This window comes from Serratia sp. TSA_7 (assembly GCF_052692135.1).
Map to the genome: position 1 here is coordinate 1,195,747 of NZ_JBQZFU010000001.1, position 57,671 is coordinate 1,253,417.

51 protein-coding genes (2 of these 51 only partly in view) are annotated in these 57,671 nt (G+C 57.2%); 16 read left to right on the forward strand and 35 right to left on the reverse strand.

All coding sequences use genetic code 11. The features are described 5' to 3' along the window. From ACUTQW_RS05730 to ACUTQW_RS05745, 4 genes are all read right to left on the reverse strand, one after another. Positions 1–98, reverse strand: the 5' portion of a protein-coding gene (locus tag ACUTQW_RS05730) for a family 2A encapsulin nanocompartment cargo protein cysteine desulfurase (protein WP_020439080.1). It extends 1,732 nt beyond the left edge of the window; only the first 98 of its 1,830 coding nucleotides appear in the window; its start codon is at positions 96–98; the stop codon falls past the left edge of the window. Next, positions 73–1,005 carry a family 2A encapsulin nanocompartment shell protein gene (locus ACUTQW_RS05735; protein WP_004944722.1) on the reverse strand — a complete coding sequence of 311 codons (933 nt, stop codon included), beginning with the start codon at positions 1,003–1,005 and terminating at the stop codon, positions 73–75. The genes ACUTQW_RS05730 and ACUTQW_RS05735 overlap by 26 nt, the downstream gene beginning before the upstream one ends. A 142-nt stretch (positions 1,006–1,147) precedes the next feature. Then, complete coding sequence (gene epsC / locus ACUTQW_RS05740; RefSeq protein ID WP_004944724.1) at positions 1,148–2,101, reverse strand: serine O-acetyltransferase EpsC; 954 nt, start codon at positions 2,099–2,101, stop codon at positions 1,148–1,150. Between the two features lie 53 nt (positions 2,102–2,154). Continuing rightward, positions 2,155–2,595 (reverse strand): rhodanese-like domain-containing protein, encoded by a 441-nt coding sequence (locus ACUTQW_RS05745; RefSeq protein ID WP_173401964.1) that lies wholly within the window; start codon positions 2,593–2,595, stop codon positions 2,155–2,157. 349 nt (positions 2,596–2,944) lie between these two features. On the opposite strand from ACUTQW_RS05745, the gene ACUTQW_RS05750 reads away from it, so the two are divergent. The 7 genes from ACUTQW_RS05750 (at position 2,945) to ACUTQW_RS05780 (ending at position 10,814) form a co-directional block, all read left to right on the forward strand. Next, positions 2,945–3,895: a 2-hydroxyacid dehydrogenase gene (locus ACUTQW_RS05750; RefSeq protein ID WP_006325465.1), complete on the forward strand. Its 951-nt coding sequence runs from the start codon at positions 2,945–2,947 to the stop codon at positions 3,893–3,895. Positions 3,896–4,086: 191 nt separating this feature from the next. After that, the gene (locus ACUTQW_RS05755; protein WP_037432944.1) at positions 4,087–5,394 is read left to right on the forward strand and encodes an MFS transporter; all 1,308 of its coding nucleotides are present in this window, start codon (positions 4,087–4,089) and stop codon (positions 5,392–5,394) included. Between the two features lie 88 nt (positions 5,395–5,482). After that, complete coding sequence (locus tag ACUTQW_RS05760; protein ID WP_004944736.1) at positions 5,483–6,217, forward strand: MurR/RpiR family transcriptional regulator; 735 nt, start codon at positions 5,483–5,485, stop codon at positions 6,215–6,217. Positions 6,218–6,353: 136 nt separating this feature from the next. Continuing rightward, complete coding sequence (locus ACUTQW_RS05765; protein WP_037432945.1) at positions 6,354–7,790, forward strand: 6-phospho-beta-glucosidase; 1,437 nt, start codon at positions 6,354–6,356, stop codon at positions 7,788–7,790. 639 nt (positions 7,791–8,429) lie between these two features. Further along, positions 8,430–9,158 carry a protocatechuate 3,4-dioxygenase subunit beta gene (pcaH, locus tag ACUTQW_RS05770; RefSeq protein WP_004944742.1) on the forward strand — a complete coding sequence of 243 codons (729 nt, stop codon included), beginning with the start codon at positions 8,430–8,432 and terminating at the stop codon, positions 9,156–9,158. Beyond that, positions 9,158–9,781, forward strand: a complete 624-nt coding sequence (gene pcaG / locus ACUTQW_RS05775; RefSeq protein WP_006325474.1) for a protocatechuate 3,4-dioxygenase subunit alpha — start codon at positions 9,158–9,160, stop codon at positions 9,779–9,781. Before pcaH ends, pcaG begins: the two co-directional genes overlap by 1 nt. Before the next feature lie 97 nt (positions 9,782–9,878). After that, positions 9,879–10,814: a LysR substrate-binding domain-containing protein gene (locus ACUTQW_RS05780; protein ID WP_006325476.1), complete on the forward strand. Its 936-nt coding sequence runs from the start codon at positions 9,879–9,881 to the stop codon at positions 10,812–10,814. Here ACUTQW_RS05780 and pcaC read toward each other — a convergent pair. The 5 genes from pcaC to ACUTQW_RS05805 all read right to left on the reverse strand — a co-directional run bounded on the left by pcaC (position 10,811) and on the right by ACUTQW_RS05805 (position 16,944). After that, positions 10,811–11,200: a 4-carboxymuconolactone decarboxylase gene (gene pcaC / locus ACUTQW_RS05785; protein WP_004944745.1), complete on the reverse strand. Its 390-nt coding sequence runs from the start codon at positions 11,198–11,200 to the stop codon at positions 10,811–10,813. The genes ACUTQW_RS05780 and pcaC overlap by 4 nt on opposite strands. Then, complete coding sequence (locus tag ACUTQW_RS05790; RefSeq protein WP_006325478.1) at positions 11,193–12,557, reverse strand: 3-carboxy-cis,cis-muconate cycloisomerase; 1,365 nt, start codon at positions 12,555–12,557, stop codon at positions 11,193–11,195. Before ACUTQW_RS05790 ends, pcaC begins: the two co-directional genes overlap by 8 nt. Before the next feature lie 145 nt (positions 12,558–12,702). Beyond that, positions 12,703–13,881 (reverse strand): 4-hydroxybenzoate 3-monooxygenase, encoded by a 1,179-nt coding sequence (locus ACUTQW_RS05795; RefSeq protein WP_020439085.1) that lies wholly within the window; start codon positions 13,879–13,881, stop codon positions 12,703–12,705. A 10-nt stretch (positions 13,882–13,891) separates the two neighbouring features. Beyond that, positions 13,892–15,247, reverse strand: a complete 1,356-nt coding sequence (locus tag ACUTQW_RS05800) for an MFS transporter (protein WP_020439086.1) — start codon at positions 15,245–15,247, stop codon at positions 13,892–13,894. Between the two features lie 335 nt (positions 15,248–15,582). Further along, positions 15,583–16,944 (reverse strand): MFS transporter, encoded by a 1,362-nt coding sequence (locus ACUTQW_RS05805; RefSeq protein ID WP_422124851.1) that lies wholly within the window; start codon positions 16,942–16,944, stop codon positions 15,583–15,585. A gap of 526 nt (positions 16,945–17,470) precedes the next feature. Here ACUTQW_RS05805 and ACUTQW_RS05810 point away from each other — a divergent pair. After that, the gene (locus ACUTQW_RS05810; RefSeq protein ID WP_020439088.1) at positions 17,471–18,334 is read left to right on the forward strand and encodes a shikimate dehydrogenase; all 864 of its coding nucleotides are present in this window, start codon (positions 17,471–17,473) and stop codon (positions 18,332–18,334) included. A gap of 38 nt (positions 18,335–18,372) precedes the next feature. On the opposite strand, the gene ACUTQW_RS05815 is transcribed toward ACUTQW_RS05810, so the two are convergent. The 3 genes from ACUTQW_RS05815 to ACUTQW_RS05825 form a co-directional block, all read right to left on the reverse strand. Beyond that, on the reverse strand, positions 18,373–20,247 hold the full coding sequence (locus ACUTQW_RS05815; RefSeq protein WP_020439089.1) for a bifunctional sugar phosphate isomerase/epimerase/4-hydroxyphenylpyruvate dioxygenase family protein: 1,875 nt from the start codon (positions 20,245–20,247) through the stop codon (positions 18,373–18,375). A gap of 183 nt (positions 20,248–20,430) precedes the next feature. Then, positions 20,431–21,309 (reverse strand): ATP-grasp fold amidoligase family protein, encoded by an 879-nt coding sequence (locus ACUTQW_RS05820; RefSeq protein WP_006325492.1) that lies wholly within the window; start codon positions 21,307–21,309, stop codon positions 20,431–20,433. Positions 21,310–21,338: 29 nt separating this feature from the next. Continuing rightward, positions 21,339–22,664 carry a lysine N(6)-hydroxylase/L-ornithine N(5)-oxygenase family protein gene (locus ACUTQW_RS05825; protein WP_006325493.1) on the reverse strand — a complete coding sequence of 442 codons (1,326 nt, stop codon included), beginning with the start codon at positions 22,662–22,664 and terminating at the stop codon, positions 21,339–21,341. 1,144 nt (positions 22,665–23,808) lie between these two features. Here ACUTQW_RS05825 and ACUTQW_RS05830 point away from each other — a divergent pair. Together ACUTQW_RS05830 and ACUTQW_RS05835 are read left to right on the forward strand one after the other, a co-directional pair. Next, the gene (locus ACUTQW_RS05830) at positions 23,809–24,456 is read left to right on the forward strand and encodes a TetR family transcriptional regulator (protein WP_004944767.1); all 648 of its coding nucleotides are present in this window, start codon (positions 23,809–23,811) and stop codon (positions 24,454–24,456) included. A 21-nt stretch (positions 24,457–24,477) separates the two neighbouring features. Further along, positions 24,478–25,311: an IclR family transcriptional regulator domain-containing protein gene (locus ACUTQW_RS05835; protein ID WP_020439094.1), complete on the forward strand. Its 834-nt coding sequence runs from the start codon at positions 24,478–24,480 to the stop codon at positions 25,309–25,311. Here ACUTQW_RS05835 and ACUTQW_RS05840 read toward each other — a convergent pair. The 8 genes from ACUTQW_RS05840 to ACUTQW_RS05875 all read right to left on the reverse strand — a co-directional run bounded on the left by ACUTQW_RS05840 (position 25,308) and on the right by ACUTQW_RS05875 (position 32,731). Further along, positions 25,308–26,645: a D-serine ammonia-lyase gene (locus ACUTQW_RS05840; protein ID WP_037432947.1), complete on the reverse strand. Its 1,338-nt coding sequence runs from the start codon at positions 26,643–26,645 to the stop codon at positions 25,308–25,310. The two genes, ACUTQW_RS05835 and ACUTQW_RS05840, sit on opposite strands and share 4 nt — an antisense overlap. Positions 26,646–26,780: 135 nt before the next feature. Then, on the reverse strand, positions 26,781–27,470 hold the full coding sequence (locus ACUTQW_RS05845; protein WP_006325511.1) for a VIT1/CCC1 transporter family protein: 690 nt from the start codon (positions 27,468–27,470) through the stop codon (positions 26,781–26,783). 28 nt (positions 27,471–27,498) lie between these two features. Then, positions 27,499–27,969 carry a VOC family protein gene (locus tag ACUTQW_RS05850; protein WP_037432948.1) on the reverse strand — a complete coding sequence of 157 codons (471 nt, stop codon included), beginning with the start codon at positions 27,967–27,969 and terminating at the stop codon, positions 27,499–27,501. A gap of 13 nt (positions 27,970–27,982) precedes the next feature. After that, positions 27,983–28,336, reverse strand: coding sequence for a DUF1428 domain-containing protein (locus ACUTQW_RS05855; RefSeq protein ID WP_037432949.1), 354 nt, complete (start codon positions 28,334–28,336; stop codon positions 27,983–27,985). Positions 28,337–28,452: 116 nt separating this feature from the next. Then, positions 28,453–29,883, reverse strand: a complete 1,431-nt coding sequence (locus tag ACUTQW_RS05860) for a sensor domain-containing diguanylate cyclase (RefSeq protein ID WP_037432951.1) — start codon at positions 29,881–29,883, stop codon at positions 28,453–28,455. 387 nt (positions 29,884–30,270) lie between these two features. After that, on the reverse strand, positions 30,271–30,942 hold the full coding sequence (locus ACUTQW_RS05865) for a methionine ABC transporter permease (protein ID WP_004944784.1): 672 nt from the start codon (positions 30,940–30,942) through the stop codon (positions 30,271–30,273). After that, positions 30,939–31,919, reverse strand: a complete 981-nt coding sequence (locus ACUTQW_RS05870) for a methionine ABC transporter ATP-binding protein (RefSeq protein WP_006325517.1) — start codon at positions 31,917–31,919, stop codon at positions 30,939–30,941. The genes ACUTQW_RS05865 and ACUTQW_RS05870 overlap by 4 nt, the downstream gene beginning before the upstream one ends. Further along, positions 31,919–32,731, reverse strand: coding sequence for a MetQ/NlpA family ABC transporter substrate-binding protein (locus ACUTQW_RS05875; protein ID WP_445654818.1), 813 nt, complete (start codon positions 32,729–32,731; stop codon positions 31,919–31,921). The genes ACUTQW_RS05870 and ACUTQW_RS05875 overlap by 1 nt, the downstream gene beginning before the upstream one ends. A 247-nt stretch (positions 32,732–32,978) precedes the next feature. Here ACUTQW_RS05875 and ACUTQW_RS05880 point away from each other — a divergent pair, with 247 nt between their 5' ends. Both ACUTQW_RS05880 and ACUTQW_RS05885 read left to right on the forward strand, forming a co-directional pair. Beyond that, on the forward strand, positions 32,979–34,490 hold the full coding sequence (locus ACUTQW_RS05880; RefSeq protein WP_064799927.1) for an FGGY-family carbohydrate kinase: 1,512 nt from the start codon (positions 32,979–32,981) through the stop codon (positions 34,488–34,490). Continuing rightward, complete coding sequence (locus ACUTQW_RS05885; protein ID WP_006325521.1) at positions 34,487–35,515, forward strand: 2-hydroxyacid dehydrogenase; 1,029 nt, start codon at positions 34,487–34,489, stop codon at positions 35,513–35,515. Before ACUTQW_RS05880 ends, ACUTQW_RS05885 begins: the two co-directional genes overlap by 4 nt. On the opposite strand, the gene ACUTQW_RS05890 is transcribed toward ACUTQW_RS05885, so the two are convergent. The 11 genes from ACUTQW_RS05890 to ACUTQW_RS05940 form a co-directional block, all read right to left on the reverse strand. Continuing rightward, complete coding sequence (locus ACUTQW_RS05890; RefSeq protein ID WP_006325522.1) at positions 35,512–36,456, reverse strand: carbohydrate kinase family protein; 945 nt, start codon at positions 36,454–36,456, stop codon at positions 35,512–35,514. The two genes, ACUTQW_RS05885 and ACUTQW_RS05890, sit on opposite strands and share 4 nt — an antisense overlap. Then, positions 36,443–37,426: an ABC transporter permease gene (locus ACUTQW_RS05895; RefSeq protein ID WP_006325523.1), complete on the reverse strand. Its 984-nt coding sequence runs from the start codon at positions 37,424–37,426 to the stop codon at positions 36,443–36,445. Before ACUTQW_RS05895 ends, ACUTQW_RS05890 begins: the two co-directional genes overlap by 14 nt. Continuing rightward, positions 37,423–38,439 (reverse strand): ABC transporter permease, encoded by a 1,017-nt coding sequence (locus tag ACUTQW_RS05900; protein WP_020439100.1) that lies wholly within the window; start codon positions 38,437–38,439, stop codon positions 37,423–37,425. The genes ACUTQW_RS05895 and ACUTQW_RS05900 overlap by 4 nt, the downstream gene beginning before the upstream one ends. Further along, a complete protein-coding gene (locus ACUTQW_RS05905; RefSeq protein WP_445654819.1) occupies positions 38,436–40,001 on the reverse strand; it encodes a sugar ABC transporter ATP-binding protein in 1,566 nt (521 codons plus the stop codon). Before ACUTQW_RS05905 ends, ACUTQW_RS05900 begins: the two co-directional genes overlap by 4 nt. A gap of 4 nt (positions 40,002–40,005) precedes the next feature. Further along, on the reverse strand, positions 40,006–40,977 hold the full coding sequence (locus ACUTQW_RS05910) for a sugar ABC transporter substrate-binding protein (protein WP_006325526.1): 972 nt from the start codon (positions 40,975–40,977) through the stop codon (positions 40,006–40,008). A gap of 190 nt (positions 40,978–41,167) precedes the next feature. After that, entirely contained in the window at positions 41,168–42,841 is a 1,674-nt protein-coding gene (locus tag ACUTQW_RS05915; protein ID WP_037432962.1) for a glycoside hydrolase family 13 protein, read from the reverse strand. Positions 42,842–42,857: 16 nt separating this feature from the next. After that, on the reverse strand, positions 42,858–43,973 hold the full coding sequence (locus tag ACUTQW_RS05920; RefSeq protein ID WP_006325528.1) for an ABC transporter ATP-binding protein: 1,116 nt from the start codon (positions 43,971–43,973) through the stop codon (positions 42,858–42,860). A gap of 61 nt (positions 43,974–44,034) precedes the next feature. After that, complete coding sequence (locus ACUTQW_RS05925) at positions 44,035–45,396, reverse strand: family 4 glycosyl hydrolase (RefSeq protein WP_006325529.1); 1,362 nt, start codon at positions 45,394–45,396, stop codon at positions 44,035–44,037. A gap of 32 nt (positions 45,397–45,428) precedes the next feature. Beyond that, positions 45,429–46,274, reverse strand: a complete 846-nt coding sequence (locus tag ACUTQW_RS05930; RefSeq protein WP_037432967.1) for a carbohydrate ABC transporter permease — start codon at positions 46,272–46,274, stop codon at positions 45,429–45,431. After that, complete coding sequence (locus ACUTQW_RS05935; protein WP_004944829.1) at positions 46,271–47,263, reverse strand: carbohydrate ABC transporter permease; 993 nt, start codon at positions 47,261–47,263, stop codon at positions 46,271–46,273. The genes ACUTQW_RS05930 and ACUTQW_RS05935 overlap by 4 nt, the downstream gene beginning before the upstream one ends. A 42-nt stretch (positions 47,264–47,305) precedes the next feature. Next, on the reverse strand, positions 47,306–48,571 hold the full coding sequence (locus tag ACUTQW_RS05940; protein WP_020439105.1) for an ABC transporter substrate-binding protein: 1,266 nt from the start codon (positions 48,569–48,571) through the stop codon (positions 47,306–47,308). Between the two features lie 123 nt (positions 48,572–48,694). Here ACUTQW_RS05940 and ACUTQW_RS05945 point away from each other — a divergent pair, with 123 nt between their 5' ends. After that, positions 48,695–49,630 (forward strand): LysR family transcriptional regulator, encoded by a 936-nt coding sequence (locus ACUTQW_RS05945; protein WP_006325535.1) that lies wholly within the window; start codon positions 48,695–48,697, stop codon positions 49,628–49,630. Here the strand turns inward: ACUTQW_RS05945 and ACUTQW_RS05950 are convergent, their stop codons facing one another. Further along, entirely contained in the window at positions 49,631–49,900 is a 270-nt protein-coding gene (locus ACUTQW_RS05950) for a PTS transporter subunit EIIB (protein ID WP_004944838.1), read from the reverse strand. It lies immediately after the preceding gene. A gap of 347 nt (positions 49,901–50,247) precedes the next feature. Here ACUTQW_RS05950 and ACUTQW_RS05955 point away from each other — a divergent pair, with 347 nt between their 5' ends. Next, a complete protein-coding gene (locus ACUTQW_RS05955) occupies positions 50,248–50,421 on the forward strand; it encodes a hypothetical protein (protein WP_013813029.1) in 174 nt (57 codons plus the stop codon). A 56-nt stretch (positions 50,422–50,477) separates the two neighbouring features. On the opposite strand, the gene ACUTQW_RS05960 is transcribed toward ACUTQW_RS05955, so the two are convergent. Further along, positions 50,478–52,901, reverse strand: a complete 2,424-nt coding sequence (locus tag ACUTQW_RS05960) for a DUF3772 domain-containing protein (protein WP_006325538.1) — start codon at positions 52,899–52,901, stop codon at positions 50,478–50,480. A 509-nt stretch (positions 52,902–53,410) separates the two neighbouring features. Here ACUTQW_RS05960 and ACUTQW_RS05965 point away from each other — a divergent pair. Beyond that, on the forward strand, positions 53,411–55,138 hold the full coding sequence (locus ACUTQW_RS05965; RefSeq protein ID WP_064798847.1) for an ABC-F family ATP-binding cassette domain-containing protein: 1,728 nt from the start codon (positions 53,411–53,413) through the stop codon (positions 55,136–55,138). 65 nt (positions 55,139–55,203) lie between these two features. Here ACUTQW_RS05965 and ACUTQW_RS05970 read toward each other — a convergent pair whose 3' ends face one another. Continuing rightward, positions 55,204–55,566: a cupin domain-containing protein gene (locus tag ACUTQW_RS05970; RefSeq protein WP_020439107.1), complete on the reverse strand. Its 363-nt coding sequence runs from the start codon at positions 55,564–55,566 to the stop codon at positions 55,204–55,206. A gap of 80 nt (positions 55,567–55,646) precedes the next feature. Next, the gene (locus ACUTQW_RS05975) at positions 55,647–56,459 is read right to left on the reverse strand and encodes an AraC family transcriptional regulator (protein ID WP_006325544.1); all 813 of its coding nucleotides are present in this window, start codon (positions 56,457–56,459) and stop codon (positions 55,647–55,649) included. Between the two features lie 186 nt (positions 56,460–56,645). Here ACUTQW_RS05975 and ACUTQW_RS05980 point away from each other — a divergent pair, with 186 nt between their 5' ends. After that, positions 56,646–57,671: the 5' portion of an efflux transporter outer membrane subunit gene (locus ACUTQW_RS05980; RefSeq protein WP_198640320.1), read on the forward strand. The gene runs 465 nt beyond the window's last position; the window shows 1,026 of its 1,491 coding nt (coding positions 1–1,026); it begins with the start codon at positions 56,646–56,648; the stop codon falls past the right edge of the window.

Sequence of the window (57,671 nt, forward strand, 5' to 3'; positions counted from 1 at the left end):
TGATTAGCCAGGTTAGCCAGCGCGTTAACGTCCGGCAATCCGGCTGGCGGCTGCGCCTCGTGAGGCAATGAACTACTTGTAACTGTCTGGATAGTCATGATATTTGCTCACATCAACATCGTCTAAAACGGCAACGGCATCTTCAGTCAGAACCGCCAATGAGCAGTAAAGGGAGATCAGGTAGGAGGCTATCGCATTGCGGTTAATCCCCATAAAGCGCACCGACAGCCCCGGGCTTTGCTCACCCGCGACGCCCGGCTGGTAAAGGCCAATGACACCCTGACGTTTTTCCCCGGTACGCAGCAGGATAATTTTGGTTTTGCCTTCTTCGTCGATGGGCAGCTTGTCCGAGGGGATCAGCGGCAAGCCACGCCAGGTGAGAAACTGCGAACCGAACAGACTGACGGTTGGCGGCGGCACGCCACGGCGGGTGCACTCGCGGCCAAAGGCGGCGATGGCTAACGGATGAGCGAGGAAGAAACCGGGTTCTTTCCATACTTTGGTGATCAGTTCGTCCAGATCGTCCGGCGTCGGCGCACCGGTCAGCGTTGAAATACGCTGGGCGTCATCGACGCTGGCCAATAAACCGTACTCAGGGTTATTGATCAGCTCGTTTTCCTGGCGCTCTTTAATGGTTTCAATGGTCAGGCGCAGCTGTTCGCGAATTTGATCGTGCGGGCTGCTGTATAAATCGGAGACGCGGGTATGCACATCCAGAATGGTGGTAACGGCATTGAGAAAATACTCGCGCGGCGCTTCTTCGTAATCCACATAGGTCTGGGGTAACAATCCTTCATCGCGCTGCGAGCAGGCAACCTGAACATTTAACGGATTCTTGACCTTGTTCAGGCGAAATATCCCGGCCTCGACCGGTGTCCATTGCAGCAAATGCACCAACCAACGCGGGGTGATAATGGATAATTGCGGGACGGTCTTTGTCGCGTTAGCCAATTGCCGTGCTGCATTATCCCCTAATGCAAGCCGGGCGTCATTGTGTTGAGACATGGTTGTTTCTCCTGAAAAAAATAGGCTGGTGATAAATAATTAATAATTACCGGTTAAATAGCGCGTCAAATAAAATATCGATTTATTGATTCCGTTTCGCAGACCTCACTGCGGGTTATTAACATTGTTGAAATGCGCCACATTAAATACCTGAGCCAAATTCATGACTGTCGCTCTGGATATTTGCCTGGCGAATATTACTGCCCGGTTTGACGCTGCGCGTCAGCCATACGTTGCCGCCAATGGACGATCCCTTGCCAATGGTAATCCTGCCCAGCAAAGTGGCGCCGGCGTAGATCACCACATCGTCTTCAATAATCGGATGGCGTGGCTGCCCTTTTTGCAAAATGCCGGACTCTTCGGTGACAAAGCGTTTGGCGCCCAGCGTGACCGCCTGATAGAGACGTACCCGCTTGCCGATAATGGCGGTTTCGCCAATCACTACGCCAGTGCCGTGGTCGATAAAAAAGCCGTCATCGATTTGTGCACCGGGATGAATATCGATACCGGTTTCACCGTGAGCCTTTTCGGCGATGATGCGTGCCAGCAAAGGAACGCCCGCGAGATAGAAATAGTGCGCCAGCCGGTGGTGGATAATGGCGTTGACGCCGGGGAAACACAGTAACACCTCGTCCACGCTGCGCGCCGAAGGATCGCCGTGATAAGCGGCCAGAATGTCGCTGTCCAACCGGCGGCGAATGGCCGGCAGCACGGCGGCGAATTGCCGCACCAGCGTCACCGCCTGCGCATTGAGCGAGTCCCCTCGCTCAGCGTCGTCGTCCTCGGAACGGCTAAACCCCAAAGCAAGGCGCACCTGAATCAGCAATGCATTCAGCACCGCGTCCAGCGTATGGCCAACGAAGTAGTCTTCGCTTTCATGGCGCAGATCGTCCGGCCCCAAGCGCATCGGGAATAAAATCGCTCGCAGCGATTCGGTTATTTCGCTGACCGCACTTTTCGACGGCAGCTCCTTTTGCCCGGAAAGCGACGCCTGGCCGCTGCGCTCGCGCCAGGAGAGCCGCGCTGAGCGCAGCTCATTAACGATATCGGCAAGTTGCCAGTTGGTGTTTTCTTGCGGCTGTGAAAAGCGAGTCATAATTCCCTCTGTTTATGTGATAACGCCCAATGACCCACTCGGTTCGAGCGCCGTCAGGCTGTCTTTAGCCAGGGCAAGTGTCGTGCGCCCTCGATCCCGCCTTGTACGCCGTAAGCCTGCGTATAACCGGCTTTAAGGGCCGCCAGCACCGCATCGGCGGAGCGTTTGCCGGTTTGGCACAGCAGGATGACCTGCTGTTGTTTGTCGACGACTTTGCTTAACTCAAGGAAAAAACGCGGGTTGCGGATTTTGTTCGAGCCGGTTAACCAGGGAACCCGCTCGGATTCCTCAACGTAGCCAAAGGTTTTGCGCTCTTCCGGGGTACGGATGTCCACCAACACCGCCGCCCCGCTGTTGACCAATTGCCAACTGGCTTCCGGCGTCAGATCGCGTTCAAAAGCGGCGGTATTTTGGGCGACGTAGTTATCCCTGCCTGGGTTATCCGCATTCACGTTGGAATGGGTTTTAAACGTTTGTGCAGATGCGTAGGACATATTCACCTCCGGCATATTTTCTATTTTTCAGTAGGGTTGTTTTCGTTCATTAACTTCAATTTATTACCCTTTCCGACCAGCAATAAATAACTTTTCATTAGGGCTTATAGTAAAAGCATCTAGCCCGACTTAGCTAAAATCAGGCTAATGAAAACCAATTATTGGCTTATGAATTTCGATTTTCGCGTGGCTATGTTACAGCGCACTGTTACCCGTTTTCTCCCGTCGATCACATTACGGGTAACACAGTTTATTAACACTCCTCAGCGTGATATCTGTCGCAAAACCGCCGTCTGAAAACCGCTTTGATAACAACAACGAAACCATGGTGTTTTCTGAACAGGTAAAAATGATGACCGATACCCCCAATGACGTATTGTTGATCGCCCCGCTAATGGACAGCCTGCTTGCCCGCCTTGAGGCCAACTTTGTCGTGCACCGTCTCTACGAACAGGCCGACCCGGCCGCTTTCCTGGCGGCCAATGGCGGAACCCTCACCGCACTGGTCACCCGTGGCGATATTGGCGTTGCTACGTCGGTACTGGAACAATTGCCGAACCTGGGGCTGATTGCCGTTTTCGGCGTGGGCACCGACGCCATTGACCTGAGCTATACCCGGCAGCGCGGCATCGCGGTCACCATCACCTCCGGCGCACTGACGGAAGACGTGGCGGATATGGCGCTGGGGCTGCTGCTGGCAACCGCGCGCCAGCTGTGTCACTACGACCGTTTTGTGCGTGAAGGCCGCTGGCTGCAGGAAGCGCCGGGCCTGTCGGTGCAGGTCAGCGGCAAGCGCCTCGGCATTTTTGGCATGGGCAACATCGGCCGCGCCATTGCCCAGCGCGCTGCCGGTTTCAACATGCATATTCAGTACGCCAGCCACCAACAGGATGGCGCATTACCCTATGCCTACTTCCCCGATCCCCTCTCCCTGGCGCGGGAAAGCGACTTCTTTGTTATCGCCATTTCCGGCGGCAAAGACAGCATCGGCCTGGTGGACAAGACGATCTTCGACGCGCTGCCGCCGCACGCGCTGGTGATTAACATTGCCCGCGGCAGCATCGTTAATGAACAGGATCTGATCGATGCCCTGCGCAGCGGCGCCATTGCAGGTGCCGGGTTGGATGTCTACGCCGACGAACCCAGGGTGCCTGCCGCCTTGATTGGCATGAACAACGTGGTGCTGCAACCCCACGTCGCCAGTGGCACGCACGAAACCCGGCAAAAGATGAGCGACATCGTGTTCGCCAACGTCAGTGCCTATTTCAGGCACCAGCCTCTGCCCAACGCTATCGAATAATTAACAGGTTTTACTCATTTTGAACGACAGAACCTTATTTATACCCTATGAATTTCAAGCTGCAGCTAGGCGGCCAGCTCGCTCATCCCCAGGCGCTTACTCCGGTAAGTAACTGGGGTGAACGAGTGCAGCCAACAACGCTGCGGCTTGAAAGGCGACGGGTATACCCACGCCCGCAAAGAGAGATCGCTATGGATAATAAAATCCCCAACACCCGCTGGCTGCGGGTTATTGCCCCGATCCTGATCGCCTGCATTATTTCTTTTATGGACCGGGTTAATATCAGTTTTGCGCTGCCCGGCGGCATGGAAAGTGATTTGGGCATCACCAGCCAGATGGCCGGCCTGGCCAGCGGCATTTTCTTTATCGGTTACCTGTTTTTGCAGGTGCCCGGTGGGCGCATCGCGGTTAACGGCAGCGGCAAACGTTTTATCGCCTGGTCTTTGTGCGCGTGGGCGGTAGTTTCGGTAGCCACCGGATTTGTCACCAATCACTATCAATTGCTGGTGCTGCGCTTTGTTCTGGGCATTTCCGAAGGGGGCATGTTGCCGGTGGTGCTGACCATGATCAGTAACTGGTTCCCGGAGAAAGAACTGGGGCGCGCCAACGCTTTCGTCATGATGTTCGCCCCTCTTGGCGGCATGCTTACCGCGCCTATCTCCGGTGCCATCATCAATCAGCTCGACTGGCGCTGGCTGTTTATTCTCGAGGGGGTGCTGTCGCTGCTGGTGCTGGCCGTCTGGTGGCTGTTGATCAGCGATCGACCGCAGGAGGCGCGTTGGTTGCCGGCACGCGAGCGTGAATATCTGATAACCGAATTGGCGCGTGAACGCCAGGCACGCAGTAAAGCGCAGCCGGTCAGTAATGCCCCGCTGAGAGATGTGTTTCGCAATAAAGGGTTGATGAAGTTGGTGCTGCTGAACTTCTTTTATCAAACCGGCGATTACGGCTACACCCTGTGGCTGCCCACCATCCTGAAAAATCTCACCGGCGGCAATATGGCCTCGGTCGGATTTCTGGCCATTTTGCCCTTCGTCGCCACGCTGCTGGGGATTTACCTGATTTCGGTACTCACCGACAAAACCGGCAAGCGCCGCCTGTGGGTGATGGTTTCACTGTTCTGCTTCGCCGCCGCGCTGTTGGCTTCGGTAGTACTGCGCCATAACGTGGTGGCGGCCTATATCGCCCTGGTGGTCTGCGGATTCTTCCTCAAGGCCGCTACCAGCCCGTTCTGGTCGATGCCTGGCCGCATCGCCTCGGCGGAGGTAGCCGGCGGCGCACGCGGCGTGATCAACGGCCTGGGCAATCTGGGCGGTTTCTGCGGGCCTTATCTGGTGGGCGTGATGATTTATCTGTACGGCCAGAACGTCGCCGTCTGCGGGCTGGCCGTCTCGCTGATTATCGCCGGCATCATCGCCTGGCGGCTGCCGAAGGAGTGCGATCTGACCGGGTCCGAACCGGCACATGACGCCCTGCTGGAAAAGGCTAAACGCGCCTGAAAAGCAACGGAAACCACGAGCGGGCTACGGCAAAATTTGCTATGTTAGCCCGCTGATTACGCTCTGTTGCCACTAGCCGGATAAGTCTATGTTTACCCATAAAGCAATCGCCGAACTCAACGCGCTGGAAATGATGGTTTATAACTACGTCATCAAAAACAAGAACCCGGTGATGTACATGACGATCCGCGAACTGGCCGAGGCCGCTGGGGTGTCGACCACCACCGTGTTGCGCTTTTGCAAGAAAATGGGGTGCGAGGGGTATTCCGAATTCCGTATCCGTTTCAAGCTGTATCTGGAACAGGCGGAAGTGGCGCCGATGGATTTTGGCACCAGCGAAATCATCAGCTTTTTTAAAAGCATCAACAACGACGAGTTTAATCAGCAAATCGATCAGGCGGTGCAGCATATCGCCGCGGCGGAACGCATTATTTTCGTCGGCGTAAGCACCTCGGGCGCGTTGGGCAGATACGGTGCGCGTTTCTTTTCCAACGTAGGGAAATTCAGCACCCATATTGACGATCCTTATTACCCGATCAACAGCGATATGTATAAAAGCGCGGTGGCGATTATGCTTTCGGTCTCCGGCGAAACCGAAGAGATCCTGCGTCTCGCCAGCCAGTTCAGCCTGCATCATTGCAAAATTGTCAGCATCACCAACAACGAAACCTCGTCGCTGGCAAAAATTGCGGACTTCAACCTCTCCTATCACGTCCCCCAACAGCTCATTGCCGGCCAACATAATATCACCACCCAGATCCCGGTCATTTACATTATTGAAACCATCGGCAAGCGGCTGGGGAATATTAACGCAGCAAAATAAAACAGCCTGTTTTTTTAATGTAACAAGTTACCGAAGCGGTAATTTGTTATATCGTGACATTTAATTCCAACTTGCTACTCTATTCTCAGACGCTAACAAAATAGCCTTTCATTAATAAACGAATGAGAATCCAACAATGAAACAGCAACAGTTACCGAAAGATTTTCTGTGGGGTGGCGCCGTCGCCGCGCACCAGGTTGAAGGCGGTTGGGATCAGGGCGGTAAAGGCCCAAGCATTGCCGACGTACTGTCGGGCGGCTCGCACGGCGTGGATCGCGTGATGACCGATGGCGTGTTGGAAGGTTATAGCTACCCGAACCATGAAGCTGTGGATTTCTACGGCCGCTATAAGCAGGACGTGGCGCTGTTTGCCGAAATGGGCTTCAAATGCTTCCGCACCTCAATAGCCTGGACGCGCATCTTCCCTAAAGGGGATGAGCTGGAGCCGAACGAAGCCGGCCTGCAATTCTACGACGATCTGTTTGATGAACTGCTGAAATACAACATTCAGCCGGTGATCACCCTGTCCCACTTTGAAATGCCTTATCACCTGGTGAAGGAATACGGCGGCTGGAAAAACCGTCAGGTGGTGGATTTCTTCGTGCGTTTCAGCGAAGTGGTGCTGCGCCGCTATCAGCACAAAGTGAAATACTGGATGACCTTTAACGAGATCAACAACCAGAGCAACTACCAGTATCCGCTGTTTGGCTACTGTTGCTCGGGCGTGGTGTACGGCGAAGAACAAAATCCGGAGCAAACGCTTTATCAGGTATTGCACCATCAGTTCGTCGCCAGTGCGCAGGTAGTGAAACTCGGTCACCAGATTAACCCGGAGTTCAAGATCGGCTGCATGCTGGCTTGCGTGCCCTTCTATCCGTTCTCCTGCAAGCCGGAAGACGTCATGTACAGCGTCGAGGCGATGCACCAGCGCTACCTGTTTACCGACGTACAGGTGCGCGGTTACTACCCGTCTTACCTGCTGCGCGACTGGCAGCGCAAGGGCTTCCAGATTGAAATACAGCCGCAGGACGAGCAAACCCTGCGCGAAGGTTGCGCGGACTACATCGGTTTCAGCTACTACATGAGCAATGCTTTGCAGGCGGATGCGCCAAGCAGCAGCGACGCCATGTTCGGCTTCCCGGGCAACGTGCCGAACCCGTACGTTAAAGCCTCCGACTGGGGCTGGCAGATTGACCCAGTTGGGCTGCGTTATTCGCTGAACGTGTTGTATGAACGCTACCAGAAACCGCTGTTTATCGTTGAGAACGGCTTTGGTGCCTTTGACAAAGTAGAAGCCGACGGCCAAATCAACGACGACTACCGCATCGACTACCTGAGCGCACATATCGAGCAGATGAAGAAAGCGGTGATCGAAGACGGCGTAGATCTGATCGGTTACACCCCGTGGGGCTGTATCGACTGCGTGTCCTTCACTACCGGCGAGTACGGCAAGCGTTACGGATTTATCTACGTCGACAAACATGACGACGGCACCGGCACCCTCGAGCGTTCGCGCAAAAAGAGCTTTGACTGGTACCGCAACGTGATCGCCAGCAACGGCGAGCAGCTTTAAAAATCACGGTTTTTTTCTTATGAAAACGCGAATGAGCCACAGCGATGTGGCTCATTTTTATTGGACCTTTGACATCCTCACTCGCTCAATAAAAACAATCAAAACGCCAATCAACATTGATACGAAAAGCATTAAAACAAAAGTCACAAACCCGCCTAAACCATTCAGTGTGTTTATATATTTAATCGTGCAGATACACGTAAATAATGTAAATGCATAACCCATTGACTTCTTGATGCATCCATTCATTGTCAGCCTCGAACATTCACAGACTACTCACCGAATCACTCTTATTTACGTGAGCGGACATTATCGTCTATTGCCATTAAATTAATTGATAATGGTTATCATTATCGAAATTGAAATATCAGTGGCCGAAAACGAAATGTCAACAAGTGAAGTAGACAACCGTGACCGATATCCAGTTTCCATTACCTCTGAATACCTCTGCGGAATATCGCATTTATTTTCTCTCATCACATAACCTCAGGTTATGTAAAACACCGCTAAATTTCACTTTATCGTAACACTTCGGCTTGCGTAGACTCAGTGTGGGGACAGGGTTTCTCCCCTTCGCGCTGACATAACAACAAAACAGATCAGCCCTTTGTATCCTGCCTATGCCATGAGGATTTCCGCATGAGCCAGATAAATGAACTGTACCATCGCAACTACGATCGGCACCCGCCGGCTCTGGTGCCGGAATATAAAACCAGCGTGCTGCGTTCGCCGAAGAACGCATTGATCTCGCTGCAAAATTCGCTATCAGAAATCACCGGCCCGGTGTTCGGCCAGCATGAACTGGGGGCGCTGGATAACGATCTTATCCTTAATTACGCCAAACAGGGTCTGCCTATCGGCGAGCGTATTATCGTGCACGGCTATGTGCGCGACGAAAACGGCCTGCCGTTGCGCAATGCGCTGGTAGAAGTGTGGCAGGCCAACGCCGGTGGGCGTTACCGCCATAAAAAGGATCAGTATCTGGCACCGATAGACCCTAATTTCGGCGGTTGCGGCCGTATGCTGACCGACGATAACGGCTATTACTTCTTCCGCACCATCAAGCCCGGCCCCTATCCGTGGCGCAACCAGGTCAACGACTGGCGCCCCGCCCATATTCATTTCTCGCTGTCCGGCGACGCCTTCGCCCAGCGGCTGATCACCCAAATGTACTTTGAGGGCGATCCGCTGATTGCCAGTTGCCCAATCGTCCGCGCCATCAAAAATGACGATGCGGTGCGCACGCTGATCGCCGGGTTGGATAAAACCGCCTCGATTCAACTGGACAGCCTGGCTTATCGCTTCGATCTGGTGCTGCGTGGCCACCGCGCTACGCTGTTTGAAAACCGTCTGCAGGGGAAAGCATAATGCCGCAACAGTATCTGCCGGAAACGCCGTCGCAAACCGCCGGGCCTTATGTGCACATCGGCCTGGCCCCCTTTGCCGCCGGCTTCGATATCTTTGAAAACAACTTTAATCACGTGCTGACCCAGCCGGAAACCCAGGGCGAACGTATCACCCTCGAAGGCCGAGTGTTCGACGGCAGCGGTTCGCCGATCCGCGATGTGCTGCTGGAAATCTGGCAGGCCAATGCGCACGGCCGCTACAACCACCCGGGTGATCAGCAGCACGAGAAGCCGCTGGACAGCGCTTTTCGCGGTTGGGGGCGCAGTTGTTCGGATTTTGAAACCGGCCACTATCGCTTTGAAACCATCAAACCCGGCGCAGTTTGCGGGCGTGACGGCCGCCTGATGGCGCCGCACGTTAATCTGTGGATCGTCGCACGCGGCATCAATCTTGGTCTGCACACCCGGGTGTATTTTGCCGACGAAGATGCCGCCAACCAGCAAGATCCGGTGCTGAATCTGATCGAACTGGAAGTCCGCCGTAAAACGCTGATTGCCCATCCCGAGCGCCGTGGCGACGAGTTGGTGTACCGTTTTGACATTGTTATTCAGGGCGACCGCGAAACGGTATTCTTCGACCTGTAATTCCCGCCACCGCTGCGGCCGCAAAAATCTGCACGTCAGTGTAAATATGCGGCCGCCGTCACTTGTTGCCACTGGGGAAAACTCCCTACACTGGGGCATGAAAAAAGCCAATTTATTTATGCAGCGCATGCGTTTGCGCCACATCAACGGGTTCGTCGCGGTGGCACAGGAGCGATCGCTGAGCCGCGCCGCCGACAAACTGAGCCTGAGCCAGCCGGCCCTGTCGAAAACGCTGAGCGAACTGGAAGCCTTGACCGGTAATCGCCTACTGATACGCAGCCGGCAAGGAACCCGCTTGACCGAACAAGGCGAACAATTTTTGGGGTATGCCACCCGGGTGCTGGAGGCGTTGACAGCCGCCGGACACGCGCTGGACAGGCTGGACGACGCACCCGCGCGGGTGCTGCGCATCGGCGCACTGCCGACTACCGCGCTGGGCATGCTGCCGCAGTCGATCGGCCAGTATCAGCAGGCGCACCCTTATTCGCGTATTCAGGTGATCACCGCTAAAAATACCGAATTGCTGACGCAGCTCAAAGCCGGCGACATTGACGTGGCGATTGGCCGCATGGCCGAACCGGAAATGATGAGTGGGATTGCCTTCGAACTGCTGCTGTTGGAATCCTTGCTGATGGTGACACGCCCTGGGCATCCTCTGTTGAGCGAGACCATTACCCTTGAGCAGGCGCTGAGCTATCCGGCCATTTTGTCGCCCAAAGGCACGGTGCCGCGCCACAATACCGAGAACCTGCTATCCACCCAGGGATTCTGCCTGCCAGGCCAATATATCGAAACGCTGTCCGCCTCTTTGGCGCGCCAGATGACGTTGCAATTTGACTATGTGTGGTTTGTGCCTTCGAGCGCGGTTAAAACCGATATCGCCGCCGGGCAGCTTATCCCCCTGCCGCTGCCTACTCAGGGTATGGAGGAAGCGGTGGGCATTTTGAGCCGTAACGACGGCGAACTCAGCGATGCGGCGCTGGCGTTTATCGCTACCGTACGCCGCCTCGCCAACGCCACGCGTTCCGCTTAGCCCGCTTCGCGGTCCTGTTCGGCGAATACCTCTTCCGCCAGATGGAACGCCGAGTTTGCCGCCGGCAGGCCACAGTACAGCGCGCTTTGCATCAATACTTCTTTGATTTCCTCTCGGGTCACGCCATTATTCGCCGCCGCTTTCAGGTGCATGCGCAGTTCGGCTTCGCGGTTAAGGGCGATCAACATGGAAATGGTGATCAAACTGCGGGTGTGGCGTGCCAGCCCTGGCCTGGTCCAGATCTCACCCCAGGCGTAGCGGCTGATAAAGTGCTGAAATTCCTCGTTTAACGGGCTGAGCCGGTCAAGACTGCGATCAACGTGTGCATCTCCCAGCACGGCCCGCCGCACCTCAATGCCCTGCTGATAACGTTGCTCATCATTCATATCGTTTTGCTCCTGCGTTTAACGGGGATGCCTGTTCCAGCACCCGTTGAGTAAATGTCTGCGCGCTGCCGAGGTAATGCTGCGGATCCAGCAACACAGCCAGCCGCTGCGGGGTTAAATGGGCCATTACCCTGCTGTCTTCCAGCAAGACGTCGAGCAACGTCCGTTGCTGAGCCAGCGCCAGATGGCACTGTTTTTCAATAAGCTGATGCGCCTGCTGGCGGCCGATAGCTTCGCCCAATGCCATCGTTACGGCTTCGGCCATGATCAACCCACCGGTTAACTTCAGGTTATGTTGCATCTGCTGCGGGAACACCTGCAAACCGGCGATCAGATCGCCCGCCGTGTGCAATGCGCCCGCCGCCAACATCACCAACTCTGGCAAGCTTTCCCACTCGGCGTGCCAACCGCCCAGGCCACGTTCATGTTCCTGCACCATAGCGGCATGCAACCCACCGACCAGCGCCGGAACCCGGTTGGCCGCCGCGAGGATCACCGCGCAGGCCACCGGATTGCGCTTATGTGGCATGGTGGAGGAACCACCGCGACCTTCTGCCGCCGGTTCGGCGAGTTCCGCCACTTCGGTTTGCATCAGCAAAGAGATGTCTCGCGCCAGTTTGCCCAGCGTGCCGGTTAAACCGGCGTACCAACCGGCAATCTCCAGCAGCCGATCGCGCTGGCTGTGCCAGGGCGTATGTGCCGCGCTCAGTTGCAACCGCACGGCCAATGCGGTCACCAGCAGATCACCTTCTTCACCCAGTGACGCCAACGTCCCCGCCGCGCCGCCCAGTTGCAGCGCCAGCACCCGCGAGCGCATTTCATCGAGACGCTGCCGGTAACGCAGCAAAGTATCCAGCGTACCGGCCAACTTTAGCCCCAGCGTGGTCGGCAGCGCGTGTTGCACCCAGGTGCGCCCAACCAGCACGCAATCCTGATGCAGAGTAATTTGTTGTACCAGCGCCGCCATCAACCGGTTCAGATCCTCTTGCGTGAGGGTGATAGCCTGCCGCAGTTGCAGCATCAAACCGCTGTCGATAGCGTCCTGACTGGTCGCTCCCCAATGAACAAAGCGTGCGGCGCCGGCATCGCGCTGCGCGACCAATGCCGTGAGTTGCTTCACCAGCGGGATGGCCAGATTGCCGGCCTGCGCCGCCGCCTGCGCCAGCACGGCGCTGTCGACTAAATGACTGTGGCAACAGGCGGCGATATGCTGCGCAGCCTCTGGCGGAATGATCCCCAGTCCGGCTTGTGCCGTGGCCAGCGCCGCTTCGAAATCCAGCATGCCCTGCAACGTGGCGGCATCGCTGAAACATTCGCTAACCGCTGAAGACCGCAACAACGGCGTCAGTAATTCCATAAATTCTCCGACCTAAAAGGGGCTTTTTCCGATGATGGCGCGGCCCAAGGCAGGGTGCAAGAGCGATAAACGCTGCTTTGGGCGATAATCGAAACATTGGGCATCTTTCTGCTGCCGACTGCGTTTTTTGTGATCCCGGTTGGGGTCAGTTCATCTGAAAAGGCGAGCCGACGTAATTTTCCGCCAGCACCGTCATGGCGCTGCGCGACTTGACCGTATATTGCAGTTCCGACAGCTGCAGCCGCTGCTGGAATGGGCTGCCGTCAGGATGGGTGTGCAGCATGTTGGTCATCCACCAGGAAAAATGCTCGGCGCGCCATACCCGCTTGAGGGCATCGTCGCTGTAGCTGTCCAGCCGCCGCCAGCTTTTGCGCAGATAAAACGCCTCCAACGCTTGCGACAGCAGGCAGACGTCCGCCATCGCCAGGTTTAACCCTTTCGCCCCGGTCGGCGGCACGATATGTGCGGCATCCCCCGCCAGCAGCAGGCGTTTGCAGCGCATGGGCTCAGTGACAAAGCTACGCATGCCGACCACGTTTTTCTGGAAAATACGGCCCTTTTTCAGCGACCAGCCGTCGTGATTTTCCAGCCGGGTTTCCAGTTCGTTCCAGATTCGATCGTCCGACCATTGATCGACGTTTTCCGCCGGATCGCACTGGAAATACATCCGCTGCACGCCTGCCGACCGGGTGCTGATCAGCGCGAAGCCCCGCGCGTGCCGGGCGTAGATTAATTCATCACTGGAAGGCGGCGCCTCCACCAGAATGCCGAACCAGCCGAAGGGATAAATCCGAGTGTAATCCTGGCGCAACCCACCGGGCATCGCCGCCCGGCTGATACCGTGAAATCCGTCGCAACCGATAACGAAATCGCAGCTTAGCTGCCGCTGTTCACCGGCGTGGCAGTAATGAACCTGCGGCCGTTCGCTGTCCAGCGCCTGCAATGATACCTGCTCGACCTCAAAATAGAGCTGGGCCTGCGCCGCCAGCCGTACGGCTATCATGTCCTTCAGCACCTCGTGCTGGGCGTAAACGGTGATCGCCCGGTCAGTGAGTTCGGTGAGGTCTATCCGGTGCTGTTGCCCGCCAAACGCCAGCCGAATGCCGTGGTGCTGCACGCCTTCTTTGCGCATCCGTTCGCCGAGCCCGGTTTGGTTCAGTAAATCTACCGTGCCCTGCTCGAGCACCCCGGCACGAATAGTGGACTCCACCGCCTGCCGGCTGCGCGTCTCCAGGACCACGGACTCAATACCCTGCAGATGCAGCAGGTGCGATAACATCAATCCGGCGGGGCCTGCGCCGATAATGGCGACCTGTGTACGCATGCTTATCTCCTTACAGCGCTTTGTTGAGCGAGCCGGGCAGCACCGGCGTTCGGCTGGAAAAGTGTTTGATCATCAATGCCACTGCGGCAACCAATGCGGGAATGGCCAGCAGAGTGAAAATGGTGCTGAACGACAGGTGCATTTGCATCAGCAACCCGCCGCTCATGGCGCCAAGGATGCCGCCGAAGCGCCCTAGCCCCAGCATCCAGGCCACGCCGGTCGCCCGTCCCTGGGTCGGATAAAAACCGGCGGCCAACGCCGGCATTGAAGACTGCGCCCCGTTCATGCAGGTACCGGCGATAAATACCGTCACCGCCATCAGCACCGGATGGGTATAAACGTAACCAATCGCGCAGACAAACAGCCCGGTCAGCAGATAGCCTACCGCTACCACTTTATGGGGGTTCATTCGGTCCATCAGCCAGCCGATGATCAGCACGCCAATGCCGCCGCCCAAAGGAAACAGTGCGGTAATCAGCGAAGCCTGACGGATGGAGGCGCCGGTTTCGCGGATCAGCAGCGGCAACCAACTGGTCAGCAGATAGAAAATCATCAGGCCCATAAAGTAGGTCAGACACAGCATCAGCGTGCCCATCAGATAGCGTGGGGAGAAAATCACGCCCAGCGCCGATTTCGCCTTCACCTGGCCGCTTTCACTCAGGGTAAAACGCAGCGATTCCGGCAAATTGATCGGTGCTATGCGCTTGAGCACCGCAGCGATGCGTTCGCGCGGGTAACCGTGCACCACCATGAAACGGGCGGATTCCGGCAAGGCGACAATCAATACTACCGCCAGCAGCAGCGGCATTACGCCGCCCAGCACCATCACGCTCTGCCAACCAAAGTGCGGGATCAACCAGGCGGAAACGAAACCACCCATGGAGGAACCGAGCGGGAAGCCGCAGAACATCAGGTTCACCAGCAGCGCACGTTTACGTTCGGGCGCATATTCCGACATCAGGGTGGCGGCATTCGGCATCGCCGCCCCCAGGCCCAGTCCGGTTAAAAAACGCAGCAACGTCAATATGGGCAGTGAGGTGGCAAACGCCGTCAGCAGGCTGAAACCGCCAAACAGGATCAGCGACATCACCAGCACCTTTTTGCGGCCAATGCGGTCCGCCAGCGGCCCGGCAGTCAGCGCGCCCACCGCCAGCCCCACCAGTGCGGCACTCATCACCGGCCCCAGCGAGGTCTTCTCAATCCCCCAGTCCTGTACCAGCGAAGTGGCGATGAAACCGATGATCGCAGTATCGAATCCGTCCAGCGCCACCGTTAAAAAACACAGTATCAGGATCATCCACTGATAACGGGAAAAGGGCTTGGCATTGATAAACGACTGAATTTCTAAGGTGTTGTGATCGGACATTGGCGTTTCCTAAGTTGGCCTGGCGACATAAGCCCGGCGGGAACGGCCAGACGCGACGCTGGCATAATCGCTTTTTGTGCGATTATCGAAACTTGGTTCGTTAATCGACGTTTAAATCAAAACACCGCCAACAATAAGTTTCAATATTGTTAAATTAATTAGCGTGCGATTACCGAACGAGAAAACGCCAACCTTTCTGTAAAGGTTTTATTTTCAAATGGATGAGTGGGTTTTTCGCAAAATGGAATGAATGGTTTTCTGTGAACTGATTAACATTGATGAAACATAATTTCAGCCGCGCACCGGCCCGATTAACCGGCGCGCTGCCTCAAGGATCAAATGCTCTTGGCGATTTCGCCTGTAGGTAACTGGGCCTGGCGATTATAGCCCCGGATGCCCTTAAGGAAGATGGCGCACGCGGTGATCACCGCAGGAATGGCGATAATGGCGAAGATGCGCTCGAACCCCCACCCCAACGCCAGCATCTCTGCGCCGGCAAAGGCGCTGAGGATAGCGCCAATGCGCCCGACGCCATGCATCCAACTGGACCCGGTCGCCCGCGCCTCGGTCGGGTAATAGTGCGCCGACAGCGCATTCATGCCGGTATTGGCGCCGTTCAGGCAAAAACCGCAGGCCAACGCCAGCGCGCCGAGCATCACGCTGCTGTGAGAAGCCAACCCTATCATCACCGTGAAACAGGCGCCCAGCAGGTAGATCACACCCAGCGCCCGGTGGGGATTAACCCGATCCATCAGCCAACCGGCAAACAGCGAACCTGCGGTGCCGCCGGCCTGATACAATGCCGTAATCACCGCCGCTTGCGCCACGCTCATCCCAATGCCTTTCACCAGCGTCGGCAGCCAACTGCCCAGCAGATAGACCAGGAACAGTGCCATAAAATACCCCAGCCATAGCATGATGCTGCCAAAACGGTACTGAGGCGATACCACAATCTGCATCGAGCCTTTACCGGGGGCAACCAGCGGCGGCAACGTGTAACGCGTGTTGGCGTCGGTACTCCCCGGCGCCAGTTTTTCCACAATTTTGCCAATGCGTTCAGGGCTGGCGCGCTTGGTCACCAGGAATCGCACCGATTCCGGCAGCTTGGCGAGCAGCAGCGGCACGCTAAGCAACGGCAGTATGCCCCCCAGCAGCAACAGCGCATGCCAGCCCATCTGCGGAATAATCCATGAGGCGGCAAATCCCCCCAGCGCAGCGCCGAAGGTAAATCCACAGAACACGACGGTGATAATGAAGGATCGTTTCTTTTCCGGCGCATATTCGGATATCAGGGTGCCGACGTTCGGCATCGCCGCCCCCAGCCCCAGCCCGGTCATGAAACGGAAGAAAATCATTTGCTCGATATTCTGCGAAAATGCGGTGATCAGCGTCCACAAACCAAAAAAGAACACGCTGTTGATGATAATCACCCTGCGGCCCATCCAATCAGCCAGAGGTCCGGACAGCAGCGCGCCTATCGTCAGGCCTATCAACGCCGCACTGATCACCATGCCAAGCTGATGATTGCCAACGCCCCACTCGCTTTTCAGCTCCGGCGCGATAAAGCCCATCAGAGTAATGTCGAAACCGTCCAGTGCAATAACGATAAATCCAAGCAAAACGATCAATTTTTGATACCCGGATAACGGGCGATCGTTAATCAGTGTGCGAACATCAATTTCGTTTGAAGCCACAATGTCTTCCTCCGTACAGTCGGCTCAGGCCGCAAATGTCGTTATAAGCGTCGGGACTGTCTCCGCGTCGCTGCGTTATTCGCTTTACGGCCACCAGGGCTACAGGCGCAGATGAATGCAAATGTTCGATAATCGCACCAACATTCAAATATCGCACTTCCAATGTAAGAACTCTCAAGCGAGTCGGCAACGGAGGGTATCGATAATCTGGGCGGTTATCGAACCCATTGGTACGTTTGTCGCCAAGTTAAAACACCGCTCTACCGAGAGCCGATACTACAAAACGCTGAAAACTAATGTAATTAATAACCTTATTGCCGGGTGAAACACCAGCGCAGCGGAGAAAAATAATGTTGTTGAAGTGTGAGGAAGATCATTATGACGATGCCAATACCCGCGAATTGCTTAACATTCAGGCAACATGATGTCGATCACAAATCAAAAATAGCCGGTTTACATAAAGTACCAAATGGTTCATTTTTCCTTCATGCCGTCATCCACGGCGACCCAGCCCAGACACGGAGAAACCATGAATAATGATCCACAACGCCGCCCGCTCTATTTGCTCGCCCTGCTGGGCCAGGGCATTCAGGGTTCGCTGTCACCGCAACTGTACGAACAGGAGGCCCGTCGGCAGGGGCTGCGTTGCGCCTATCAACTGCTGGATTTCACCCAGCGCGGCTGGGCCGACGACCGCCTGCCGGAAGTGCTCGACAGCCTGGCGCTGTTGGGTTTCACCGGCTGCAATATCACGCATCCGTTCAAGCAACAGGTCATTCCCTGGCTGGATGAGCTGTCGCCGCAGGCCAGCGCCATCGGCGCAGTCAATACCGTGCTGTTCCAGAATGGCAAACGCATTGGTCACAACACCGATTGCGACGGGTTTATCACCCACTTCAGCCAAGGATTGGCTGGCGAAAATATCCATCGCGTGGTTCAGGTGGGTACGGGCGGCGCGGGCTATGCGGTAGCTTATGGCCTGCTGGCGCACGGCGTCGACCATTTGATGCTGCACGACCGTGATCCGGCGCGCAGCCACAGCCTGCAACAGCAGTTGGCGCGGCATTTTGGCGAACAGCGGATTAGCGTGACGGAAAACGTAGCCGGGGCGCTGGCCGACAGCGACGGCCTGGTGCAGGCTACGCCGATCGGCATGACAGGCCACCCCGGCATGCCGGTGGATATCGACTGGCTGCAACCGCGCCACTGGCTGGCGGACGTGATTTACGTTCCCCGGGAAACCGAACTGGTGAAAAAAGCCCGCGCCAAAGGCTGCCGGGCTATCGTGGGCGACGGCATGGTGGTGCACCAGGCCGCGCTGGCGTTTCAGCTGTATACCGGGCACGCGCCGGATACCGCAAGCATGAGCCAGGTATTCCAGCAGGCCGGTTAACCAGAACGGGCGCGGTCAATGTGAACCGCGCCCTGCTATCACCGCAGTTGCCTCATCGCCGCCAAACGCGCCGCACCATTCACCGCACCATACTGGGCGTACCCGCCAAGCCTTTGCAGCAATTCAAAGAAGAAGCGCCCTTCGGCAAAAGGTTGGCTGTAAACGTGCAGCAGTTCACCGCCCTGCGCATCGCGATCGTAGAGGATATGGTGCTGCGCCAGCCGGGCGATAAAGGCGTCATCGAGATCAAAACGGGCAGCCAGATCTTCGTAGTAGTTATCGGCGATGGTCAACAGCCGCATCCCCTTGGCTTTGGCTTGTTCAACCGCCTGAAAAATATCCCCGGTCGAGAACGCAACGTGTTGTAACCCTGCGCCGTGGTAAGTTTCCACCGTTCTGGCGCTGAGCGTCGCGCTGCTCTGCGAAACATTAAGCGGCAGACGGATACCGTTACAGCGGCTGTGTATTACCCGGCTATGCACCAGCCCGTAAGGATCCGGCAGCAGTTGTTCGCCGTCCGGTTTGAAACCCGGCACGCAGCGCAAAAACATCACCCAGTTTTTTAAGGCGCTTTCAGGCATCGCCACCGCCAGATGATCGATACTCTCAAGTTCACAAACAGAGTGCGATGGCCGTTCGCATAGATGGAAGTCATCCTGATAAATCGCCGCCTCGCCGCCGTTTACCGGGGTCTCGACCAAATAAATCAGGCTGCCGTCGGGCGCGCACAGCGCCGGAATACGGTGTTCGTTAGGGCCAACCTGCCCCTGATAGACCGGATAACCGAAGTCATGCGCCCGCTGCAGCAAAGCGGACGGATCCGCCACCCGCCAGGCCACTGCGCACAGCGAAGCGCCATGCCGTTCACGGTAGTCATCGGCGAAAGAGTCGTTTTGCTGGTTAAGGATGATGCGAACCGCGCCGTTCTGATACAGCGTCACCGCCTTGGAACGGTGTTCACCGCGCAGGCTGAACCCCATTTGCTGCAGCCAGCCGGCCAGACTTTCCGCCTCCTGCCGGTTTACCGCAAACTCGATAAACTCGATCTGCTGGCTTTCGGGCAAAGGCGCGCTGCGGAACAGGTCCGGCGTGGGCGGCTGCGTGGCGGCCACCTGTTCTTCCAGATACAGCAGCGAGCGCAGGCCGTCCTGCGCCGTTGGGGCGCTCGGCGTAGCGCGAAAACCGTCGTTGAAAATCTCCAGCGACCAGGGGCCGGCGTAACCTTTTTCGACCAGGCGGCGGGCGAACTCGACCAGCGGTAATTCCCCCTGGCCGGGGAAGCAGCGGAAATGCCGGCTCCATTCGATCACTTCCATGTTCATCAATGGCGCATCGGCCAATTGCAGGAAACTGATTTTCTCCGCCGGGATATCGTCCAGTTGGTCGAGGTTGTCGCCCAAGGCCAGAATATGAAAACTGTCCAACACCAGCCCCAATGCCGGGGTGTCGACGGCGCGAACCCGTTCCCAGGCCTGGCGATATCGATTCACATGCCGCCCCCAGGCGAGCGCCTCGTACCCCACCACGATGCCCTGTTGCTGCGCCAGGTTTGCCAAACGCCCAAGATCCTCAATCTGCAGATCAATATCGGCAGAGCAGTCGGGCGCCACATTACTGCACAGCAGCATGCGATCGCAGCCCAGCTCCTGCATCAGCGCAAACTTGCGCCGTACACGCTCAAGATTGGCCGCCAGGCGGTCGCGCGGGCCGCCCTCAAAGTCGCGGAACGGCTGGAACAGCGTAATCGCCAGCCCAAGATCCTGCGCCAGCCGACGGATATCCGCCGGTTTGCCGGGATAATACAGCAGGTCGTTTTCAAAAATCTCCACGCCGTCAAAACCGGCGGCGGCAATTGCTTCCAGCTTTTCCGGCAGGGTTCCTGCAATGGATACGGTGGCTATAGAACGAAACATGACTTTTCCCCTTTGCGACAGTGGTTACAAATCGGCTCGCCGCCGTTAAAGGGGGAAACGGGCGGCGGCATATGCAACTATAAATGAACCATAAGGTTCATTATGTCAATGTGCCGCCCGCGAACGTTAACAACTCTTTAACCAGGATCACAAAAGCGCCGTCACTGCGCAGGAGATAAGATGTTATTTCAGCTTAAGCATCTTCCCGAGCAGGATATCCGTGGGTTCGAGTATGTCCGTATCAATCCCTGCCGAGGGTGTGAAGGTCAATTCACCAAAGATGACTTTGCCATTGGTGATATAGAAATCAACGCGGACAAATTCAAAGGGCGCAGACAGTTTCCTGGCGTACTCAAACAGCTCATCGTAGCCTTCGGGTTTCACAAAAGCGTCGATCTCTTCCTGGCTGAGCGCCAGGCAATCTTGGCTATAACAAAGAAACTTGAAGTCTTTATCGAAAAAATAATATTTAGGCATGCCGGTTTCTCTGCCGACACACAGTAACGTGCAGTAAGGAACACCATGGAAACAGTATATTTTATAATCATCAGGGCCGGCGCCATTAGATGACTCTATGAATTTCTCACCTATTATTTTTTTATTGATGTTCTTATAATTTAACTCTGCATAGACCTTCCAATAGTCCTCGCGCATCCAGTTTTCGATGGTTTTCGATGTTTGTACCCGATCCAACGAACTTTTATCCTGACAAATCAGGTTGTAACCCGAACCGTGGTTACCCTTAATCACGAACTTGTCAGGTAAAGACTCCCACGGGATCTCCTGAACCGAATCGCAGGCGAAGTAAAGTTCATTGAGAATGTCTTCACATCCCTGCGCTTTCAAATACTCCCTAACGGCATATTTATCCGCGCATTGCGTGACCAGTGCGTTGTTGCTGTAATTGTTAAGTTTAAGATAATTTATCTTCTCGTTCCATGTCGAAGGCGGCTTTAAATTTAACGCTTTCCCGAATGCCTTTTTATATATAAGTTTGGTCTTGAACGTCGGCGCGAAAGTAGCCAGTTGATTCATGATGAATTTATTAATGTGTTTTCTCATGCAACCTGTCTCATCATTTGATAACAATATTAAAGGGGTGACCAAGCGGCCATCAAGGGATTTAAAGCGACGGGTTGTTCTTGCTCACTGCGCCATTGAATCATCGCCGGAGTGGTGCTCAAATCAAATTGGTTGTGGCCTAAAGCTCGATTGAGAATACGTGCCGATCGCCAGGCCACCAGGCTAAGCTGCGGATCGGCAATGCCGTGGTGATGCATGCTGGCGTTAACGGCAAACAAGCAATTCTCATGTTCCCCTTCCCGCTCAAGGGTAAAATCAGAAGCGATACGGTATTGCCCATCGGGGGTGGTCAACAAACGATCAGCCAGGGAGTCAAGAAATGCCGGGCGGACCTGTTCATAGCCGGTCGCAAAAATGACCACATCTGCATCAAAGCTTTCTCGCCCTTGATCAAGGTGATGCAGCGTCTCTAACCGATAAGCATTATCTTTGGCATTAAGGGCCGTAACTGAACGGCTGGGCAGCAGGCTCACCCATCGTTTCTCGCGGAGTACGTCGAAGTGGTGATACATGGCGCGGTAAATTGCCAACAGAGACTCACTGGTGATCCCATCGGAAGTCATCTTTTGTTCTTGCAGCATGCGTTCTTTGGCTGCGTGGCCGAGCGTGTAGAAGTTGTCGACATAATCCGGCGTAAAATACTCGTTGGCAAAGGCGGCTTCATCAAGTGCGTTGTAGTTGTTGCGTCGAGATATCCAGCCAAGGTGTTCTGGTCGGCCCCATTCCCCCTGGAAAATATTCAAGAACAGGTCGGCACCGCTTTGACCGCCGCCCACAATGACCACGCGTTTTCCGGCAAGGTTTGGCTGGCGCAACATCATTTCGCTGGCGTGAAAGCATTGATCGTTTTGTTCGGTCACGCAGTTCGGCAGTTTGATTTGCTTGCCTATGCCCACACACAGGTGTTTAGCGTAAAGCACGTCATTCTGGGTGGTGACGACAAACTGCCGCTGTTCGTCATCGAAGTCCACGCGGCGAACCTCTTGGTTGAACATCAGCGAATCCAACCCCGTTGCTGCCCAGTTGAGATAATCGGCAAACTCTTCGCGCGACGCAGTACGCTGTTCAGTCGTCAGGAAGCGGTAGAACTTTTTACTCTTCACCAGATAGTTGAGAAAACTATAAGGGTTGGTTGGCGAGACGGCGGTGACCAGATCCTTCAAAAAATGGGTCTGCATATTGCTATCTGCCAGGATCATGCCGGGGTGCCAGGAAAAGTGCGGTTTGCGTTCGAGGAATTTGCAATTGAAACCCTCGATTTCGCTTCCAAGCGCAGCAAGACTGAGGTTGGACGGGCCGATACCAATGCCGATAAAGTCCAAACGCTGGTTCATTGTGTGTGCTCCTGTGTGAATAAATCTATTTCCAAAAAATACATCATGTGGCTGGATAAAATAACGCAACGAGCATGTCCCAATGGCATTGGGATTATTGATGCCATCAGAATCACGTCCTGCATTATTGTTGCCAAGCCCGAACGCCTGCCATTGACGACTGCAAGATAAAAATAACGGATCCATTGCGTCGTTTTGTTTCAATTGAAATTGTCACCCATCGTATTTTGACAAATGAATCTCAAATTAAATAAAAACAATTTGCAGCGCTATGAAAAGAGAATGCTTTAGGAGACACTGTCGAGTTGATGGAATTCGACGGATTGACCGAGGAATTCATAACATCTCCCTATGTTAATTTGCATATTACGCATAGCATCATCCTTAATGAGACATTGCCGAATCAGAGTATCGCTAAAGCTGAAATCTGGCATGTGAAAAAGCATAAAATTAAAGTCAACACGCAGGTTATCAATGTGAAATTAAAAGTGAAATCGTCAATATTCATGAAATTTCACTTTGGTTTGGCCTCTTTCGCACCTAAAACCTGTGTTGTTACGTCAACAAGAAACAAATAAAGCATAATAATTCAATGCATTACAAACAACTGATTGTAAACTGGCCGTTGCGCCGGACCTTGCGCAATGCCTGTGCGATTTCTATCCACTTACATCGTCGCAGACGACATTGTGAGCAATTTTAAATCCAAAATCGGATTCTTCATCCTGAATTCGTAATTTTTTACCCGAGAAAAAGCGTAATCAGAGGCGCTGAAAATTTGGAAAAAACACTTTTCCGTACGCAATGCCGTCAGTTTGTGTACAATACTTTTTAAATCCGGCTTAGGGTGCCATCTCAAATTCAACTTCTGTTCAGATTGATATATTCTAGGCACCGTGATTATAAGCAAGAAAGTCATCTCTTATTAATGTCATTCCCTTTTCGACTCAGGTTCTTTCTCTACACAGCCTATTCTCCCCTTGCATTAACGCCTATTCGGCGATCGTCGCTCAACATCCCGACACCCCGCCATGCCTCTTTGAGCAACATGATGGCGCTCACAAAAGCGCTGACGTGGCAGATTGTATTACCGGGTTACCCCGGTTACTCTTAACCGGTGTCCCCAAACCGATAAGTGACTGATGTGTTGAACAATGATGAGATCCCCGCGACCAAACGCAAAAATGACCCCGTTGGTCTGAAGCAGCGAATTTTCGCCGGGGCGCTGTGTGAGTTTGCCGAGGCGGGCCTGAAAGGGGCTCGCATGGAGAATATTGCCGAGCACGCGTCCACCACCAAACGCATGGTGGTTTATCATTTCAAGAACAAGGAGTCGCTCTATCTGGAGGTGCTCGAGCACGTATATCAGCATATCCGCGCTCACGAATCCGCGTTGGATCTGCAAGCGTTGCCGCCGGTAGAAGCGATGACCCGGCTGGTTGAAGAAAGCTTCAATTACCATGCGGAGCACCCTGACTTTATCCGTGTGATTTGCATGGAAAACATGCTGCGTGGCCAGTACATCCGCCAGTCACCGCGCATCAAGGCACTGAATCAGAGCGCCTTGACCTTGCTGGAAGATATTTTGCAACGCGGCAAGCAAAGCCGGGAGTTTACTGCAGATGCCAGCGCCGCCGACGTGCACCGCTTGATCAGCAGCCTGTGTTTCCACTATGTTGCCAACCAGTACACCTTTAATACGCTATTCGAAAGTCATGAACCGCCGGAGGATCAGGTTATCCATAACCGGCGGCTGGCCGTCGTGGCGACCCTGCGCTATCTGGCGCTGTAGTCTTTGAAACCGGGAGCCTGAATGGCCAAGACCTCTGCCGGCGACAACATCGCCACCCATGACATTTCGCTGTCCGCTGCCAGCGGCGATCCTTTCAAGGGCGATCCCAACTTTATGGCCTCGTTGGCGCGGGGGTTGGAGGTGATCCAGGCCTTTACCCCGCAACGCCGCCTGATGTCGATTTCGCAAATCAGCCAGAAAACCGGCATTCCACGCGCGGCGGTGCGCCGTTGCCTGTACACCCTGAACAAGCTGGGGTTTGTCTACGCGCAGGACGGCAAAAACTTCGAGCTGCGTCCGCGTATTCTGACGCTGGCTCACGCCTATCTCGGCTCGACGCCGTTAGCCAAGGCTACCCAGCCGGTGCTGAAACACATCAGCCAATTGCTGAATGAATCCTGCTCCATCGCCACGCTGGACGGCGACAACATTTTGTATATCGCCCGCGCCTCCGCCGAGCGCATCATGACTATCGATCTGAACATAGGCAGCCGGTTGCCCGCATTCGCCACCTCGATGGGGCGCGTGCTGCTGAGCCATCTGCCGGCGGATAAACGGGATGATTACCTGCAACGCATCACCCTGATGCGCTATACGCAATACACCATCGGCTCCATCGACAAACTGCGCGAGGAGCTGGATAAAGTCCGCGCGCAGGGGTATGCGATTAACGATCAGGAACTGGAGATCGGGCTGCGTTCCATTGCCGTGCCGATCATGTCGGCCAACGGCAGCGTCACCGCCGCGTTAAACGTCGGCGTACAGGCCGGCCACGTTCCGGTAAGCGAATTGACCGAACGCATCCTGCCGATCCTGCTGGAAGGCGCACAAGAGCTTTCGCTGCTGACGCACTAACCGGCCTCGCGTGCGTTGGCCAGGTATTTCGCCATCTCCGCCTCCGGCACCATGCCGCCGCCGGTCGCCCACACCAGGTGAGTGGCCTGGTTCATCTGCCGTTCATCCAGCCCGCGTTCGGCCAGCCATTCGGGGCTAGCCGCCACCCGCCACGGCCCCGCCATGCCCGCCAGCGCCGAAGGCTCCAACTGAATGTGCTCCTGACGATCCAACAGCCCCAGCAACGCGAACATCTCGCTATCGCTTAAGGTGTAAAAACCGCTGAGCAGGCGCTCCATGGCGCGGCCGACAAAACCGGAGGCTCGCCCAACCGCCAGCCCGTCCGCAGCGGTTTGATTATCTATGCCCAGATCCTGCACGGCGATCCGGTCATGCAGCCCGGTATAAACCCCAAGCAGCATGCACGGCGAGTGCGTCGGCTCGGCAAAGATGCAGTGAACGTGATCGCCAAAGGCCAGTTTCAGCCCAAAGGCCACCCCGCCTGGCCCACCGCCGACCCCACATGGCAAATAGACAAACAGCGGATGCTGCGCGTCAACCTCAATCCCACGCTCGGCGAACTGCCGCTTCAGGCGACCGCCGGCCACCGCATAGCCCAGAAACAGCGTTTGCGAGTTTTCGTCATCGATAAAAAAACAGCTCGGGTCGTTCGCCGCTTGCAGCCGGCCCTGCTCAACGGCAACGCCATAATCTTGCTCGTACTCGACCACGTTGACGCCATTGTCACGCAGCTTTTGCTTTTTCCATTCGCGCGCGTCCGCCGACATGTGCACGCTAACGCTGAAACCCAGTCTGGCGCTGATGATGCCAATCGACATCCCCAGATTGCCGGTTGAGCCTACGGCAATACGATAACGGCTGAAAAACTGGCGAAACGCTTCCGAAAACAGCTTGCTGTAGTCGTCCGTCAGCTGCAACAACCCTGCCGCCAGCGCCAACTTTTCCGCATGTGCCAGCACCTCATAGATGCCCCCGCGCGCCTTGATTGAACCGGAAATCGGCAGGTGGCTGTCTTTTTTCAACAGCAGATGGCCGCCGAGCGTCACACCATAGCGCTGGTCGAGCGCAGTTTGCATCGCCGGAATGGCGACAACCTCGGATTCGATCACGCCGTTGGCGGCCCGGGTTTCCGGAAAAGCGGCACTCAGATAGGGGGCGAAACGCGCCAGCCGCTGCTCCGCGTCGGCGACGTCGTCAGCGCTCAATCCTACGTACGGCAACCCCGCCTGCAAAGTCGTTGCACGCGGGTTGAACCAGGTTATCGGTTTGAGGTCGATCAGGTCCTGCACCAAAGGGAATTGCGTAACCCACTGCTGAATCTGTGATTTATCCATTATTATTCTCTACGCTACGTAACGATTTCCCCTAGGGTGCAGCGATTCGCCGGCGCTGACAAATGATAAAAACTCAGCCTTGCGTGAGCGGCATTAATGCAAAAGCTGATTTTTGTTGTGGGGCGAGCCTAACCATTACCCCAGCGCGGATCCAAACAACAGGCCGACGCCAGAAGAGACCGCCATCGCCAGCGCGCTCCAGAACAGGATGCGCACTACGCCTGGGCGGATCGGTGCGCCGCCTGCCCTGGCGGCAATACCCCCGAGAATGCCCAAAGACACCAGTGCGGAGACCACGATGGCCGCAATGGTCCATGCGACCGGTGCCAGCACCGCGACCAGTAACGGCAGCAGCGCACCGACGGAAAAACTCAGCGCCGAGGCCAGCGCCGCCTGCAATGGCCGCGCCGTGGTGATGGACGAAATCCCCAATTCATCGCGGGCATGCGCGCCCAGCGCATCATGAGCCATCAGCTTTTCCGCCACCTGTTTGGCCAGCGCCAAATCCAACCCGCGATGCACATAGATAGAGGTCAGTTCACGGTATTCGCCCGGATAATCGCTGAGCAACTCCGACTGCTCTTCCGCCAACGCGGCCTTTTCCGTATCCGCTTGCGATGACACCGAAACATATTCGCCGGTCGCCATCGACATCGCCCCGGCAACCAGCCCGGCAATGCCGGCGAGCAAGATGCCGCCGTGCGCCGCATTGGCCGCCGCCACGCCAAGCAACAGGCTGGCCGTGGAGACAATTCCGTCGTTTGCGCCCAGCACCGCCGCCCGGAGCCAACCTATATTCTCAATGCTGTGCCGTTCTTTGTGCATCGGGTGCGTCCTTGTTGTGGGGAGAACGTTAGCCGCGAGCCGCCGCTTCCAGCCCGGCGATATCCAGTTTGACCATCTGCAGCATAGCTTCAGTCACCCGTTTCACCTTCGCGCTGTCGGGGTCGCTCATCAACTCCCCCAGCCGCCGGGGGACAATTTGCCAGCTCAGCCCCCAGCGATCGCGCAACCAGCCGCACTGCTCTATGACGCCGTCTTCGCTTAACGCCTCCCACAGCCGATCCACTTCCGCCTGATCCGCGCATTCGACCATAATCGAAAAGCTGTGATTGAAAGCATCGAGCGGGCCGGCTTCAATCGCCGCATAGCGCTGATCGCCGAGAGTAAACGTCGCCAATTTTACGCTGCCTGCGGGGCCGCTCGGAGTATCGGCGGGCAAGGTGGCGCTCCAGGTCAGGGAAGAACCGGGGATCAGCGCTATGTAGCAGCGCAGCGCCGCGTCCATGTCTTTTTCAAACCACAGGTGTTGTGTGATCTTCATTGCACCCTCCCCGCTACTCGTCAAGGATCGGTTCGAAACCGCCGAAAATCATGCGTTTGCCGTCAAACGGCATCTGCTCGCCCAGTGCCTTCATGCGCGGGTCATTCATCATTTTCTCGTTGGCGGCATCGCGCGCCGCTTTTGAGGGATATTCGATCCAGCTGAAAACCACCACTTCATCGGCTTCGGCTTTCACCGCACCGCGAAAATCGGTGAGTTTACCTTCGGGCACGTCGTTGCCCCAACATTCGACAATCCGCGTTGCGCCGAACTCTTTAAATAAGGGGGCGGCCATGGCGGCCAGCTTAAGGTACGCCTCCTTATTGGCGGCAGGCACCGCCACAACAAAGCCATCAACATAGTTCATGAGATGATTCCTCTTGTCCGTTCGGACATCAGGTAGGGCGCAAGCGGCATTGCTCACGCTCCCTTCCATTTTAGACCCCCTGGCCGGGGTCAACCATGAACGACAAGCGGCAGGTTTCAGCGGTCGCGGTAAATCAGTGGGGATATTTCTGGCGTGGCGACACGGTTGCGGCCGCTGTTTTTGGCTTTGTAGACTGCCATGTCGGCGATTTTCAACAGATTATCAAGATTTTGCTCTATACCGCCGATGCAGGTAACCATACCGATGCTGACGGTGATTTGCAGATGATTGCCGGCAGGCATGGCGATCGATTCAATTTCCACCCGCCGGCGCAGACGTTCGGCCAAATACACCGCATCTTCCTGACGTTCGATAAGCGCAACGATAGCGAACTCCTCCCCGCCCATGCGGCCAAACAGATCGGAATCGCGCAGGTCGCCGGCAATGGCGCGGGTAAAGGAAATCAGTGCGGCGTCACCGCCGGAGTGCCCAAAGCGATCGTTGATGGATTTGAAGTAGTCGATGTCCAGCATCATGATGCAAACCTGCTCGCCTTTTTGGGTGAGCAACCGCGAGCCGCGTTGCATAAAGGCATTACGCGTCAGCACGTGGGTCAGAGCGTCATGGTTCGCCACGTGCTCCAGTTGTCGCAGCAGCGCATTGCGGGCGAAATTCATGCTGGCGATGGCAATCGGCCCCAGTGCCAACAGCGCTACCCCGAGCCGCATCGACACGGTGTTCTGCAACGCCTTCATATCGACGTTAATGGCGATCAGACCCAAATCAATGGCCAGATGGCACCATAAAACGTAGATCAGCACCACCACCAGAGTGGTGAACAGTGAAAACGACATCGCCAGCCACAGCAGGATCGGCACGGGGAAAATCACGGCGCCAGGCCCGCCAATCAAGATACTGCCAATGCAGGCCAGCGCTAACAGCACCAGAACCGCCAGTTTTCTGCCGCTGCCAGGCCGGATAATGCCGTGAACGACGCTACGCAGGTAGCCCCGCCAATCCGCAGGCAAGGCCAGGATAAACGGCATCAGCGTAATGTAATTGGTAAACTCCGAAGACATCCACAGCGCCAGTGCGGGGAAATACTCGCGATCAAACAGCAGCACCGAGACCCCGGCACCGATCACCCCGGTGGTGCCGGCGCTGGCCAGACAAATGGCAAACAGATAAACGCTGGCTGACGTGCGCTCCAGCGTTTTGACCTGCGGGGGCACAAGTTTAAACAACTGATACCCCACCACGACGCCGGCAATATTGGCGCCGTTCAGCAACAGGGCTTTGTCGAGTGGGCTACCGGTGATCAGATCTGCCGTCAAATACCCCAATATCGCCATCACCCAGCCTAAACGGCTGACAAGCTCCGGATAACGAACGAACACCGCCAGCAACACCGCATTGCTTGGCCAAAAGGCCGCCAGAAAGCCAATGGGCCGGCTCTCAATGCCGAAGATACAGGTGGCGAACACCAGCATAAAGACGGTGAGCGCAGGCTGTAATTTTGTGGTGTCAGGTGACTGGGTGGTGTGCATCTTGCTTCCAGAGCGTTCGAAGAATACGGATAAATCCTGCCAACATGATGAGAGGCGACAACCGATTCATCATACCTGACGATGCGCGTGAAAATTGGGCGACCAGAGTGGCATTATTGCTACTTTCACAGGTCCGATCACCTGTTAATTGAAGGCTTGGCAATATATTTATAAATTAACTGTAGCGCCAAATGGTGCAATGCACCCGCCTTCCGGAATGCATGCCGCAAACCAGGATCAAGTCAGAAAGCGTTGACATGAATAACGCGCGGATTATTGAAGGGGGGCCACACAGCCTGAGCCTGTGGCCATGGTGATTATCAGCATGTAGCTTAGTCCGTACCGCAATATTGCGCCAAGCCGGCACGTACCCAATGACAAAGCCTCCTAACGCCGATGCGCCAGCGAGCGGACCAGGCGATCGCCCAGGGTTTGCACGCCCTGCACCAGGAGCACCAAAATAATCACCGTCGCGATCATCACCTGATTGTTGAAACGTTGATAACCGTAACGGATTGCCAGATCGCCTAATCCGCCTCCGCCGATCACGCCGGCCATGGAAGAAAAACCAATCAACATCACCACCGTCAGCGTCAGCCCGGCCAACAGCGTCGGCAAGGCCTCCGGCAGCAGCACTTTAAAAATGACGTGGCGCACATTGCCGCCCATCGACAAAATTGCCTCGATCCGCCCTTTTTCCACCTCATCCAAGGCAGATTCGACGATGCGAGCAAAGAACGGAAAAGCGCCGATGGTGATCGGCACTACCGCCGCGGAACTGCCTAACGTGGTGCCGATAATCAGCCGGGTTAACGGGATCAAGGCTATCAACAGCACCACAAACGGCAGCGAGCGCCCCAGATTGACGATGGCGCCCAGCGCCCCGTTGATGCGCGGTGCGGGCAAGATACCCTGCTTGCGGGTAATAAACAGCACCACGCCAAGCGGTAAACCGATCAATAAGGTAAACAGCGATGCCAGCGCCACCATATACAAGGTTTCGCCGGTGGCGTTCAGCACCAGCGCCAGAAGATCTTCCCAGGACAATTGATTTCTCATAGCAGTTCGGCCCTCACGCCCCGTTGATTGAGGAACGCCACCACTTCCGCCAGCGGTAAGCCACCCTGCGGCGATCGCAAGCCCACCCGGAAACGGCCGACGCTCTGGCCGGCAATCAGTTCAACGCCCCCACCCAGCAGCGTAACGTCCACCGCATGGCGCTGCGCCAGTTCGCTGAGCACCGGCGAGGCACGCACGCTGTCGAAAAATGTCAGCTCCGCCACCTGGGTCTCCGGCGCCACCGGCGTCAGGCAGCCCGGCAACAACGCCTGCCCCAGCGGCGATGTCGGGTTCGCCAGCAAGTCGCCAATCGGCCCCCATTCAACCACCCGACCGGCGGCCAAGAGCGCCGCATGGTCACAAATGGCCTTGACCACGTCCAGTTCGTGGGTGATCAACACAACGGTTAATCCCAACTGGCGGTTGATGTCTTTCAACAAGGCAAGAATAGAGGCGGTGGTTTCCGGATCCAGCGCGCTGGTCGCTTCATCGGAAAGCAAATAATCCGGCCGGGCCGCCAGCGCCCGGGCGATGCCGACGCGCTGTTTCTGCCCACCGGAAAGCTGGGAAGGAAAAGCGCGTGCCTTGTCGTTCAGCCCGACCAGATCGAGCAGTTCACCGGCGCGGCGAATACGTTCCGCACGAGGTACGCCGGCGATCTCCAGCGGCACCGTGATGTTATCTCGCACGTTGCGGGCATGCAGCAGATTGAACCCCTGAAATATCATGCCGATACGTTGACGCTGGCGCCGCAGTTCCGCTTCGCTCAGTTGGGTCAGATCGCGGCCGTCCATCAAAATGCGGCCCGTGCTGGGCCGTTCCAGTAAATTAAGGCAGCGGATCAGAGTACTCTTGCCCGCACCGCTGCGGCCGATAATGCCGAACACCGAGCCGTCGTTAATGGTAAGCGACACCTGCTCCAGCGCCGGCGGTTCACCGGCGCCGTAGGTTTTACCCAGCCCTTCTACGACAATCATCAGCCGGCGTCCGCAGCTGTCACGGGGATCACCGAGCCCTGATATTTTTGCTGAATGAATTTGGCCACCTCTGGCGACTGCAAATCTTTGGCCAGTTGTTTGATGCGCGGATCGTTCTCCAATTGCGGCGTCGTGACCAGAATATTGGCATACGGATTATTTTTCGGGCTTTCCAGCCCCAGCGCGTCCTTGGCTGGCGTAAGCCCGGCCTCCAGCGCATAGTTGCCGTTAATCACCGCCAAATCGACGTCATCCAATGCACGCGGGATCTGTGGCGATTCAATCTCCAGTATCTTGAGGTGTTTGGGGTTGTTGGCAATGTCTTTTGGCGTTGCCTGATCCTTGGCCGGATCGTTAAAGCCGGCTTTCAGGGTAATCAGCTCTTGCGCCTGAAGCAGGTACAGCGCCCGGCTGAGGTTAGCGACGTTATTGGGCACTGCCACCTTGGCGTTATCCGGCACCTCGCTCAGCTTTTTATACTTGCTCGAATAGATGCCCAACGGCTCGATATGCACGCTGGCCGCCACGGCAAATTTTGTGCCCAGCGCCTGCTCTTGCGAATGCAGATAAGGCAGGTGCTGGAAGTAGTTGGCATCCACGTCGCCGTGCGCCAGCAGCTCATTGGAATTCACGCCGTTACTGATCTCAATCACCTTCAGTTTCAGCTGCGGGTCAATTTTCTGCACGTAGGCCAGGATCTCCGCGTGGGGCACCGGATCGGCCGCCACCCGCAGCGGTTCCGCCGCCAACAGAGAGGCCGGTAGCGCGAGCGCCGTCAGCAGAGCCAAACGGGAAATTGTCGTTTTAAACATGGTCACCCCCAATGAAAGATCAAAACTCTGCGCCGGTTAAGAACCGCACGTTCTTATTTATGGTTATTTGATGCCATAAAGTAATAAAAAACTAGCACCAAGCCTTCGCGCGCCACCAATACCATTCCGTTATAAGGTATTAATAATCATAATCTTATTAATGAATTAGCTTTCCCGGAAATGGCATATGGGATCCGTTCCTTCATTGCTACGCTGACAGCCTCGTTCCCCGCAGGCTGGCGCTCTCATGGATTATTATCTCGGCATCGACATAGGCACTTCGAAGATCAAATCGGTTTTATTCGACGAGCAGTTTAATCAATGTCAGGTTGCCAGCGCCGACAACCTGACCGAAGTACCGTTCCCCGGCTATGCCGAGCAGGATATGGAACAGCTGTGGCGCAATGTGGTCGCGACATTGCGCGTGCTGGCCGACTCGCCGTTGTTGCAGCAAGGGCGCATCCGCGCCATTGGCCTCTCGGGCCAGGGCGAAGGTGCCTGGCTGGTCGATGCCGCAGGGCGACCGGTTCGCAAGGCCATTTTATGGAGCGACACCCGCAGCGCGCCTTTAGTGGCGCGTCTCAAGCAACAGCCGGAACGGGAAGAAAGGCTGTTTCGGGCAACCGGTACCCGCCTGCTGCCGTGCAACAGTTCGCTGATCCTGACATGGTTGGCGGAAAATCAACCCGACGCGCTAAGTAATGCACGCTATTTCTTCTTCGCCAAAGACTGGATCCGCTACCGCCTGACCGGTGCGGCCAATCTTGAGCTGACGGATACCGGCACCTCACTGCTCGATCTTCACAGCGAAACGCTTTCCGACGAGGTCTTGACGGAGCTGGGTCTGCAGGCCCTTCGCCCGCTGTTCCCGCCGCTGTTGCGCCCCGGCCAACGCGCAGGAGAAATCACGGTGCAAGCGGCGGCCGTCACCGGGCTGGCGGCGGGCATTCCGGTGTGCGCCGGTGCGCTGGATGTGTCGGCGGCAGCGCTGGGCATTGGCGCCGTGCATCACGACGACGTTTACACTCTGTTGGGCACCACCTGCTGCACCGGCATTGTCTGCGACAGCCTGGCGCAGGTCAGCCCGAAGACGCGCTTTGTCGCCCATGCGCAGCAAGGACGTTATATCAACCTGTTCGCCATGCAGGCGGGCACGCCGAACCTGGACTGGGCAGTACGTGAGCTGGGTGGCGATGGCGATCTCGAGCGTATTGGCGAGCAGATCGCCGCCATTCCCGCCGGCAGCGGCGGCGTGCTCTATCAGCCCTATTTGAACGGTGAACGCGCACCTTTCTACAGCCAGGCGGCCCGCGCAGGTTTTTTCGGCATCGGTCAGCATACCGGTAATCTGCATCTGCTGCGGGCGGTGTTTGAAGGGCTGGCGTTCGCCATTAAAGACTCGCTGCACGATTACCCGCCGCAGGGCGATCTTTACCTTGCCGGCGGCGGGGCCGCTTCGGCCGTCTGGTTGCAGATCATCGCCGACTGCACTGGCCGGCGGGTGATCACCAGTCGGGTGAAAGAGCTGAGCGCCCGAGGCGTGGCGATTTTGGCGGCGCAAAGCATTGGCGTGACGGTGTCACATGAAACGCTTGTTCAGGCCGAAAACCGCCGGCTATTTGTCCCCGATCCCGCCAACCAACGGATCTATCAGGCGCTCTATCCACTGTTCCGCCAGTTACGCCTTCAGCTTGAACCGCTGTGGCAAAGCCGGGAGCAAATACTCAATGCCCTTAACACAGGAACCCCCGCACCATGAAAACCCTCTTTACCGCCGAATACGCCGGTTCGCTTGAAGATTTCCGCCAACTGGGCGAGCTGGTCATCCGCGGTTGGGCGGCCGGCGAAAGTAAGCTGACCGAAGACGCGCTGATTGATCTGGCCCATGACGCCAGCTTTATCATCACCAGCTACGACGATATTACCGCCCGGGTGATCGACGCTTGCCCGCAGTTGAAACTGATTGCCTGTACCCGTGCCAATCCGGTCAATATTGACCTGCAGGCCGCCGCACGGCGCAATATTCCGGTGATCTACACCCCAGGCCGCAATTCGGACGCCGCAGCGGAGCTGACGCTGGCGTTGATGCTGAACCTGGCCCGCCATATTCCCCAGGCCCACGCAGCGCTCAAGCGCGGTGAGTTCACCCGCGAGCAACCGCAAGCGGCAGCGGCCAAAGAGGGTCTGCGCAGCGATGTGGTGTGGGACGTGGATAAATCCAGCCCCTATGAAGTGTTTAAAGGCAGCGAACTGCGCAACAAAACGCTGGGCATCGTCGGTTACGGCAGTATTGGCCAACGCGTCGGCCGTATTGCCCGGGCTTTCGGCATGCGGCTGTTGGTGGCGGACCCTTACGTTTCCGGGGTAGAAATTAACGAGCCGGGTATTGAGAAAACCACGCTGGAACAGCTGTTCAGCGACGCCGATTTTATCAGCCTGCACCTGAAAGCGACGCCGCAAACCGACGGGTTGATTGGCCGTGAATTGTTTAACCGCATGAAACCCCACGCGCTGTTTATCAATACCTCGCGCGCGGCGGTGGTGATTGAAGAGGATCTGATTACCGCCCTGCGGGAGAAACGGTTGGCCGGCGCGGCGCTGGACGTGTACGCCAGCGAACCTATTTACCGTCGGCATCCGTTTATCACCGAATTCGACAACGTGGTGATTACGCCGCACATCGCCGGTGCCACGCGGGAGACGCTGGTCAAACATACCGAAATGATCGTCCAGGACATCCAACGCTATCTCAAAGGCGAGCCGTTGCTGTACGCCTGGCGCTAAGCGCTGCGCGGCGTCTGCTGCATAAACCGCCGGGTGTGTTCCCAGTCGATCACCCCGGCGTCCGATCCCAACCCGCCTGCAACCAACCCCGCCACCGCCGTCGCCAGCAGGCAAGCTTCCGGCACCGCCAGCCCACGGCTTAGCCCGGCGATAAACCCACCGCAGTAGCTGTCGCCACAGCCGGTGGTGTCCACGACCTCAACCTGATAGGCCGGAATGCGCACGCAGGCATCGCGGGTGACGATAAAGGATCCCTGCTCACCGGCTTTGAAAATACAGCTCCCCACCCCATGGTCGAGGAAGAACGCGCCGATCTCCTGCGGCGTTTGCCGGCCGGACAGGTAAGCGGCCTCCTCCAGCGACGGCATAAAGTAGTCGACGCTGGGCAACAGCGGCAGCAACAACGCCAGGGTATGCGGGCCAGGCGCAATCAGGTCGAAACTGGTGGTAACGCCGAGTCTTTTGGCATGGCGCAACAATTTGGCGCTTTGGCCCTCGTCCATCGCCGCCAGCAGCCCGGTACCGCCATGATGCAAGAAACGGGTATCGCACAGCGCATCAAAGTCGGCATCGTCAACGAACAGAAAATCCGAGGCCCCACGGTAATGCAGCGCCGGGCGCTCGCCGTTGGGCCTGATCGGCAAAATGGTGGCGGACGTTTCCGCCTGCGCCGTGCGCTGGATCAGCGAGCAATCGATGCCCAGCCGACGGTAGGCATTGAGGATAAACTCCGCCTTTTCATCCTCGCCGAGACAGGCCGAGGTGGCGGTGCGTATCCCCAGCTTGGCGGCATTCATCACCGCGCCGCTGGCGGTGCCCGCCGGGTTCAGCCGAATCTGCTCGATAAACTGCACGCCGCCGCCTGCCGGGATAGCGCTGACCGGCCGCCCCGCGATATCGAGCAAGGTTAAACCGACAAATACCGCATCATATTGACTCACTGCCGGCCTCCACCTGTTGCGTTTGTTTTAACCGGCTCTGGATAAAGGACAGCGCCAGCGCCACCACCAGGATCACGCCGGTCAGCGCGTCTTTCACCATAAAATTCAGCCCCATCAGGTTCAGGCCGTTCGCCACCATGCCCAGGAACAGCACGCCAACCAGCGTACCCAGCACGTTGGGTCGCCCCTGCGGATGAAACGCGGTGCCGATAAACACCGCCGCGATGGCGTCCAACAAATAGGCCTGCCCGGCCAGTGGGGTAAACTGGCGCAGGTTGGCCGAAAGGATCACGCCGCCCAGCGCGCAGGTCATGCCTGAGACGATCAACAGCCAGCACAGGTAACGACCATTGCGGATCCCCACCGCACGGGCCGCCTGCGGGTTCAGGCCGATGGCATGAATCCGCTTGCCGAAGATGGTGCGCTCGAAAAACAGAAAATAGCCCAGCAGCAGTACGGCCGCGATAACTATCGGTAACGGCACGCCACCGAGGTTGCCCACTGCCAGATCGTGATACTGCTGCGCCATGCGGCGGTAGGCTATCGACCCCCCGCCATCGGTATAAATGCGTTCGATGCTGCTGCCGATGAAAAAGGTGCCCAGCGTCGCCAAAAAGGGCTTAACCCGACAGTAAACGATAAGCAACGCATTGAGTGCACCGATCAGGGCGCCGCCCGCCAGCGCGGCGACTACCGCCATTTGCCAACTGAGCTGATATTGCTTCAGGGCGATCAGCGCAAAAGCCGCGCCAAAATCCAGCGCGACGCCCACCGACAGGTCAACGCCACCGGCGGTCACTACCAGCGTCATGGCCAGCGCGACAATCAGCAATATTGCGTTACCCTGTAACAGATTGCTGAGGTTGTCCAGGCTGTAAAACACGCTATTGCCCCAGGAGAAGAACAGGAAAAAGGCGATAACAATCAGCATAAAGCCGTAGCGAATCAAAAGTTTGCTCAACGCCGTCATGGGTTTCCCCCCCGGTTTTGCCTGGCCGCGGCGGCCAATACCAGCAGGATCAGCCCGCCTTTGATCGCCCCGACCCAAAAGATGTCTACCCGCAACAGCGCCAGCCCGTTCGACAACGCATTGACCAGCAAGGCGCCCAGCAGCGCCCCCCAGACGGTCACGACTCGCCGGCGCGAGAAGGCCGCGCCGATAAAGGTCGCCAGTACCATTTCCAGCAGCAGCGGTTCTTCACTGCCGGGTGAGCTGCCTGAGCCGCGAGCCACCAGGGCAAAGGCCGCCAACCCGGCCGCGGCCGCCGCCAGCAGGTAAGAGCCAATCACCAGCGGTTTGACGCGCAAACCGGAGATCTCCGCCGCCTCGCGATTGCCGCCCGCCGCCTGCAACTGCATGCCCCAACGGGTGTGATGCAATGCCCAGCCAAACAACGCCAGCGCAGCGAGCATTAACCAAACCATCAGCGGCAACCCCAGCCAGGTGTCGTCACGCAGCGCGACAATGGCCGCGTCACTGACGCTGATGCGCCGCTGTTGGGTGATCAGGTTGGCGATACCCACCACCGCCACCGAACTGGCCAGCGTTGCCAGCAACGGCGGCAACCCGACGGCCACCACCAGCAAAGCGTTGACGCCCCCCGCCAGCAGCGCCGCGCCAAACGCCAGCGCCGCCAGCCACAGATAACCGTCACCGTCGTGAGTCAGGCCGTTACTGATGATGGCCGCCCCCAACACGGCGATCGCCGGCAGGGAAATATCGATGCCACCGGAAACCACGTCATCGCCGCCGCCGCTGATCACGCAGGTCAGGCCAAAACACAGTATCGCCAGCGGCACGCTTTGTTTGAGGATAGTGCTCAGATTCTGCCAACTGGTGAAGTACGGCGCCTGCAAACAGAAAAACAGCAACAGCGCGGCAAACAGCAACAGCGGAATTTTATTGGCGATCCGCTCTCCGGGCGGCAAAAAACGACGCCAGGAGGAGCGTGCCGCCACATTGCCTTCGGTCAATTGGCTCATAGAACCGGCTCCTGTACTAAAGGGGACGCCGTTGAACCGCCGCTGGTCAACGCCAGCAGCGCGTCCTGCGTCAGCCCGGCGGTACGGACATTCGCGACAATCTCGCCGCGCAACATCACCAGAATGCGATCGCACAGCCCAATCAGCTCGCTGCCGTCGCTGGACGACACCAGCACGCAGCGCCCTTCAGCCGCCTGGGCGGCAACCAGTTGGTAAATCTCGGCCTTGGCGCCGATGTCTACGCCCAGGGTAGGTTCGTCGAGGATCAACAGTTGCGGGTTAGTCGCCAGCCAGCGCGCCAGAATCGCCTTTTGCTGATTGCCGCCACTTAACAAACGCACCGGCAATTGCAGATTGCGCGGGCGGATATCCAACTGTTCCGCCAGCGCTTTGGCATGCAGCCGAGCCTTTTTGCGCAGTTCCCACCCCGCGCGCGCCAATGTGCCAAGCGACGCCAGGTTGATGTTGTCCACCACCGGCATGGGCAACACCAGACCGGTATGCCGCCGATCGCGAGGCACCAACGCCATCCCCGCGGCAGTGGCCTGCGCCGGGGAAGCGATGCGCACCGGCTTGCCGGCTATGCGCAGTTGCCCCTGCTGAAGCGGGCGTAATCCATACAGAGCGTCGATCAACGCTTCGCGGCCGGAACCCAGCAGCCCGGCGATGCCGACGATCTCCCCCGGCGCCAGTTGCAAGCTGACATCGCGCAGCTGTGCACCGTCCGACAGACTTTCTGCGCTAAGCCAGGGCTCAACCACCGCCCGCTGAGCCGGGCGCGGGGCAAACAGGTGGGTGATTTCGCGGCCGACCATCATCGGGATCATGCGCGCGATATCCCCATCGCCCAGTTGTTGCAAGGTGCCAACGTCGCGGCCATTGCGAAACACCGTGACACGGTCACAAATCTGGGCGATTTCCGCGAGATAATGAGAGACGTAAATAATGGCGATGCCGCGCTGTTTCAGCCGGGCAATCGCGTTAAACAACAATTGCGACTCTCTGGCTTCCAGCGGCGCAGTAGGCTCGTCAAACACCACAAGTTGCGCCTGCCCGTCGATTAACGCCCGGGCTATCTGCACCAGCTTGCACTCGGCAATGCTGAGATCGCGGATCAGTCGGTTACCGTCCAGGCGGGTGTCCAGCACCTCTGTCAAAAACCGTTCTGCGTCATGGCGCATGCCGCGCTTGTCCAACCCCAGCCAACGGCTACGTCGCTCCTGGCCGACATACACGGACTCCGCCACGGTGAAGTGCGGGATCAAATGCAGTTCCTGATGGATAAATCGCACCCCGGCCGCCCGTATCGCCGCCGGGGTGACGGAAACCAGCCGCCGGCCGCCGATGCGGATCTCCCCGCCGTCTTGCGCATAAACTCCGGCTAGGATCTTGATCAGGGTGGATTTGCCGGCCCCATTTTCGCCAATCAGACCGTGGACTTCGCCCGGCAGCACCCGCAGGGAGGCACCGCTTAGCGCCTGGGTACCGGGAAAACGTTTCTCGATGCCAATCATTTCCAGGCCGCCCACGGCGGGAGCGGCCTGCGTTTCCTGCTGGCCCATGGCGTTATTTCAGCTCGCCGTAGCCGAGCTGTTTGTACACCGCTTTTGCCTCTTCCGGCCCTTTCACCGGCAATACCGGCACAAAGGTTTGCGGTTGCAACTTCTCGCCGGCGAAATAACGCGCCACGTTATCCGCTGAAGTGGTGCCGATTAACCGCGGCTGTTGCGCCACGTTGGCAACCAGCGGGCTGCCCTTTTCCGCCATGATTTCCAGGGTTTCCGGCCCGGCGTCGATCGCCGTGACCTTAACGTCGCCGGCGCGGCCGCTCTCTTCCAGCGCCTGCACGATACCGATCGCCGGCTGGTCCCAGCAGGCGACGTGAATTGCGTCCAGCGTGCCTTTCGGATGCTGACTTAACAGTTCGAGGGTTTTCTTGCGCGCATCTTCCGGCGAATTGGCGTATTGCTCGGCCAGCTCCGGTTGAATGATTTTGATGTCCGGGTAATCTTTCAACACGTATTTCCACAGATCGTAGCGAATGCCGCAGATACGCAGTGAGTTGGAGAAGGCGTTGAACACCGCCACATTGCCTTTGCCGCCCAGCGCCTCGGCGGTATAGCGGCCAATGGTGCTGCCGATGCTGTAGTTGTCCGAGGTGGTGTTGTTGATGGAATACGGTGATACATGGTCGACGGTGAATACCGGGATCCCGGCGGCGCGCAACGCTTTGAATTTAGGCTCGACGGCGCTGTCGCCCAAAATGCTGATCACCGCATCCACCTTGCGCGCCAGCAGGATATCGTGATTGTCGGCATGTACCTGGTTATCGCGGCCGCCATCGACCGCCACCACTTTGCCACCCAGATGTTCCACTTCGTCGCTGGCGCCTTTGAACGCTTCGCGATCCCAAAAGTGCTGCGTGCCGACCACCGCCACGCCAATGGTTTTCCCCTGCAATGAAAGCGCCGCCTGGGCGCCGTGAGCAGCGAAAACTGACAGTGCCAGCGCTGTGATTTTAATAAGTTTTTTTGTCATTTCTGTTATTACCCTGTTATTCATCCCCTGATGGAACGAACAAAAGCTAGCAACAGGCTATGCCAAAGCGAAATAACAATACCGGTTATGGTTAGTTAAAAAGCGGGATTGTTCCGTGGGATGAAAATGCGGCCGGTACGGCCCTGCGTTCACACAAAGGCCCCGGCCGCAAAGCGGGTTGAATCAGCCCTTATGCCTGATAAATCCGTGCTTCATAAGGGCGCAGCGTCTGTGGCTCTCCGCCGTGTGGATAATTGCCCAACCGCAGTTGCCAACTGTCCAGCGCCAAAGATTGGGGATCAACATGTTGCGGTTCGCCGCTCAGGTTGCACAGCACCAGCAGTTGCCGCTCATCCAACGTGCGGGTATAGGCGTAAATATGCCGATGTTCGGCCAGCAATAAACGGTAACGGCCATACAGCAGCGCCGGGGTCTGCTTGCGTAACCGGATCAACGCACGGTAGAAATTCAACACCGAGTCCGGCTCCCCACTCTGGCGTGCCACGTTGATATCGCGGTAGTTGGCGTTAAGCGCAAACCACGGCGTTGCGGCGCTAAAGCCGCCGTTAGGCCCGTCGTTCCACGGCATTGGCGTGCGTGAGTTATCACGCGAACTGCGGCGCAGCGTCGCCAGGATCCGCTCTTCATCCATTCCCTGCCGGCGCAGGTCGGCGGCACGATTTTTGGTGGCGACGTCGTTAAAGTCATCCAGGCCGGCAAAATGGGTATTGGTCATGCCCAGTTCCTGCCCCTGATAAATAAACGGCGTTCCCTGCATCAGAAAATACAGTGCGGCAATGGCGGTGGCGCTTTCGCGTTGGTAGCGCCCGTCGTCCCCCCATTTCGACACCACGCGCGGAATATCGTGGTTCTCTACGTACAGCGCGTTCCAGCCCTTGCCCTCCAAGAGCGTCTGCCAGCGGGTGAAAATGCTCTTCAGGCCGAGCAGATCCAGCCCGGCATCCGGCGCCTGCTGGTTGGCGGTTTCCCACAGCTTGACGTGTTCGAACTGGAAAATCATGTTCAAGCGGCCATGCCGTTCTCCCACCCAGTCCTCCCCCTGTTCCGCCGAAGCGCCGTTCATTTCCCCCACCGTCATGATGTCGTAGCGGTTAAACACCTGTTCGCACATCTCATCGACGTAATCCAGCAGCCCATCGTAGTTGAGATGCCGCTCGAACGACGGCACGTAACGCAACCCTTGCGGGTTCGGCATGTCGGTCAGCCCCGGCTGTTTTTTCATATGGCAAATGGCGTCGATACGGAAACCGTCGATGCCCTTGTCCAGCCACCAACGCATCATGTCATACAGCGCCGCGCGCACCTGCGGGTTCTCCCAGTTCAGATCCGGCTGGCGCTCGGAGAACAGATGCAGAAAGTATTGTTCGCTGCCGGGATGGTACTTCCAGGCCGAGCCGTTGAAAATGCTCTCCCAGTTATTGGGCTCCGCGCCGTTTTTGCCGTCGCGCCAGATATACCAATCTCGCCTGGAGCTGGATTTTGATGAACAGGATTCAATAAACCACGGATGTTCGTCCGACGTATGGTTCACTACCAGATCAAGTATCAGCCGCATGCCGCGCGCATGGGCCTCCGCCAATAGGCGATCAAAGTCCGCCATGGTGCCAAACTCGGTCATGATCGCCTGATAATCGCTGATATCGTAGCCATTGTCGTCGTTCGGCGAACGGTACATCGGGCAGATCCAGAGGGCGTCAACGCCCAACCACTGCAAATAGTCCAGCCGCGCGGTAATGCCGTTCAGATCGCCAATGCCGTCGCCGTTGGAATCCATAAAGCTGCGCGGGTAGATTTGATAAACCACCGCCTCTTTCCACCACCGTGCCGTTTGCGCACCGCTCATGTCATGCTTCCTTATGTCAATGCGCCTGTTCCGAGGCCAAAATGCGCGGGAACGCGCGGCCCTGGCGGTCAAACAGATAACAACACTCTACCGGCAGGCGCACGCCCACGGTTTCTCCGGCCTGAATGGTCGAGCGTTCGGGATTGCGCAGCACCCAGGGCTCCGCCGCGTTGCCGTTATCCAGATAGAGGTAGGTTTCGTTGCCCATATGCTCGACGAACATCACCTCGCCCTGAAACTCACACTGCGCCTGTTCGCCGCCGCGAATATGCTCTGGACGAATGCCGACGTTGACGCTCTGGCCTTCCGCCGCCACCGGCGTGGCGATCGGCAACACCAGTGCCTTGCCGTTGTCCAGTTCCACCACGCTCTGCCGTTCGCCGGCGCGCCGCAAAATGGCCGGGATCAGGTTCATCTTCGGCGAGCCGATAAACTGGGCGACAAATTCGTTGGCCGGCTGATCGTAAAGCTCCAGCGGCGTCCCCACTTGTTCGACATGCCCTTTGTTGAGCACCACGATGCGGTCGGCCAGCGTCATGGCTTCGACCTGATCGTGAGTCACGTAAATAATGGTCGAACCCAGCCGTTTATGCAGTGAAGCCACCTCCATACGCATTTGTACGCGCAGCGAGGCATCGAGGTTGGACAAGGGTTCATCGAACAAAAACAGCTTAGGTTCGCGCACTATGGCGCGGCCAATCGCCACCCGCTGGCGTTGCCCGCCGGACAAATCCTTCGGGCGCCGCTCCAGCAAGGGCTCAAGTTGCAAAATGCGGGCGCTTTCGCGCACCCGGCGGTCGATCTCCTCCGCCGAATGGCCGGCAAGTTCCAGCGCAAACGCCATGTTTTTGTATACGCTCATGTGCGGATAGAGCGCGTAGGACTGGAACACCATGCCGATACCGCGCTCGGCCGGCGTATCGTCATTGACGTAGTTGCCATCGATATACATGCCGCCGCTGCTGATCTCCTCCAGCCCGGCGATCATGCGCAGCAACGTCGATTTTCCGCAGCCGGAAGGCCCGACGATCACCACGAATTCCCCGCTGTTGATCCGCAGATCCAGCGACTTGATAACCTCTGCGTTAGCGCCATAGCGTTTTTGCAGTTTTTCCAGCGTTAATTGCGCCATATTCCTCCCGAACCCCAGGTAGTTGCATTCAAGGGGGCGCAAACGCGCCCCGCCATCCGGCTTATTTCAGGTAATCGAGCCACGGCCCCTGGCGTGAAATCATCACGTCCACCAGTTCCGGGATCGCACGGCATTTATCGTTGACCGAGTCCACCAGCAGCGCCTGGATAACCAGGTCGCGCGAACCTTCAATCACTGCGTCGGCGGTCAGATCGTGAATCGCAATCTGGTTGCTCAACAGGCCACCGATGCCCGCAGGCATGTCGACCTTGATGCCGTGCACGCCCTTGCGGTCGATAATGGCCGGGACTTCAACGGCAATAAACGCCGGCAACTGCTTGATAAACCCCTGGTTCGGAATGTTGACCGCGGATTCTTCATAACCGGAATCGGTGAGGATCCCTTCCATGATCGGCACCACGCGTTCTTTCAGCTTCAGTTCGATTTTTGGCTGCACATGCCCCAGATAGTTGCGGTAGAAGGTGTAGAAATCGAGAATGCCGCGATGATCACTGACTTCGCTGGCCCAGCGGATGTACTCGCCAAAGTGGCTATCGCCGGTGATCGGCAAATGGTGAAACTTCTCCAGAATTTCTTTGAACAGCGTGCGGTCCGCCCACGGGTAGGCGCTGTCTTTGCCGCCCAGCGCATCGCGTTCGGTGCTGCCTTCTGTCTCCACCAGTTTGCCGTGATTGCGGGTGTACGCCAGAATGTCGCTGTAGCCCGGCAGGCGGGAGAAATAGTCCGGTGCCTTGGCGCGTACGTCGGCGTAAGCGTCTTTGCCGCTGTCTTTATAGCTGGCCTCCAGCAACACGCTGAAGTGGTTCAGCCCGGCAGCGCGCAGATTGAGGTTGTCGAAGGAGGTGCCGAGCATTTCCGGCAGATAGCGCTCAAGTGAGGCGATTTCATGGCACATGCCGACAAAATTGAGCTGCGGGAAACGGCGATGCACGGTGGTGCAAATGCGGCTCATCGGGTTCGAGTAGTTGAACACCCAGGCGTTCGGGCAAATGTCCGCCACGTCGGCGCAGATGTCGAGGATCGGCGGAATGATGCGCAGCGAGTGGAACAGCCCGCCGGGGCCACCGTTTTCACCATACACCTGCTGAATGCCGTACTGCTGCGGGATCTGCCAGTCGAGATCCCACAGTGCAAAACGGTCGCCCACTTCAATGGAGATAATCACGAACTCCGCTCCGCTCAACGCGGTTTTGCGATCGGTGGTGGCGCTGACGGTAAACGGCAGATCTTCCGCCGCCAGGAAGTCACGGGCGGTTTTCTCGGTCACGGCCAGCGAGGCCGGGTTGATGTCATGCAACACTATTTCACTGCCGTACAGCGTCTTGCTCTGGAAGATGTCGCCCAGGGTGCCGTAGCCGAATTGCGCGCTGCCTGCACCCACTAAAACGATTTTTGTAGCCATTGCATTTCTCCTGCTTCAGGGTTAATCGAAAATCAGCCTTTTACTGCGCCGTTGGTTAATCCGCTGACGATGCGACGCTGGAAAATCAGAACCAGCACGATGATCGGCAGTGTGACGATGACCGAGGCCGCCATAATGGTGCCCCAGGGAAGTTCGAACTGAGAGGCGCCCTGCAGCATGCCGATCGCCACCGGCACGGTACGCTTGCCGCTGGAGATGACAAACGTCAGGGCGAACATGAATTCATTCCAGGCGCCGATAAACGCCAGCAGCCCGGTGGTCACCAACGACGGCCCCATGATGGGCGCGAAGATGCGGGTAATGATGGTCCAGGTGTTGGCGCCGTCGACGATCGCCGCCTCTTCCAGTTCCGCCGGGATCGCCTTCATAAAGGTGGTCAGCACCCAGACGGTAAACGGCAGAGAAAAGGTGGTGTAGGACAGTACCAATGCGCCCAGCGAATCGTACAACCCCATAAAACGCACCAGTTCGAACATGCCGGACAGCACCGCCACCTGGGGGAACATCGAGACGCACAAAATGGTGAACAGCAGATATTTGCGGCCGCGAAAACTGATGCGCGCCAGAGCGAAAGCGGCGGTAATCGACACCAGCAGGCAGATACCCACCGTTAGCGTTGCCACGACGATCGAGTTAAACAAACTGCGGGCGATGCCGTTATCCATCAACGCCGTCAGGTAATTGCCCCAGTGCGGCGCACCCGGCAGGTAAGCGACCTGAAACAGGCTGCTCCCCGAACGCAGCGAGGTGATCAGCGCGTAGTAAAAGGGAAACAAACAGATGACGCTGGCCAGCGCGGCACCGGCGAAAATCAGCGCCTTGTGGCCGTATTTGTGCTGTTGGCGAGTCAGTTTCATGCGCGTTTCTCCTTGTCATTCAAGCGACCCAGCGTGAGGAAGCAGGCGGCGATACCCGCCACCATCATGAACACCAGCACCGAAGCGGCCGAGCCGGAGCCCATTTCCTGATAGCTGACCATGCGGTCGCGGGCATAACCGGACACCGAGATGGTGGCTTCACTGTTGGAGGTCAACACATAGATCAGGTCGAATACTCTCAGCGCATCCATCACCCGGAAAATCAGCGCGACGATCATCGCCGGCATAATCAGCGGTAACGTGATGCGCCGGAACCGTTGCCAGGCGTTAGCCCCGTCCACCCGTGCGGCTTCGTACAGATCGCCCGGGATAAGCTGCAACGCGGCCAGCAGCATCAGCGCCATAAACGGCGTGGTTTTCCAGACATCCGCAATCACCACCGCCCACATCGACAGCCCCGGCTCCGCGACCCAGGCCAGCGGCGCGGCGATAATCCCCGATCTGAGCAGCAGATCGTTCACCACGCCGTACTGATCGTGGAACATCCAGCCCCACATCTTGGCGGAGACAATGGTCGGGATCGCCCAGGGCACCAAAATGGCGGTGCGCACCAGCCCCTGCCCGCGAAATTTCTGGTTCATCAGCAGCGCCAGCAACATGCCGAACACCAGTTCCAGCGATACCGACAGCAGGCTGAAACGCAGCGTATTGCCCACCGCCTGCCACCACTGCGGATCCGCCAGTACGCCGTACGAGTGGCCGCCCCCGGTCAGGTCCAGATAGTTGGCGAAGCCGACAAAGCGGTATTCATCCGGCGCATCCAGCATGGCGTCGGTAAAGCTGTAAAACAGGGTGCGCAGCAGCGGCCAGCCGGCAACCGCCGCCAGCAGCAACATTGCCGGCGCCACCAACAGCCAGGCGATACGGCTGCGGCGCTGCCGATGATTAAGCTTGCTGCGCCTGGCCGGCTGCACTGCCGCCGGGACGGGCGTGGCCGTCAGGGTTAACCTGTGTGTATCGCGTTTCATGCATCAGACTCCGGGCCGTTAATGGGGGGAATTGCACTGCCTTCAACGCCATCCTCTGGCTTTAATCCGCTCCAGCCGTTGCTGTAAATCCGCCACCGCCGTGACACCGTCACTGTCACCGCGCAACACATTGAAAGTGGCGTTGTAGATGGCTTTCGAGACCTGCGCATACTGCCTTTTGGTCTGCGTCGCCGGGCGCGGCATCGCCTGCGAGAAAATACCCTTGAAATCCGCCAGATATGGCGCCTGCGCCAACACCTTGGGATCGTCATACAGCGCGGTACGCGATGGCGCCCACCCCATCAGCGCCAGCGCTTTTTTCTGCGATTCGGCGTCGCTGACGATTTTCAGCAGCGCTATCGCCGCCGTGGGGTTTTTGGTGTAGGCGCTGATCGCCCACTGCCAACCGCCCAGCGCGCTGACCGATTTGCCGTCCGCGCCCTTTGGCAGCGGCAACACGCCGACCTTGCCTTTGATTGCACTGCTGCTGTCCTGCGCCAGCACATAGGCGTAGGGCCAGTTGCGCATAAACAACGCGTCGCCGTTCTGGAAGAGCGCGCGGGACTCCTCCTCCATATAACCCAGCACGCCCTTCGGCGAGATAGTGCCGATCCAGCCGGCAGCCCTGTTCAACGCCTGCGCCGCCTGCGGGTTATTGATGGTGATGTTGCCGTTGGCGTCGATAAAGCCGCCGCCGTTCTGCGAGGCTACCCATTCCAGCGCGTTGCAGGTCAGCCCTTCGTAGGATTTACCCTGGAACACCAGGCCCCAGAAGTTCTTATGGCCCGCCTGCCGTTCACCCTGCTGAATGCGGGTAGCGATGCGCGTCAGTTCATCCCAGGTGACCGGCGGCTGTTCGCCGTACTTTGCCAACAGATCTTTGCGGTAATAGAGCGCACCGGTGTCCAGATAAGCCGGTACCGCCTTTACCCGCCCATTGACTACGTTGTTCTGCCAGGCGGCGGGGAAAAAATCCTGCCGGATATCGCTCACGCTGTCGGTCAGATCCAACAGGTGTTTGTTCAGCACGCCGATCCACACGGTATCGGCCTGAAACAAATCAATGGCGCTGGAATCTTTGGCGGCAAACAGCTGCTGAAACAGCGACAGCTTTTCGTCGGAGGCGCGGGGAAGATCGATAAACTCCAGGGTATGGCCGGTCTGAGCCTCGAAGCGCTGCTTAATCTCATTGCAGAACTGACGGCCCTCTTTGCTGGGCGCGCATTCCATCCGCAAGGTATCGGCCAGCGCCTGGCCGGACATCAGCGCCAGCGCGGTGGCGACCATACTCGGTATCAATCTTCTCATTGCGTCCTCTCTGGTGGCGGCTGGGAATACCGGCATAGAAGCAAACTATCGAAGGCGGGCTATTGGCGGAAATCGTTTTTCGCCGCTAAGATATAGAAACTTTCTATACCACTAGCGGAAAACATGATCGTGGACAAAATTCTGCGGCAGTTTATCGAAGTAGCGATGTTCAAAAATGTGAGTCATGCAGCAAACAAGCTTTGCCTGAGCCAGCCGACGCTGACCCACAACATGAAGAAACTGGAAGAGAATCTGGGGGTGCAACTGCTGGAGCGCACCTCCACCGGGGTCAACACCACCGAATACGGCGATCTGCTGCTGGAACAGGCGCAGATGATGCAGCGCATTTATGACAACACGCTGATCAAGCTGGCGTTCATCAAGGCGCGCCAGGAACAGAGCCTGCGCATGGGCACCGGTCACGCCTGGTGGTATATGTTCGTGCGCGACAGCTTTAATGCCTACCGCAACCTGCACCCTACGGTGAATATTCATATCGATCTGGGTAACCACCTGCGCCTGATGGATCTGCTGCTGGGCGGAGATATCGATATGTTTATCGGCCATGAAATTCAGGGGTTGAACCCCAAGGCCGGCATCAGTTTTTTGCCGCTGTTCAGCACCACCGACAGCATGTTCGTCCGCAGCGGGCATCCGCTGGCAGGCCGGCAGGTTGGGCCGGACGAATTATTGGATTACCCCTGCGTGGAACTGACGCCGGACGAAAGCCGCTATCAACATATGGTGGAAGACATGCAGCCGAAGAAATTGGCGCGTAACCGGCTGCATCTGGCGGAACGGGTGATTTGCTCGACTAACTCGATGATGTCGGCGGTGGACATGATCAACGATTCTGACGCGGTGATGCTGGCTTATCCCACCTGCATGGCGGGTTATTTCGCCGACTACGGCATTGTGCCGCTGAAAACGACGCAGGAAAGCCTGCGCTGCACGGTGGGCATTTACCTGATGCGCGAAAAAGCGGATGCGCCCCACGTGGTGCAGATGCAGGCGTTAATGCATCAGCATCTGGAGCAGATCCGCCCTCTGTTGCTGTAGTTATTTCTCGCCGGTCACTGCGATCAACGCCTGATACAACGGCCGGGCGTTGCCTGGCCCCACCACCAATTGAAACTCGGGGGTGTGGCGCGACGTTTCTACCTCCAGCAACGCCTTGACCCCATCCAGAGCCTCCATCCCCGGCCGATCCAAGCGGCTGCCATCGCGCAGTTCCGCCCTGATGCGGCTGGCGCAGTATCGCAGTTTGATCAGATTGTCCGCCCCGCCGAATGCCGCCAACACCGATGCCGCCAGCTCATGCTTTTCCATTTTGCCTCCTGAGAGAGTTTGCCACATGCCGCTGCAGCATAGGGCCGGTCGCCGGGCAAAGTGAAATTGATTTCGGCCGGGAGGATATAGAGTGAATCTATGGCGGACAAAAAAACGGCAATCATTGATATCCCTGCGCCACCGGCAGCGCTATGGTAGGCCCTGAGTTCACAGAATAACCAGGGACCGCAGATGAACCGATTAATCTGGGCTATCGTTATATCATTACTGATCGTTTGCATGCTGCTCTACATAATGACCGGCGCCAAGGTCTGAAGCCCGACACGACGATCAAAAAGGGTATCCGCGGTAATGCACGGCAGTGACATTGACTTCAGGAGAGTGAAATGAAAGCGATAATCCCTGCGCTGCTGATTTTTGTCCTTTCCGGTTGTATTGGCAGAGGCGGCCCACAGGACGTGCCGCCACCGCCGGTACATAATGATCCGCAGACCTGCAACAACTCATCCGCCAGTGCCAACAGCGACTGTTCGCAATCGGTAGTGCCGGCGATGCACTAATCGGCGAACTGGCGGGCCACCGAGAAACGCGCCGGCCCGCCCCCCACCGGCAAAGGTTAAGAAGACTGCTCTTCTTCGTTGGCCAGATTCTTCGCCTGCTGTTTCATAAACACCACTTCCTGCGGGCTGGACATATTGACCCGCTGCGCGCGCAGCAGTTTGAGGATGTTAAACAACAGCTCGCTCTTGGTGGCGCCGACCATGCGCGGGCTGGCAACGTAGCCGGTGACGCTGAGGATGATGCCTTCAGGGCCGAGCTGGCTGAAACGGACATAAGGCGCCGGCGTTTCCTGAATGGCGTCATAATCCTGATAGGCGCTCAGCAGAATATTGCGCACCTGCTCAGGATCGATATCCGTCGGGAAGGTCAACGCAATGGTCACCACGCCCTGGGCGTTGCCCATGGTGGCATTACGTACGTTCTGCGAGATCAGCTGCGAGTTGGGCACGATCATCGTCGAACGGTCGCTGAGTTGGATTTCGGTGGCGCGGATGTTAATCCGGCGCACGTCACCCTCTACGCCGCCGATGCCGATCATATCGCCGACTTTCACCGGCCGTTCCGTCAGCAGGATCATGCCGGAAATAAAGTTCTTCACGATCTCCTGCAAGCCAAAACCGATACCGACCGACAACGCACTGACAATCCACGCCAGATTATTCCACTGGATCCCCAGCGCCGCCAGGGTGATCAGGATCAGCAACACATAGCCCACGTTGCTGAACAGCGTGACCAAGGATGCACGGATACCGATATCTGAAATGGTTTTCGGCAGCAGTTCGTGGCTCAGCCAACGCTGGGTCACCCGCATGATATAGATGCCGATGGCCAGGCATATCACCGCGTTGATCAGGTTGCCGGGCACGATGTTCAGGCTCTTCAACCCTTCGCCACTCAGAATGGCGATAATCTTGTCCAACAGCGAGTTAGGCGTGGTGGTACCGAACGTGCCGTTAAACAGCGCGACAATCATCAGTAACAGCAAAGAACATTTGGCGACGGCGGTAAGAATAATCGCCATCTGCTCCAGGTGACGGTCCTTGAAGTTAAAGGATTTCTTGAGCATTTTGCCGCTGGCGGTTTGCGGCGAGAAAATCGCGCCGCACAGATCGACGGCAAACAGCAGCAGGAAATAGAACGCCATCAGCACCAGAGCGATCCAGATCACCTGATAGGTCAGGAAACGGGCGAAAGCGATATAGCCAATCAGCAGCGAGAGCAGGATGACCAGCGAGCCCACCAACGTGCCCATGTGCAGCAACCCGCTGATGGTGGAGCGTTTCTCGACGTGTTCGCCCTGCTGTTCCAGCTTGCGGCGGATGCGTTGGGCGCGCAGCGGCATCGCCAGCAGCACCATGCCGATCAACCCGGCCACCAGACCATTGCCGAAAATGGTCGCGGCCAGGCTGGCGCTCACCACGTTATTGATCTGTTCAACGGTGCCGAACGCCAGCGCCAACCCCGCCAGCAACGGCGAGAAGAAACGCAGGCCGGAGGCGACGGCGTCGTCCAGCGAGGCCAAACGCCATGACGGGCGGTTAAGCGAAAGCGTGGCGCGACCCAGTCCTGCGATCAGTGCGCAGAAGATCCCCAGCCGATTAAACCCCTCGGCGAAATCCTCCAGCATGGCCGGCAGCGGCTGCACGCGGGTAAAGGTGAGATACAGCAGATTCAGCGCGATGCCGGTGGTGATGACCGTGACGCTGACGATCGCCATCGCCATAAAACTGCGGCGCAAACGCCCGTCCGGCAGATAACGAATGCTCACCCAGGCCAGGAAACGCTCGGATAAATAACGCCCCCATGACCAGATAACGACCGCCAATAGCAGCAGGCCAAGGGTGCCGTAGCGCCACTCCTCCTGCCAACTGGCATCCCACGCCTCTTTCATGGCGACATGGAACTGATCCAGCCGCTGTGCGTCATCGGCCGTAGGTTCCGCGATCGGCGACCAGAACTTGGCCCCCAACACGCTGCCGGTATTTAGCGCCAACTGGGTTTTGAACGCCACGCGACGCATATCGCCAATTTGCTGCCCCAGATCGAGCACGCCGGTTCTCATCTCCTGCGCGCGTTTTACCGCATCATCCAGCTGCTTCTTGCTGTTGTTCAACGCGTTACGCTGTTGTACCACGGCAGCGGTTTCAGGCATCGCGCCGGGGGCGGGTTGCGGGCCCAGGACGTCCAGCTGTCCCTGCAGCTTTTCCTGCGCCGGTTGCAGATCGGTTGCCAGTTTTTCCAGTTCTGCGGCCAGCTCGTCGGTGGCCTGCCTCAGCTTACTGAGCTGGGTATCCGTGCTGGCCTTGGAGACCTGCTGTTTGATACTGTCCAACTGCTTTTGGTAGTTTTTCAGCGCGGCGGCGGCATCCGGCGCGCTGATGGCAACAGGGTCATCCTCTGCGGCGACGCTGGTCAACGGCGTCAACTGCAACCCAAACAGCAGGAACAGGAAAAGAAGGATCTGACGGGGTTTTAACATAAATTCAGTGCTCGGCAATGGCATGATAGACAGACGAAACAAACGGGCCGGTATTGACTATTTACCGGCCCGTTTGGCTAATCATAAACTGAGATTATGATAGCTGCTTAATCTCAGCTTAAATATCAGTATTATTCCCATTCAGCACGATTATTTATGCTGCAGCATCGCCGCGAACGGCTCGACCTGAAGCAACGTTGCTTTTGGTCGTTAGCCCACTGATAAGCTGAGTTATTTGGCAGTGGTATAACCCGAAGAATCGCCCTATACTCAGCTCACCTATTAACCAACATTATAAAAGGAGGATTACTATGCCGATGTGTGAATTGTTTTTTTACTCACACTTCTATAGTAATTGCCGCCGCTCAAGCATTACCGGTATCGTGCTGCGATAACCCAGGCTTGAGCGAAGCTTACTAAAAATTGAGTCCCTTCCCTCCGGCTTACCGGGTTGTCGTCAGCGATGTTTGACGATAGGCATTTGCATGCCTGTAACTCTTGAGTAAGCAATGAGCACATTATTATCTGCACAATCCGTCGGTTACGACAACGCGTTCGGCCCACTGCTGGCTGAGGTTTCCTTCAGCCTGAAAAAAGGCGATCGCATCGGTTTAATCGGCCACAACGGCTGCGGCAAAAGCACCCTGCTTAAAATCCTCAGTGGCGCTCTGCCCGCCAGTACCGGCAGCGTTACCCTCTCTCACCAATGCCTGATGGCGCGAGTGGAACAACATCTTCCCCCCGAACTGCACGGCTGCACTCTGCTGGAGGCGGTACTGGCGCGCCTGCCGGAAAACCTGCGCGTCAGCGAAAGTTGGCAGGGTGAAGTCCTGCTGACCAGCCTGGGGTTTGCCGCGTCCTCCTGGACACTGACCGCCGGCACCCTGAGCGGCGGCCAGCATACCCGCCTGCTGCTGGCGCGCGCGCTGATCCGCCGGCCGGACCTGCTGTTGCTGGATGAACCCAGCAACCATCTGGATCTGCCGACGCTGTTGTGGCTCGAACGGTTCCTGCAAAGCTGGCCGGGCAGCTTCGTGCTGGTTTCCCACGACCGCTACCTGCTGGATAAGGTGACCAACTGTACCTGGATCCTGCGCGATAAAACCTTGCAGTTCTTCCGCTTGCCCTGCTCTGCGGCGCGTCAGGCGCTGGTGGAGAAGGACGCGGCGGATGCGCATCGCCGCCAGGCGGAGCAAAAGGAGATCGAACGGGTGGAAAAAAGCGCCCAGCGGCTGGCGGTCTGGGGACGGGTGTACGACAACGAGGATCTGGCCCGCAAGGCCAAACAGATGGAAAAACGGGTCGACCGTCTGAAAGAAGATCAAACCCAGCTGACGGCCGCTACCCAGTGGCGGCTCCGGCTGCGGGGCGAAGCCCTGGACGCCGATCGCCTGTTGGCTCTGCCGCAGTTGGATGTACGCCCGGCAGCCGATGCGCCGGTGCTGTTTCGCCTCGCGCACCTGCGGGTGAAAAGCGGCGATCGCATCGCCCTAGTTGGCCGTAACGGCTGCGGTAAATCCTCGCTGTTGCGGCATCTGTGGCGGGCATACCAAAGCGCCGTTTCCGGTGAAGTGGTATTCCACCCCAGGGTGCGTATCGGGTATTACGATCAGAGCCTTCAGCAGTTGCAGGATGGCGATACGCTGAGCGAGGCGTTGACGCACTTCGCTCCGCTGACCGAAGAGCAGCGCAAAATGGCGCTGATTGGCGCCGGTTTCCCTTACCTGCGCCATCAGCAGCGGATCGGCACCCTGAGCGGCGGCGAGCGTTCGCGCCTGCTGTTTGTCGGCCTGACGCTGGCCAACCATTCGCTGTTGCTGCTCGACGAACCGACCAACCATCTGGACATGGAAGGCAAAGAGGAGCTGGCGGAAACCCTGCGCGAGTTTGCAGGCGCGGTGATGCTGGTCACTCACGATCGGATGTTGATAGAAAACAGCTGTAACCGCTTCTGGCTGATTGACCATCAACAGTTGGAAGAGTGGCAGGATCTGGAACCGGTCTATGCCCGGTTGGCGGAAAAGCCCGGTGCCGAGCCACAAGCGGCCAGGCAAACCGCCTCCGGCGACAGCGAGGGGTTACACCATGACGAAGAGCGGCTGCTGGCCTGCTTGTTCGAACTCGAGGCTAAACTGCAGGAGGATTTGGCGCGTAAAACCAGGCACCAAAAACCGGCGTTGCAACGGCAATGGCGCAATGAAATTGCTGAAATCACTGCCCGGCTGAAGCTGGACTGACCTTCACAGGCCGCCTGTTCTGGCGGCCTTTATTATTCCCGATACCCGCTTACCGGAGGGCTTGATCAAATCCAGACATCGTTTACCGCAGTACGTTCTCCCCCTTCGTCACCGGTGTTCAACACGCCGCGAGGTTCGATAAGCATCAGTTGGGTTTCGATCTCGGCAGAGGTTTTGTGTTCGATGCCGCGCGGGACCACATACATCTCGCCCGCATTGACCAGCACATGGCCATCGCGAAAATCAATGCGCAAAACGCCGTCCAACACGATAAGGGTTTCATCGGTTTCGGCATGCGTATGCCAGACAAAGTCACCGTGAATTCTGACCACTTTAAACTGGTAGTCATTCATCTCGGCAATCACTTTCGGCTGCCATTGTTCAGAAAACAGAGAAAGTTTATGAGCAAAATTAATGGGTTGATACATTTTCAGGCTCCTTGGTTAACAGGAGCCCAGCATAGTTGACCCGGCGGGCGGCAATCTTGAATGATTGTGCAACTTCGCGCTTAACCTCCGTTGATAAACTTCAGCCAGCGGCCAGGAGAAACGCCAAAATTGCTGACAAATTGGCGCGTCATGTGGCTTTGATCCGCAAATCCCGCATCGATTGAAATATCTGCCAGATTATGGCCCGCCAACATCCGCCGTCTGCAATGTTCAAGACGACGCATAGTGACGTAGCGGTAGGGGCTGGTGCCAAACAGCGCCCGAAAATCCCGGCTCAGACTCCAGCGATCTCGGCCGCTGATCAAAGAAAGCTCATCCAGGGTAATATTTTTATCGAAACAGGAATGGATATATTCCCTTGCCCTTTCAGCCGCCTGGTAGTCAAACGCCCGCCGCTGATAGCGTTGCCCCCCGACAGCGGCAAGGGTTTGCGCCAGGTCATAAAGCGCATCCTCTTCCTCAAGCGTTTCAAACGGATCCTCCATGGCCTTGAGCAAGGGTTGAGCCGCAGCAAAGAGTCTTGGGTCATCGGAAAGACCGCCCGGAATAAAAGGCAACGGCTTGCCGCCGAGTATCTTTTGGATTAATGCAGGCTCGATATAAACCATGCGGTATTGAAATCCCTCCTCCGTACCCGCCTCTCCGTCATGGACCTCATCCGGATGCAATACCAGGGTGCCGCCGGGCAGGCTATGACGCCTGCCGCCACGATAGTTGAAACTTTGCACACCGGACAACGTGCGGCCAATGGCGTAGGTGTCGTGGCGATGGAGCTCATAACCATGGCCACCGAAAAAAGCTTCGATACGCTCAATTTGCATTGGGGACCGGGCCGGTTTTACCCAGTCTTGCAGGTCTTTACTTCGTGACATGGGGAGATACCTGCGTCTGTCGAGACAACGATTATTGGAAGAAAGCTATTGATAATCGCTAAAGCTCACGTTGGCTAGTCGGCCCGTTAAAAATGACCATTTCAAGATAATGAAAGTCGAAATCTCGGCATAAAGACAGTGTCTTACCCGGTAATCTGGACGCATTCTCATTGAAGAGTGTGACGCATGTTGATATCCAAAAGGCTGACGATTGCCTTACTTCCCTTGTTATCTGCCGGCTGCGTGGTGGGCCCAGGTCAACCTCCCCTCACGACTCTGCCGCTCACGGCTGAGCCTTTGGCAAAAACTAGAACTATCATGCCGGATAAATGGTGGTCTTTGTATCAGGATCCCGGCTTAAACCAGGCTGTCGAGCAGGCGTTGAGCAACAACCGAGATCTGCGTGCGGCAGCGGCAAATCTGCTTGCGGCCCGGGCACTTCTGCGTGAAACCGATGCGCAAAAACTGCCCAGCACAAGTTTCGCTGCCAAGGGGGGATATGGCAGTTCGCTCGAGGATCAAATCGAGGCGGCGTTAGGTCAGAGCGACAATATCCGCACCGGCAGCCGCTATAGCGCAGGGATCGATCTGCAGTGGGAACTCGACCTGTTCGGCCGCCTGCGCTCAGGGTCCAGCGCGGCACAGGCAAACGCGGAGTCTGCTCAGGCCGAAGAAGACGGTGTGCGCGTATGGGTTGCCGCCGAAACAACCCGAGCCTGGCTCAGCGCCTGCAGCTACGGTCAACGGATCGGTATTGCTCAACAGGCTTTGGCGCTGGTCGAGCAAGGGCAGCAGATTACCGAAGCACTGCGTCAATCCGGGGCCGGTGTCGCGCTGGATGTGGTTCGTGCTCAAGGTTTGGTGTACCAGACTCGCGCCGAACTGCCGCTGTTGAAAGCCAAGCGTCAGCGCGTATTGGCTGAACTCGCGGTGTTAATGGGCCGCCTGCCTGCCAATCCCCCCGAACAGGCGCTTGCCTGCCTAAAACCGCCAACGCTGGCGTATCGCGGTTTGCCTGAAAACGACGGCTTAGCCCTGTTACGCCGTCGCCCCGATGTGCGCGAGGCACAACAACAGCTTGCCGCTGCAACGGCCAATATTCGCGTAGCGACCACCGATCTCTATCCGCGTATTTCGCTGGGAGCCAACATGCTCAGCTCCGCTCACCAGCCTGAAGATTGGGGTAACAGCGGCGCCACCGTCTGGAGCATC

Excerpts from the sequence above, each read along its gene's own strand:
- ACUTQW_RS05735 (WP_004944722.1), bottom strand. The coding sequence starts at position 1,005 with ATGTCTCAACACAATGACGCCCGGCTTGCATTAGGGGATAATGCAGCA.
- epsC (WP_004944724.1), bottom strand. The coding sequence starts at position 2,101 with ATGACTCGCTTTTCACAGCCGCAAGAAAACACCAACTGGCAACTTGCC.
- ACUTQW_RS05745 (WP_173401964.1), bottom strand. The coding sequence starts at position 2,595 with ATGTCCTACGCATCTGCACAAACGTTTAAAACCCATTCCAACGTGAAT.
- ACUTQW_RS05750 (WP_006325465.1), top strand. The coding sequence starts at position 2,945 with ATGATGACCGATACCCCCAATGACGTATTGTTGATCGCCCCGCTAATG.
- ACUTQW_RS05755 (WP_037432944.1), top strand. The coding sequence starts at position 4,087 with ATGGATAATAAAATCCCCAACACCCGCTGGCTGCGGGTTATTGCCCCG.
- ACUTQW_RS05760 (WP_004944736.1), top strand. The coding sequence starts at position 5,483 with ATGTTTACCCATAAAGCAATCGCCGAACTCAACGCGCTGGAAATGATG.
- ACUTQW_RS05765 (WP_037432945.1), top strand. The coding sequence starts at position 6,354 with ATGAAACAGCAACAGTTACCGAAAGATTTTCTGTGGGGTGGCGCCGTC.
- pcaH (WP_004944742.1), top strand. The coding sequence starts at position 8,430 with ATGAGCCAGATAAATGAACTGTACCATCGCAACTACGATCGGCACCCG.
- pcaG (WP_006325474.1), top strand. The coding sequence starts at position 9,158 with ATGCCGCAACAGTATCTGCCGGAAACGCCGTCGCAAACCGCCGGGCCT.
- ACUTQW_RS05780 (WP_006325476.1), top strand. The coding sequence starts at position 9,879 with ATGAAAAAAGCCAATTTATTTATGCAGCGCATGCGTTTGCGCCACATC.
- pcaC (WP_004944745.1), bottom strand. The coding sequence starts at position 11,200 with ATGAATGATGAGCAACGTTATCAGCAGGGCATTGAGGTGCGGCGGGCC.
- ACUTQW_RS05790 (WP_006325478.1), bottom strand. The coding sequence starts at position 12,557 with ATGGAATTACTGACGCCGTTGTTGCGGTCTTCAGCGGTTAGCGAATGT.
- ACUTQW_RS05795 (WP_020439085.1), bottom strand. The coding sequence starts at position 13,881 with ATGCGTACACAGGTCGCCATTATCGGCGCAGGCCCCGCCGGATTGATG.
- ACUTQW_RS05800 (WP_020439086.1), bottom strand. The coding sequence starts at position 15,247 with ATGTCCGATCACAACACCTTAGAAATTCAGTCGTTTATCAATGCCAAG.
- ACUTQW_RS05810 (WP_020439088.1), top strand. The coding sequence starts at position 17,471 with ATGAATAATGATCCACAACGCCGCCCGCTCTATTTGCTCGCCCTGCTG.
- ACUTQW_RS05815 (WP_020439089.1), bottom strand. The coding sequence starts at position 20,247 with ATGTTTCGTTCTATAGCCACCGTATCCATTGCAGGAACCCTGCCGGAA.
- ACUTQW_RS05820 (WP_006325492.1), bottom strand. The coding sequence starts at position 21,309 with ATGAGAAAACACATTAATAAATTCATCATGAATCAACTGGCTACTTTC.
- ACUTQW_RS05825 (WP_006325493.1), bottom strand. The coding sequence starts at position 22,664 with ATGAACCAGCGTTTGGACTTTATCGGCATTGGTATCGGCCCGTCCAAC.
- ACUTQW_RS05835 (WP_020439094.1), top strand. The coding sequence starts at position 24,478 with ATGGCCAAGACCTCTGCCGGCGACAACATCGCCACCCATGACATTTCG.
- ACUTQW_RS05840 (WP_037432947.1), bottom strand. The coding sequence starts at position 26,645 with ATGGATAAATCACAGATTCAGCAGTGGGTTACGCAATTCCCTTTGGTG.
- ACUTQW_RS05845 (WP_006325511.1), bottom strand. The coding sequence starts at position 27,470 with ATGCACAAAGAACGGCACAGCATTGAGAATATAGGTTGGCTCCGGGCG.
- ACUTQW_RS05850 (WP_037432948.1), bottom strand. The coding sequence starts at position 27,969 with ATGAAGATCACACAACACCTGTGGTTTGAAAAAGACATGGACGCGGCG.
- ACUTQW_RS05855 (WP_037432949.1), bottom strand. The coding sequence starts at position 28,336 with ATGAACTATGTTGATGGCTTTGTTGTGGCGGTGCCTGCCGCCAATAAG.
- ACUTQW_RS05860 (WP_037432951.1), bottom strand. The coding sequence starts at position 29,883 with ATGCACACCACCCAGTCACCTGACACCACAAAATTACAGCCTGCGCTC.
- ACUTQW_RS05865 (WP_004944784.1), bottom strand. The coding sequence starts at position 30,942 with ATGAGAAATCAATTGTCCTGGGAAGATCTTCTGGCGCTGGTGCTGAAC.
- ACUTQW_RS05870 (WP_006325517.1), bottom strand. The coding sequence starts at position 31,919 with ATGATTGTCGTAGAAGGGCTGGGTAAAACCTACGGCGCCGGTGAACCG.
- ACUTQW_RS05875 (WP_445654818.1), bottom strand. The coding sequence starts at position 32,731 with ATGTTTAAAACGACAATTTCCCGTTTGGCTCTGCTGACGGCGCTCGCG.
- ACUTQW_RS05880 (WP_064799927.1), top strand. The coding sequence starts at position 32,979 with ATGGATTATTATCTCGGCATCGACATAGGCACTTCGAAGATCAAATCG.
- ACUTQW_RS05885 (WP_006325521.1), top strand. The coding sequence starts at position 34,487 with ATGAAAACCCTCTTTACCGCCGAATACGCCGGTTCGCTTGAAGATTTC.
- ACUTQW_RS05895 (WP_006325523.1), bottom strand. The coding sequence starts at position 37,426 with ATGACGGCGTTGAGCAAACTTTTGATTCGCTACGGCTTTATGCTGATT.
- ACUTQW_RS05900 (WP_020439100.1), bottom strand. The coding sequence starts at position 38,439 with ATGAGCCAATTGACCGAAGGCAATGTGGCGGCACGCTCCTCCTGGCGT.
- ACUTQW_RS05905 (WP_445654819.1), bottom strand. The coding sequence starts at position 40,001 with ATGGGCCAGCAGGAAACGCAGGCCGCTCCCGCCGTGGGCGGCCTGGAA.
- ACUTQW_RS05910 (WP_006325526.1), bottom strand. The coding sequence starts at position 40,977 with ATGACAAAAAAACTTATTAAAATCACAGCGCTGGCACTGTCAGTTTTC.
- ACUTQW_RS05915 (WP_037432962.1), bottom strand. The coding sequence starts at position 42,841 with ATGAGCGGTGCGCAAACGGCACGGTGGTGGAAAGAGGCGGTGGTTTAT.
- ACUTQW_RS05920 (WP_006325528.1), bottom strand. The coding sequence starts at position 43,973 with ATGGCGCAATTAACGCTGGAAAAACTGCAAAAACGCTATGGCGCTAAC.
- ACUTQW_RS05925 (WP_006325529.1), bottom strand. The coding sequence starts at position 45,396 with ATGGCTACAAAAATCGTTTTAGTGGGTGCAGGCAGCGCGCAATTCGGC.
- ACUTQW_RS05930 (WP_037432967.1), bottom strand. The coding sequence starts at position 46,274 with ATGAAACTGACTCGCCAACAGCACAAATACGGCCACAAGGCGCTGATT.
- ACUTQW_RS05935 (WP_004944829.1), bottom strand. The coding sequence starts at position 47,263 with ATGAAACGCGATACACACAGGTTAACCCTGACGGCCACGCCCGTCCCG.
- ACUTQW_RS05940 (WP_020439105.1), bottom strand. The coding sequence starts at position 48,571 with ATGAGAAGATTGATACCGAGTATGGTCGCCACCGCGCTGGCGCTGATG.
- ACUTQW_RS05945 (WP_006325535.1), top strand. The coding sequence starts at position 48,695 with ATGATCGTGGACAAAATTCTGCGGCAGTTTATCGAAGTAGCGATGTTC.
- ACUTQW_RS05950 (WP_004944838.1), bottom strand. The coding sequence starts at position 49,900 with ATGGAAAAGCATGAGCTGGCGGCATCGGTGTTGGCGGCATTCGGCGGG.
- ACUTQW_RS05955 (WP_013813029.1), top strand. The coding sequence starts at position 50,248 with ATGAAAGCGATAATCCCTGCGCTGCTGATTTTTGTCCTTTCCGGTTGT.
- ACUTQW_RS05960 (WP_006325538.1), bottom strand. The coding sequence starts at position 52,901 with ATGTTAAAACCCCGTCAGATCCTTCTTTTCCTGTTCCTGCTGTTTGGG.
- ACUTQW_RS05965 (WP_064798847.1), top strand. The coding sequence starts at position 53,411 with ATGAGCACATTATTATCTGCACAATCCGTCGGTTACGACAACGCGTTC.
- ACUTQW_RS05970 (WP_020439107.1), bottom strand. The coding sequence starts at position 55,566 with ATGTATCAACCCATTAATTTTGCTCATAAACTTTCTCTGTTTTCTGAA.
- ACUTQW_RS05975 (WP_006325544.1), bottom strand. The coding sequence starts at position 56,459 with ATGTCACGAAGTAAAGACCTGCAAGACTGGGTAAAACCGGCCCGGTCC.